Source organism: Loktanella salsilacus, assembly GCF_900114485.1.
Classification (GTDB): Bacteria; Pseudomonadota; Alphaproteobacteria; order Rhodobacterales; family Rhodobacteraceae; genus Loktanella; species Loktanella salsilacus.
Genome location: NZ_FOTF01000004.1, coordinates 114539 through 170794, shown reverse-complemented (window position 1 = coordinate 170794; position 56256 = coordinate 114539). Strand labels below are relative to the sequence as shown.

The 56256-nt window shown below is 60.2% G+C and carries 57 protein-coding genes (1 of these 57 running past the window's edge); 30 read left to right on the top strand and 27 right to left on the bottom strand.

The window, feature by feature from the left end; translation table 11 throughout:
• From BM131_RS04935 to rpmE, 9 genes are all read left to right on the top strand, one after another.
• Positions 1–163, top strand: partial view of a chorismate mutase gene (locus BM131_RS04935; RefSeq protein WP_090186431.1) — the 3' portion only. Its footprint begins 134 nt before the window's first position; the window shows 163 of its 297 coding nt (coding positions 135–297); its start codon lies beyond the left edge, outside the window; the stop codon is at positions 161–163.
• A 42-nt stretch (positions 164–205) separates the two neighbouring features.
• Positions 206–604, top strand: a complete 399-nt coding sequence (rpsP, locus tag BM131_RS04930) for a 30S ribosomal protein S16 (RefSeq protein WP_175499181.1) — start codon at positions 206–208, stop codon at positions 602–604.
• Positions 605–704: 100 nt separating this feature from the next.
• Complete coding sequence (rimM, locus tag BM131_RS04925) at positions 705–1232, top strand: ribosome maturation factor RimM (protein ID WP_090186428.1); 528 nt, start codon at positions 705–707, stop codon at positions 1230–1232.
• On the top strand, positions 1229–2032 hold the full coding sequence (locus tag BM131_RS04920) for a sulfotransferase family protein (RefSeq protein WP_090186427.1): 804 nt from the start codon (positions 1229–1231) through the stop codon (positions 2030–2032). The genes rimM and BM131_RS04920 overlap by 4 nt, the downstream gene beginning before the upstream one ends.
• A complete protein-coding gene (locus tag BM131_RS04915) occupies positions 2032–2844 on the top strand; it encodes a hypothetical protein (RefSeq protein WP_090186424.1) in 813 nt (270 codons plus the stop codon). Before BM131_RS04920 ends, BM131_RS04915 begins: the two co-directional genes overlap by 1 nt.
• Before the next feature lie 58 nt (positions 2845–2902).
• Complete coding sequence (locus BM131_RS04910) at positions 2903–3064, top strand: DUF1328 family protein (protein ID WP_090186422.1); 162 nt, start codon at positions 2903–2905, stop codon at positions 3062–3064.
• A 45-nt stretch (positions 3065–3109) separates the two neighbouring features.
• The gene (gene trmD, locus BM131_RS04905; protein ID WP_090186419.1) at positions 3110–3937 is read left to right on the top strand and encodes a tRNA (guanosine(37)-N1)-methyltransferase TrmD; all 828 of its coding nucleotides are present in this window, start codon (positions 3110–3112) and stop codon (positions 3935–3937) included.
• A gap of 49 nt (positions 3938–3986) precedes the next feature.
• Positions 3987–4364: a 50S ribosomal protein L19 gene (gene rplS, locus BM131_RS04900; protein ID WP_090186417.1), complete on the top strand. Its 378-nt coding sequence runs from the start codon at positions 3987–3989 to the stop codon at positions 4362–4364.
• An 11-nt stretch (positions 4365–4375) separates the two neighbouring features.
• Complete coding sequence (gene rpmE / locus BM131_RS04895; protein ID WP_090186414.1) at positions 4376–4597, top strand: 50S ribosomal protein L31; 222 nt, start codon at positions 4376–4378, stop codon at positions 4595–4597.
• Between the two features lie 76 nt (positions 4598–4673).
• On the opposite strand, the gene BM131_RS04890 is transcribed toward rpmE, so the two are convergent.
• Both BM131_RS04890 and BM131_RS04885 read right to left on the bottom strand, forming a co-directional pair.
• Positions 4674–5060, bottom strand: a complete 387-nt coding sequence (locus BM131_RS04890; RefSeq protein WP_090186411.1) for a four-helix bundle copper-binding protein — start codon at positions 5058–5060, stop codon at positions 4674–4676.
• Between the two features lie 113 nt (positions 5061–5173).
• Entirely contained in the window at positions 5174–6508 is a 1335-nt protein-coding gene (locus tag BM131_RS04885; protein ID WP_090186409.1) for a DEAD/DEAH box helicase, read from the bottom strand.
• A 351-nt stretch (positions 6509–6859) separates the two neighbouring features.
• On the opposite strand from BM131_RS04885, the gene BM131_RS04880 reads away from it, so the two are divergent.
• Complete coding sequence (locus BM131_RS04880) at positions 6860–7669, top strand: division plane positioning ATPase MipZ (protein ID WP_090186648.1); 810 nt, start codon at positions 6860–6862, stop codon at positions 7667–7669.
• A gap of 63 nt (positions 7670–7732) precedes the next feature.
• Here the strand turns inward: BM131_RS04880 and BM131_RS04875 are convergent, their stop codons facing one another.
• On the bottom strand, positions 7733–8659 hold the full coding sequence (locus BM131_RS04875) for a VOC family protein (protein WP_090186406.1): 927 nt from the start codon (positions 8657–8659) through the stop codon (positions 7733–7735).
• Between the two features lie 99 nt (positions 8660–8758).
• Between BM131_RS04875 and BM131_RS04870 the strand changes: the two genes are divergently transcribed.
• Together BM131_RS04870 and BM131_RS04865 are read left to right on the top strand one after the other, a co-directional pair.
• Positions 8759–9664, top strand: coding sequence for a LysR family transcriptional regulator (locus BM131_RS04870; RefSeq protein ID WP_090186404.1), 906 nt, complete (start codon positions 8759–8761; stop codon positions 9662–9664).
• A gap of 167 nt (positions 9665–9831) precedes the next feature.
• Positions 9832–10599: a Crp/Fnr family transcriptional regulator gene (locus BM131_RS04865; RefSeq protein ID WP_175499179.1), complete on the top strand. Its 768-nt coding sequence runs from the start codon at positions 9832–9834 to the stop codon at positions 10597–10599.
• Between the two features lie 53 nt (positions 10600–10652).
• Here the strand turns inward: BM131_RS04865 and BM131_RS04860 are convergent, their stop codons facing one another.
• From BM131_RS04860 to BM131_RS04835, 6 genes are all read right to left on the bottom strand, one after another.
• Entirely contained in the window at positions 10653–11246 is a 594-nt protein-coding gene (locus BM131_RS04860; protein WP_090186399.1) for a hypothetical protein, read from the bottom strand.
• Between the two features lie 45 nt (positions 11247–11291).
• Positions 11292–11864, bottom strand: a complete 573-nt coding sequence (locus tag BM131_RS04855; protein ID WP_090186396.1) for a DUF3618 domain-containing protein — start codon at positions 11862–11864, stop codon at positions 11292–11294.
• The gene (locus tag BM131_RS04850) at positions 11854–12252 is read right to left on the bottom strand and encodes a phage holin family protein (RefSeq protein WP_090186393.1); all 399 of its coding nucleotides are present in this window, start codon (positions 12250–12252) and stop codon (positions 11854–11856) included. Before BM131_RS04850 ends, BM131_RS04855 begins: the two co-directional genes overlap by 11 nt.
• 2 nt (positions 12253–12254) lie before the next feature.
• Positions 12255–12791 (bottom strand): hypothetical protein, encoded by a 537-nt coding sequence (locus tag BM131_RS04845; protein WP_090186389.1) that lies wholly within the window; start codon positions 12789–12791, stop codon positions 12255–12257.
• A gap of 138 nt (positions 12792–12929) precedes the next feature.
• A complete protein-coding gene (gene galE / locus BM131_RS04840; RefSeq protein ID WP_090186386.1) occupies positions 12930–13949 on the bottom strand; it encodes a UDP-glucose 4-epimerase GalE in 1020 nt (339 codons plus the stop codon).
• Positions 13950–14000: 51 nt separating this feature from the next.
• Positions 14001–14393, bottom strand: coding sequence for a rhodanese-like domain-containing protein (locus tag BM131_RS04835; protein ID WP_090186384.1), 393 nt, complete (start codon positions 14391–14393; stop codon positions 14001–14003).
• A gap of 201 nt (positions 14394–14594) precedes the next feature.
• Here BM131_RS04835 and BM131_RS04830 point away from each other — a divergent pair, with 201 nt between their 5' ends.
• The 4 genes from BM131_RS04830 to BM131_RS04815 all read left to right on the top strand — a co-directional run bounded on the left by BM131_RS04830 (position 14595) and on the right by BM131_RS04815 (position 20524).
• Positions 14595–16214, top strand: coding sequence for an alpha-glucosidase (locus tag BM131_RS04830; protein WP_090186645.1), 1620 nt, complete (start codon positions 14595–14597; stop codon positions 16212–16214).
• Between the two features lie 66 nt (positions 16215–16280).
• A complete protein-coding gene (locus BM131_RS04825; protein ID WP_245754135.1) occupies positions 16281–17156 on the top strand; it encodes an AraC family transcriptional regulator in 876 nt (291 codons plus the stop codon).
• 20 nt (positions 17157–17176) lie between these two features.
• Positions 17177–18175, top strand: coding sequence for a deoxyribose-phosphate aldolase (gene deoC / locus BM131_RS04820; RefSeq protein ID WP_090186382.1), 999 nt, complete (start codon positions 17177–17179; stop codon positions 18173–18175).
• 42 nt (positions 18176–18217) lie between these two features.
• A complete protein-coding gene (locus BM131_RS04815) occupies positions 18218–20524 on the top strand; it encodes an aldehyde dehydrogenase family protein (RefSeq protein WP_090186380.1) in 2307 nt (768 codons plus the stop codon).
• Between the two features lie 101 nt (positions 20525–20625).
• On the opposite strand, the gene BM131_RS04810 is transcribed toward BM131_RS04815, so the two are convergent.
• The 8 genes from BM131_RS04810 to BM131_RS04775 all read right to left on the bottom strand — a co-directional run bounded on the left by BM131_RS04810 (position 20626) and on the right by BM131_RS04775 (position 28426).
• Positions 20626–21312, bottom strand: coding sequence for a DUF1523 family protein (locus tag BM131_RS04810; protein ID WP_090186377.1), 687 nt, complete (start codon positions 21310–21312; stop codon positions 20626–20628).
• Positions 21313–21333: 21 nt separating this feature from the next.
• Positions 21334–21603 carry a hypothetical protein gene (locus tag BM131_RS04805; protein ID WP_245754134.1) on the bottom strand — a complete coding sequence of 90 codons (270 nt, stop codon included), beginning with the start codon at positions 21601–21603 and terminating at the stop codon, positions 21334–21336.
• A 9-nt stretch (positions 21604–21612) separates the two neighbouring features.
• Positions 21613–22932 (bottom strand): DUF6638 family protein, encoded by a 1320-nt coding sequence (locus BM131_RS04800; protein WP_090186375.1) that lies wholly within the window; start codon positions 22930–22932, stop codon positions 21613–21615.
• Between the two features lie 10 nt (positions 22933–22942).
• Positions 22943–23275, bottom strand: a complete 333-nt coding sequence (locus tag BM131_RS04795; RefSeq protein WP_090186372.1) for a hypothetical protein — start codon at positions 23273–23275, stop codon at positions 22943–22945.
• Entirely contained in the window at positions 23272–25209 is a 1938-nt protein-coding gene (locus tag BM131_RS04790) for an AAA family ATPase (protein ID WP_090186369.1), read from the bottom strand. Before BM131_RS04790 ends, BM131_RS04795 begins: the two co-directional genes overlap by 4 nt.
• Positions 25210–25272: 63 nt before the next feature.
• The gene (locus BM131_RS04785) at positions 25273–26394 is read right to left on the bottom strand and encodes a hypothetical protein (RefSeq protein WP_090186366.1); all 1122 of its coding nucleotides are present in this window, start codon (positions 26392–26394) and stop codon (positions 25273–25275) included.
• Between the two features lie 18 nt (positions 26395–26412).
• On the bottom strand, positions 26413–27492 hold the full coding sequence (locus tag BM131_RS04780) for a GumC domain-containing protein (RefSeq protein WP_090186639.1): 1080 nt from the start codon (positions 27490–27492) through the stop codon (positions 26413–26415).
• Between the two features lie 103 nt (positions 27493–27595).
• Positions 27596–28426, bottom strand: coding sequence for a L,D-transpeptidase (locus tag BM131_RS04775; protein WP_245754133.1), 831 nt, complete (start codon positions 28424–28426; stop codon positions 27596–27598).
• A 263-nt stretch (positions 28427–28689) separates the two neighbouring features.
• On the opposite strand from BM131_RS04775, the gene BM131_RS04770 reads away from it, so the two are divergent.
• The gene (locus tag BM131_RS04770) at positions 28690–29160 is read left to right on the top strand and encodes a hypothetical protein (protein ID WP_090186364.1); all 471 of its coding nucleotides are present in this window, start codon (positions 28690–28692) and stop codon (positions 29158–29160) included.
• Positions 29161–29166: 6 nt separating this feature from the next.
• Here the strand turns inward: BM131_RS04770 and BM131_RS04765 are convergent, their stop codons facing one another.
• Complete coding sequence (locus tag BM131_RS04765; protein ID WP_090186361.1) at positions 29167–29943, bottom strand: alpha/beta hydrolase; 777 nt, start codon at positions 29941–29943, stop codon at positions 29167–29169.
• A gap of 69 nt (positions 29944–30012) precedes the next feature.
• Between BM131_RS04765 and BM131_RS04760 the strand changes: the two genes are divergently transcribed.
• Together BM131_RS04760 and BM131_RS04755 are read left to right on the top strand one after the other, a co-directional pair.
• A complete protein-coding gene (locus BM131_RS04760; protein WP_090186360.1) occupies positions 30013–31491 on the top strand; it encodes an NAD-dependent succinate-semialdehyde dehydrogenase in 1479 nt (492 codons plus the stop codon).
• Between the two features lie 158 nt (positions 31492–31649).
• On the top strand, positions 31650–32744 hold the full coding sequence (locus tag BM131_RS04755) for a sensor histidine kinase (RefSeq protein WP_175499177.1): 1095 nt from the start codon (positions 31650–31652) through the stop codon (positions 32742–32744).
• Here BM131_RS04755 and BM131_RS04750 read toward each other — a convergent pair.
• Entirely contained in the window at positions 32741–33334 is a 594-nt protein-coding gene (locus tag BM131_RS04750; RefSeq protein WP_090186356.1) for a DUF1285 domain-containing protein, read from the bottom strand. The two genes, BM131_RS04755 and BM131_RS04750, sit on opposite strands and share 4 nt — an antisense overlap.
• 58 nt (positions 33335–33392) lie before the next feature.
• Between BM131_RS04750 and BM131_RS04745 the strand changes: the two genes are divergently transcribed.
• From BM131_RS04745 to BM131_RS04730, 4 genes are all read left to right on the top strand, one after another.
• On the top strand, positions 33393–34397 hold the full coding sequence (locus BM131_RS04745) for an AAA family ATPase (RefSeq protein WP_090186353.1): 1005 nt from the start codon (positions 33393–33395) through the stop codon (positions 34395–34397).
• Entirely contained in the window at positions 34394–35266 is an 873-nt protein-coding gene (locus BM131_RS04740) for a DUF58 domain-containing protein (RefSeq protein WP_090186350.1), read from the top strand. Before BM131_RS04745 ends, BM131_RS04740 begins: the two co-directional genes overlap by 4 nt.
• Positions 35267–35396: 130 nt before the next feature.
• On the top strand, positions 35397–38165 hold the full coding sequence (locus tag BM131_RS04735) for a DUF4159 domain-containing protein (protein ID WP_090186347.1): 2769 nt from the start codon (positions 35397–35399) through the stop codon (positions 38163–38165).
• 79 nt (positions 38166–38244) lie between these two features.
• Positions 38245–40326 (top strand): hypothetical protein, encoded by a 2082-nt coding sequence (locus BM131_RS04730; RefSeq protein WP_090186345.1) that lies wholly within the window; start codon positions 38245–38247, stop codon positions 40324–40326.
• Here the strand turns inward: BM131_RS04730 and BM131_RS04725 are convergent.
• Together BM131_RS04725 and BM131_RS04720 are read right to left on the bottom strand one after the other, a co-directional pair.
• Positions 40323–40670 (bottom strand): hypothetical protein, encoded by a 348-nt coding sequence (locus BM131_RS04725; protein WP_090186342.1) that lies wholly within the window; start codon positions 40668–40670, stop codon positions 40323–40325. The genes BM131_RS04730 and BM131_RS04725 overlap by 4 nt on opposite strands.
• Positions 40667–41365: a DUF599 domain-containing protein gene (locus tag BM131_RS04720; RefSeq protein ID WP_090186340.1), complete on the bottom strand. Its 699-nt coding sequence runs from the start codon at positions 41363–41365 to the stop codon at positions 40667–40669. The genes BM131_RS04725 and BM131_RS04720 overlap by 4 nt, the downstream gene beginning before the upstream one ends.
• Positions 41366–41447: 82 nt before the next feature.
• Here BM131_RS04720 and BM131_RS04715 point away from each other — a divergent pair, with 82 nt between their 5' ends.
• The 5 genes from BM131_RS04715 to BM131_RS04695 all read left to right on the top strand — a co-directional run bounded on the left by BM131_RS04715 (position 41448) and on the right by BM131_RS04695 (position 46902).
• On the top strand, positions 41448–42881 hold the full coding sequence (locus tag BM131_RS04715; RefSeq protein WP_090186337.1) for an FAD-linked oxidase C-terminal domain-containing protein: 1434 nt from the start codon (positions 41448–41450) through the stop codon (positions 42879–42881).
• A gap of 60 nt (positions 42882–42941) precedes the next feature.
• Positions 42942–44024 (top strand): FAD-binding protein, encoded by a 1083-nt coding sequence (locus BM131_RS04710; RefSeq protein ID WP_090186334.1) that lies wholly within the window; start codon positions 42942–42944, stop codon positions 44022–44024.
• Positions 44024–45427, top strand: a complete 1404-nt coding sequence (glcF, locus tag BM131_RS04705; RefSeq protein ID WP_090186332.1) for a glycolate oxidase subunit GlcF — start codon at positions 44024–44026, stop codon at positions 45425–45427. Before BM131_RS04710 ends, glcF begins: the two co-directional genes overlap by 1 nt.
• Positions 45428–45482: 55 nt before the next feature.
• The gene (locus tag BM131_RS04700; protein ID WP_245754132.1) at positions 45483–46295 is read left to right on the top strand and encodes a trypsin-like serine peptidase; all 813 of its coding nucleotides are present in this window, start codon (positions 45483–45485) and stop codon (positions 46293–46295) included.
• A 139-nt stretch (positions 46296–46434) separates the two neighbouring features.
• On the top strand, positions 46435–46902 hold the full coding sequence (locus BM131_RS04695) for an Hsp20 family protein (RefSeq protein WP_090186327.1): 468 nt from the start codon (positions 46435–46437) through the stop codon (positions 46900–46902).
• Positions 46903–46970: 68 nt separating this feature from the next.
• Here BM131_RS04695 and BM131_RS04690 read toward each other — a convergent pair whose 3' ends face one another.
• The 4 genes from BM131_RS04690 to BM131_RS04675 form a co-directional block, all read right to left on the bottom strand.
• Positions 46971–47453: a pyridoxamine 5'-phosphate oxidase family protein gene (locus tag BM131_RS04690; protein WP_090186323.1), complete on the bottom strand. Its 483-nt coding sequence runs from the start codon at positions 47451–47453 to the stop codon at positions 46971–46973.
• A 78-nt stretch (positions 47454–47531) separates the two neighbouring features.
• Positions 47532–49013, bottom strand: a complete 1482-nt coding sequence (gene nhaC, locus BM131_RS04685) for a Na+/H+ antiporter NhaC (protein ID WP_090186320.1) — start codon at positions 49011–49013, stop codon at positions 47532–47534.
• Positions 49014–49113: 100 nt separating this feature from the next.
• On the bottom strand, positions 49114–51924 hold the full coding sequence (polA, locus tag BM131_RS04680) for a DNA polymerase I (RefSeq protein WP_090186317.1): 2811 nt from the start codon (positions 51922–51924) through the stop codon (positions 49114–49116).
• 48 nt (positions 51925–51972) lie between these two features.
• Entirely contained in the window at positions 51973–52155 is a 183-nt protein-coding gene (locus tag BM131_RS04675) for a zinc-finger domain-containing protein (RefSeq protein WP_090186315.1), read from the bottom strand.
• Between the two features lie 108 nt (positions 52156–52263).
• Here BM131_RS04675 and BM131_RS04670 point away from each other — a divergent pair, with 108 nt between their 5' ends.
• On the top strand, positions 52264–53196 hold the full coding sequence (locus tag BM131_RS04670) for an ABC transporter ATP-binding protein (protein WP_090186312.1): 933 nt from the start codon (positions 52264–52266) through the stop codon (positions 53194–53196).
• Positions 53197–53260: 64 nt separating this feature from the next.
• On the opposite strand, the gene BM131_RS04665 is transcribed toward BM131_RS04670, so the two are convergent.
• Positions 53261–53623 (bottom strand): HIT domain-containing protein, encoded by a 363-nt coding sequence (locus BM131_RS04665; RefSeq protein WP_090186309.1) that lies wholly within the window; start codon positions 53621–53623, stop codon positions 53261–53263.
• Between the two features lie 8 nt (positions 53624–53631).
• Positions 53632–55209 (bottom strand): DUF5928 domain-containing protein, encoded by a 1578-nt coding sequence (locus BM131_RS04660; RefSeq protein ID WP_090186634.1) that lies wholly within the window; start codon positions 55207–55209, stop codon positions 53632–53634.
• A gap of 154 nt (positions 55210–55363) precedes the next feature.
• Here BM131_RS04660 and BM131_RS04655 point away from each other — a divergent pair, with 154 nt between their 5' ends.
• Positions 55364–56182: a sulfotransferase family protein gene (locus BM131_RS04655; protein WP_090186306.1), complete on the top strand. Its 819-nt coding sequence runs from the start codon at positions 55364–55366 to the stop codon at positions 56180–56182.
• Positions 56183–56256 lie beyond the last annotated feature (74 nt).

Here is a 56256-nt window from a genome sequence, read left to right as displayed (position 1 = left end):
AGAACATGCCTTGCCGCCTTCGGACCCGACGCGCGAGGCGACCCAGATCGCCCGCCTTACCAATCTTGCGGATCAGGCCGATTTGGACCCTGAATTCGCCAAGAAATTCCTGAACTTCATCATTCAGGAAGTCATCCACCACCACGAACAACACCAATCCTGACGGCATTTGCTGTCACTTCTGCCAAACGTAAGGAAATACACTATGTCTATGAAAATTCGTCTCGCCCGTGGCGGCTCCAAGAAGCGCCCTTACTACTCGATCGTTGCTGCTGACAGCCGCATGCCGCGCGATGGCCGCTTCAAGGAAAAGCTGGGCACATATGCACCAATGCTGTCCAAGGACGACGAAAACCGCGTCAAAATGGACATGGAGCGCGTGCAGTACTGGCTGGACCAAGGCGCTCAGCCAACCGACCGCGTTGCGCGTATGCTGGAAGCTGCTGGCGCGATGCCTAAGAAAGACCGCGCTAACCTGAAAAAGGGTGAGCCAGGCAAAGCTGCTAAAGCACGCGCAACCGAGAAAGCTGCCAAGCAGGCTGCGATCGACGAAGCTGCAAACGCACCAGCAGAAGCACCTGCTGAAGAAGCCGCAGCAGAGTAATCTTGCCTGCCGCAGGCCGGATCGTCATGATCCGGCCTGCACCCCTCCCCTGCTTTGCCGAGCGCTGATCGCCAGCGCCCCGCCAATCAGAGGTTCCGCTATGACAGACACTGCATCCGATCCCCGCGTTATCGTCGGCCGCCTGTCGGGGTCCTTTGGCGTGCGCGGTGAAGTCCGCCTGAAATCCTTTTGCGCCGACCCTGCCGCGATTGCCGATTACACGCCCCTGACCACAGACACCGGCCTGACTTTTGCGCAGATCGTGCTGACCGGACAGATTAAGGGCGGATTTACCGCCCGGATCGACGGCGTCGTCACCAAAGAGGACGCTGATGACCTGACCAATGTCGATCTGTATGCCCTGCGCAGCGCTTTGCCTGCGACGGATGACGACGAATACTACTACGCCGACCTAGAAGGGTTGACCGTTCTGGATACCGGCGGCGTGACGCTTGGCAAGGTCGTGCGCGTTGTCGATCACGGCGCTGGTGATCTGCTTGATATCGCGGTGCCTGGCCAATCAGAGACGATCCTGCTGCCGTTCACGCAGGCTGTGGTGCCGACAGTGGACTTGGCCACCGGACGTATTGTGGCGGACCCGCCTGACGGGCTTTTCCCAACCGCATGACCCAAATCCTGCTGCATCCGGGGTTTCATAAGACGGGCACAAGCTCGATCCAGCATTTTTTGTGGCTCAATCGCGCGGTGCTGGCCCCCTATGCCGCGCCTGTGCTGCTGCGCCACCTGAAACCCGTCGTGCGTATGGCCTGCCGGTTTTCACGGTACAACAATCCGATTGATCTAATTGATATCGTCGCCGCCATGGATACCGCCATGGCTCAGGCCGCGCCGCGTGCGGGTCAGGACATCATCGTGTCTTGCGAGGGGCTACTTGGCCACCTGCCCGGCTGGCCCGGCGTGGATAGCTACGCCGCGGCCCCGACGTTGATCACCTACTTCGCGGGCTATTTCCAAGACCGCTACCCAGATGCCCAGCTCAGCGTCGTACTGACCACCCGTGACGCGGCAAGCTGGTTATTCAGCGCCTATCGCCACCACCTACGGGGGCAGCGCATGACCCTGTCGGCCGCCGATTTTGCGGCGACCTATGTAGGCGCTGGCAATCTGGACAGTGACGTCAACGCAATCTCTGTGGCGCTGGGCGGCGTTCCAGTGCAGTCGCTGAACCTATCGGCAATGCGCGACCACCCGCTTGGCCCCGGCGGCGCGATCTGCAAACTGCTGGACTTGCCGGCAGAGGTCACCGCCAAGCTATCCCCCGTAGGTGCAGGCAACGCTGGGCCAGAGGAAGCGCTGTGGCAGCAATTCCTAGACCTGAACCGCAGCGATCTGGATGACCGCGCCGTGCAGGCTGCGAAAACAGAGCTCGCCCAAGCGACCGACCTTGGCGGCTGGCGAAGAAACTGATGGTGCATGTCATCGTTCATCCGGGGTTTCACAAGACAGGCACATCCAGCCTGCAAAGCTGGCTGGGGCAAAACCGCCGCGCGCTGAAACCTTACCTTAGCTTTTATGGCAAAGCCGATTTCCTGACCGCTGGCAGCGCTGCGCGGATTTATGGGCAAAAGCCCTATCCTTGGCGGCTGCGTGCGTTCCGGCGCAGTCTTGATCGGTTCTTGGGCAAGATTCCTGATGCGCCCGTGATCGTGCTGTCGCGCGAAACCTTTAGCGGGTCGATGCCGGGGCACCGCCGTTTTCCGGGGCGACTGATCACCGGATATCGCAGCGTGGCCGTGCCACTGGGCCAACAGATCATCGCCGCCCTGCAGGCCCGGTTCGGCGCGGATGTGCAGATTACGTTCCTGTACACGCTGCGTGACCGCGAAAGCTGGATTCGCAGCGTCTATGGTCACCTGCTGCGCTCGATCCATCTGCGCGATGACTATGATACCTTCCGCGCCCGATTTCCAAAGCTGATCGACCCAAGGGCAGAGGCAGAGGCCATCGCCAAGGCTCTTGGGGTCACCGCCCACTTCGTCGACCTCGCTGATGTTGGTCACCTGCCAGAGGGGCCCGCTGCCGCCGTGCTGGACCTGCTGGGCGTGCCGCAGGCCGTGCGCAATGCCCTACCCTCTGCAAGCCGCGCCAACACCGGCCAGACACAAGCACTAGAGGCTGAATTCCTACGGATGAACCGCGACAGCCGGGACAAGGCCGCATTGAAGTCCGCGAAGGACGCGATGCTGAAAGCGGCCAAGGATGCGGGTGCTGCCAGCTAGGGAACTGAGTGCGCCTATCAAGTGTTAGACGTCGTAACACTTTTGAAAGGACCGCATCATGATTGGCTGGATTGTCACACTATTGGTTGTCGCTGCGATTGCGGCACTTCTTGGCTTTGGCCGGATTTCCGGCGCGGCGCTAACCGGCGCAAAGGTTCTAATTTTCGTTGTCCTGATCCTGTTCCTACTGATGCTTTTCGGCCTGATTACCTTAATCTGACGAATTAGCGTTTGCGTGCGGGGGGCGATGTTCTAAGACGCGGTTATGACCGATACACCGCCCCCCCGCGCCCAAGGCCGCAAAACCATTAGCCCAACGCTGAAGCCGCAAGAGCTGATGACCGATACGCCGGATCTGGCTGGTGTCTGGACTGCGCAGGTCCTGACCCTGCTGCCAGACGCCTTTCCCGGGATCCTTGGCGAAAGTCTGCTTGGCCGCGCGTTGAAGGACGACGTGTGGCAATTGCAGGTCACCGACCTGCGCCGCTTTGGGATTGGCAAGCATCGCAACGTTGACGAAACCCCTGCAGGCGGCGGCGCTGGCATGGTTTTGCGTGCTGATGTGTTGGAACAGGCGTTGCGAGAAGTCCGCAGCGGCGCACGTGGAAACATGCCGCTCATCTATCTGTCACCGCGTGGCCGCCCTATGACCCAATCCCTGATGCAAAAGCTGTCGCAAGCCGACGGCGTCACCCTTCTATGCGGCCGATTCGAAGGCATCGACGAGCGTGTCATCGAACATTTCGACATGATAGAGGTCAGCCTTGGCGACTTTGTCATGACCGGCGGAGAGATCGCCGCAATGGCCTTGATTGACGCGACTGTCCGTCTTATACCCCGCGTGCTTGGGAATCAGGCATCCACAGAGGAAGAGTCATTTTCCGATGGGTTGCTGGAACACCCTCACTACACGAAACCCGCTGACTGGCACGGTCGCATGATACCTGACGTTCTTCTGTCAGGGCACCATGCGAAAATCACCGACTGGCGGCGGGAACAGGCCGAAAGGCTAACAAAGGAACGCAGACCTGACCTCTGGCGGGCTTATTGTGCACAGCATGGTAGGGACCCGGGTGAAGACCAAGAGCTCTAGGGCCAGCATCAACGTCGCGGGAAAACCCGTGCTATCATAGGAGCGAATCATGAACTTGATCGCACAAATCGAAGCGGAGCAGGTTGCTGCGCTGGGGAAGACGATCCCCGATTTCAAAGCGGGTGACACCATCCGCGTCGGTTACAAAGTGACCGAAGGCACCCGTACTCGGGTTCAGAATTACGAAGGCGTCTGCATCGCACGCAAGAACGGCTCTGGCATCGCCGGTTCGTTCACCGTGCGTAAGATTTCCTTCGGTGAAGGCGTGGAGCGTGTGTTCCCACTGCACTCCACCAACATCGACACGATCGAAGTTGTGCGTCGCGGTAAAGTCCGTCGCGCCAAGCTGTATTACCTGCGCGCTCGTCGCGGTAAGTCCGCTCGGATTACCGAAGTCTCCAACTACAAGCCTCTGGCCCAGAAATAAGGAATCTGACGATGAAAAAAGGTATTCACCCCGACTACCACGACATCAATGTCAAGATGACCGATGGCACCGTGATTCAGATGCGCTCCACTTGGGGCAAAGAAGGCGACCAGATGTCCTTGGACATCGACCCTTCTGTGCACCCTGCATGGACCGGCGGCACGTCTCGCCTGATGGACTCCGGCGGCCGCGTGTCGAAGTTCAAGAACAAGTACGCCGGTCTGGGCTTCTAAGCCAACCAGCGCTGACAAACGAAACGCCGCCCCTTCAAGGGCGGCGTTTTGCGTTTCAGGGTCGCGGTGTCGCAGCTTAAAGGTTCTGCGCGGCCTTGCGGCAGTCTGCGGCACATTCACGGCACATCTGGGCGCAGCGCTTGCAGTGGGCGTCGTCGTGCATATCGCACATCTTCTCGCAGGCATCGCAGGCGGTAGCGCACAACTCTAGCATCTGCTTGATGATCGCGACATTCTCGCCGGTTCGGCGCGTCGCAACACGGTAGGTCGCGGTGCAGATGTCGGAACAGTCCATGCACAACCGAATGCACTGGGCGCGGTCGCCGTCTTCGGCGCTGCACGCATCCGCGCAAGAGTTGCAGATCGCGGCGCAATACATGGCGTGCTTCACAGCCTCGGTCAGCAATGCGTTGTCATGGCCCGCAACATCGGGGTGTTCGGCAATCATTTCCTTGATGGACATCGGCGTCTCCTGTTTCAGGTTCTGCCAGCCCAACCAACTTGCCCCGCAAGGGGTTCCGAAACGCAAAAGGCGCACCCCAAGGGATGCGCCTTTCATCAAATCAATGCGCGCGTTTAAGCGGCAGTGCGACCACGACCGCCGCCACCGCCAGCACCGCCACCGGTCCGGCGACGCTGCCCCTGCGGCTTGCCACCAGCAGGCTTGCCCGCTGCAGCAGCAGGCTTACCGCGGCCACCGCCGCCGCCGCCAGCACCACTGCGACCACGGCCACCACCGCCGCCGCCGCCACCATTCGGGCGCTTTTTCTGGCCCGGCAGGATGTCCCACGGACGGCCAGATGCGACAGGAATCTCGGCCTTCATGGCCTTTTCGATATCCTTCAGCTCGATCATCTCGTCGGGTGCGACCAGTGCAATCGCGGCACCATCGGCACCAGCGCGGGCCGTACGGCCGATGCGGTGAACGTAGTTTTCGGCGACGTTCGGCAGGTCATAGTTATAGACGTGACGCACGCCAGGAATGTCGATGCCACGGGCAGCGACGTCAGTGGCGACCAGCACGCGGATCTTGCCGGATTTGAAGGCCTCGATCGCGCGTTCGCGCTGACCTTGGGACTTGTTGCCGTGAATGGACGCGGCGGCAAAGCCTTTCGCTTCCAGCTGCTTGTACAGCTTTTCGCAGCCATGCTTGGTACGGCCAAAGACCAGCGCCAGCTCGTCCCGGTGCTTGTCCAGCAGATCGACCAGCAGGTCGGTCTTGGCAGCCTGTGCAACGAAGTGCACCGACTGTTCGATCTTGGCAACAGCCTGACCCGGAGGGTTGACCTGCACGCGCACTGGATCGTTCAGAAAGGCATCAGCCAGTTCGGACATCAGTTTCGGCATAGTGGCCGAGAACATCATCGTCTGACGCGGCGTCGCCAGCAGCGGTGCAATCCGGCGCAGCGCGTGGATAAAGCCCATGTCCAGCATCTGGTCAGCTTCGTCGAGGACCAGATAAATCGTTTCGTCCAGACGGATCGCGCGGCGATCCAGCAGGTCGATCAGACGGCCAGGCGTTGCGACCAGCAAGTCGACGCCGTTCTGCAAACGCTTGGTTTGTGCCGCGATGCCAGCACCGCCGACGACCAAAGCCACCTTCAGGTGCGAGCCTTTGGTGTAATCGGTTAGGTTGTCTGCAATCTGCTTGGCCAGCTCGCGCGTCGGGGCAAGCACCAGGCCGCGTGCGGTCTTGGCGTTTGGCTTTACGCCAGCCTTCATCAAAGCGTCGATCATTGGCAGACCAAAGGCGGCAGTTTTACCCGTGCCGGTCTGCGCCAAGCCCATCACGTCACGGCCATTCATGGCGTGCGGGATGGCTTGCGATTGAATTGGGGTCGGGTCAGTAATGCCTTGTTCGGCAAGCTTCGCCACAAGGCGGGGCGCGAGGCCCAGCATATCAAAATCCATCAGTATTCTTTCCGGGCCGCATCGGCCCAAACGGTTCGGGCGCACGGGGGTGTGCGCGCGGCGACAAAAGGTTGCGCCGAAATCCTGACAGTCAAAGCCACATTGCCCTGACGCCGATCTGGCGCTGGACCCCCTGCGTGATCATGGGAACCGAAGTTGGCGACGGTGATTTGCGGAGCCTATGGCTCGGCCCTGCTCACGCGGCAGGATCAATCGTCTGAGGCGCATGTGGACCTTTGCGTCCAATGTGTCAAGGGGCTGTGAAAAGGGACGGCAGGGGTGCGCTTGCGCTTTCATCGCGGACAGACACAAGATAAAGTGTCTGCAACTGAAAAAGGCGTGGGGCTGACTGTGGCGCATATCATTGTGGTGGGCAACGAAAAGGGCGGCGCAGGCAAGTCCACAGTGGCGATGCACGTCGCGACGGCGCTGGCGCGCATGGGGCACCGCGTGGGCACGCTGGATCTGGACCTGCGCCAGAAATCCCTTGGCCGTTATATGGCGAACCGCCGCGAATACCTTGCGGCAGAGGGCATTGATCTGCCATCGCCCAGCTATGCCGATCTGCCTGATATCGATCAGTCGGCGCTTGGCCCGAATGAAAACATCTATGACCACCGCCTGTCCATGGCCGTGGCAGAGCTAGAGCCGACCAGCGATTTTATCCTGATCGACTGCCCCGGCAGCCATACCCGGCTAAGCCAAGTTGCACACAGCCTCGCTGATACGTTGGTGACGCCGCTGAACGACAGCTTTGTCGACTTCGACCTGTTGGCCCACGTCGATACGGCCGGCGAAACCATCACGGGGCCTAGCGTTTATTCCGAAATGGTCTGGAACGCGCGCCAGTTGCGTGCGCAGGCTGGCCTGACCCCGATTGACTGGGTCGTCGTACGCAACCGCGTCGGCGCGCAGCAAATGGTCAACAAGGACAAGATGGAGCGTGTCATCGACAAGCTGGCAAAGCGCATCGGCTTTCGCAATGCGCCCGGCTTTAACGAGCGCGTCATTTTCCGTGAACTGTTCCCCCGCGGCCTAACCTTGCTTGATCTGCGTGATGTTGGGGTCAAGAACCTTAATATTTCGAATATTGCAGCCAGACAGGAACTTCGCGACCTGATCAAAGCGTTGAACCTGCCCGGTGTAACTGCCGATTTTTAAAGAGGAGAGCACCAAGGTGCTCCCCTCGCCTACACCGTCATTGTAAACGCAGCAGGCCTGAACCTATGCGAGCGGCTGCAAATGGCTTTCTATAAGCGACCTTTGGTCTTCGTGTTGCTTGGGCAGTTTTAGGGCTTCGCCCAAGTGAGCGATATCTTCGTCGCGATCAAATCCCGGTTCATTCGTTGCGACTTCGAACAAAATTCCGCCCGGCGTGCGGAAATAGATCGCCCAAAAATAATCACGGTCGATGACGGGGGTCACCTGATAGCCTGTGTCCAATAGCGCCGCGCGAACCTCTAGCTGGGCTGCGCGGTTTTCCACGGCAAAAGCAATGTGGTGGACAGATCCGGCCCCCTGCGACGCATGCTTAGCAGACGGCAGTTTTTCCAGATCGATGGTGTTTGCACCTGTCCCATCCGCCACGGCAAAGCGAGAGACGTTGCCGATTGTGTCCTGCTTTTCATACCCCATGAAGGTTAACAGCTCGGTCATTGCGCCCGTATCCTGCAACCGCATCGTTGCCCCGTGAAAGCCGCGAATGGCGTGATCGTCGGCAATTCCATTTCCAGTCCAACCATGGCGGTTGTCGTCCGCGATCTCCGCAAGCGCAAAGCCTTCGCCATCAGAGGTTTGAAACCGCAGACGCTCTTCGCCGAAATGATTAACGGCCTCTAAACCCTCTGCAGCCGCACCAAGGCGGTCCGCCCAGAACGGCAGGCTGCCCTTGGGGACGGAATAGACAGTTTCACCAACTTCGCCGGTTCCGCGGCGACCGCGGACTGCATTGTGGAATGGAAAGTAGGTCATGACGCTGCCGGGGCTGCCGACTTCATCACCATAATACAGATGATAAACATCAGGCGCGTCGAAATTCACGGTCTTCTTAACGCGTCGCTGGCCCAAGACCTGCGTAAAGAATGCATTGTTTTCCGCCGCATCAGAAGCGATCGACGTGACATGGTGAAGGCCTTTGATCTGGTGCAACATGGTGCATCCTCCTTTTGGTTGATGCAAACCTAATGCTGGACAGCGATTGCGATAACCGCAATAAATCAGCAGAATTAATTGCAGAAACCGCAACAATAGATGACTGGCCACGCCGAGCAAATCACAGCCTTTCTGGCCGTCGCAGCCGAACATAGCTTTGCTCGTGCGGCCAAAAGCCTTGGGGTGGCACCATCCTCTGTCACCCGAACGGTGTCGGAACTGGAAGCTCGCCTTGGCGTCCAACTGCTTGTCCGCACGACGCGGCGCGTATCCCTCACGCAAGCCGGCACGGCCTTTCGCGCACAAGTAGAGCCGCTTATGGCCGGATTGGCGCAAGCGCAAAACGACGTCCGCGCGTTTCAGACGACCTTGACCGGCACCTTGCGGGTATCAGCGCCACTATCATTTGGCCTGCACCGCTTGTCGGCGCCTTTGATCAGCTTTCGCGATGCGACGCCTGATGTTGACCTGCAAATCAGCCTGACGGACCGCTTTGTTGATATCCTAACCGAAGATTTCGACATGGCTCTGCGGATATCTGGCGCGCCATCTGATCTGTCGACCATTTGGCGTAAAATCGCGCCAGTCCCGCGCTCGCTGGTCGCGTCACCGAATTATTTAGCGCAGCACGGCACGCCGCAGACACCGGGCGACCTGACGGCGCATACGGCGCTGGCCTATACCCACCTCGCCAACGGGAACGTCTGGCAGCTGACCAGCGCTGCAAGCGGCCTGACAGAGCCCGTGCGCATCAAGGCAGGGCTGACCTGCGACAATGGCGACCTGCTGGCGCAACTGGCGCAGGCGGATCAAGGCATCGCCCTTTTGCCCGATTTCCTGCTGCGCGATGCAATCGCCTCGGGGGATTTGGTGCGCCTGCTGCCCGGTTGGAACCCGCCAGAGATTTGGTTGACCGCGTTTTTCCCGCCCTACCGCCGCTTGCCTGCCGCGCTGGACCGCTTCACCGCTTGCGTTGTGACCGCCCTTGGGGGCACCCCGCTATAGCGATTTAGGCGCGCCCGGCCGGATGCAGGGCAGCAATAGAAACTATATCGCGCGAAAAAACGCGCAACCCGCCGCACGATTAAACCAGTTTATACCGCCACGTCGAATCACGACCTATGAAACCACATCAAGTTTCAAGTGTTGCGTCATGTAAGGCGTGCAAGTCGGTGACTGCCGCCTTGCCAAGCAAGAGGTGGTTTATGTTAAAGACTGTTCAAAGTGCGTTTCAATCCCGGATCAGCCGGCACATCCTATTAACTGATACCGAGCGGGACGCCCTGTCGCGCCTCGAAGGTCAGGCTGTAGCTTTGGGTAAGCGGGATCACGTTTTTTCAGACTCGAAGCCAAATGATCGGATCGCCATCATGCGGTCTGGGTGGGCCGTGTCGCGTGTGCGCAGTGATGGCAATCAGACCACCATTTCCCAAATTTTTATGGCCGGTGACATCATCGGCCTTTCCGACATCGGACTTAATCGCCCCCCGCACGAGACGACGATGCAGACTGATGGGTCTGTGCATCTCCTTAGCCGCAAGGCTCTTTGCGATTTCGGTGCCCAGCACCCACGCCTGTTTGCGCTGATTTTGTCGCTGGCCAGCCTTGACGCAACGGCGCTGAATGATCGCCTGCACGCCATCACGCGCTATTCGGCCGAAGATCGGCTGATGCATTTTCTGCTCACGATCAAAGCCAAATCAGAACAAATCAGCGAACACGCTTCTGATCGGTTTCCACTGCCTTTGTCGCAGAAAGAGATCGGTGATGCGCTTGGCTTGACCGATATTTACGTCAATCGTTTGCTGCGGGGTTTGCAGAAGTCGGGGCAATTGTCCCTGACCCGCCCGAACGTAAAGATTAACGAGCGCAGCGTCTGGGCGACGCGGCTTAACTTTCAAGATCGCTATGCAGCCTTAGATTTCAGCTGGGCAAGCTGACGAAAAAGGGCCCCGCACTGCGGGGCCCTTTCATTTAGGAACGTATCTTTCGCTTATTTATCAGCAGCTTTTGCAGCTTTGTCGGCGACATCATCCACCGTTTTGCGAACTTTATCTTCGGCCTGCGATGCGGCGTCTTTCAACGCGGCCTTGGCCGAACCTGCAGCCTCTTGCGCGGCGGTCTCTAGCTCTGACCGGGCGGCAGCGATGGCGCGTTCTGCGCGGGCGCGTTCCTCGTGGTACACACGCTCTGCTTCGTCCATCAGGGCATCGCGGCGCGCACCCAGATAGCTGTCTTCGGTTCGGGTCTTTGGCAGCAGGGCCGCAACCGCAGCACCGACGGCAAAGGCCAAAGCACCGATCACCAGTGGCTGGCGGTCAAACAAATCACCGGCAGAGTCGCGGCCGTTCGACACTGCGCTGCTGGCCTGGCGGCGCGCCTCAACGGCACGGTGACGGGCGGCAACGACGCGTTCACGCGCGGCCTCTGACAGACCTTCGGTCCCTTCAGACAGGCGGTCGCGCAGGCGGCGCGCTTCGGCGCTAACGTCATGACCGACCCGGTGCATCGTGTCGTTCGCATCGTGGGCCAACTTTTGCGCCGTATCGCTAGCGCTGTTCAGCATGTCTTTTGCAGTATTGCTCATGGGATTTTCCTTTACGGGTTACAGGCCTTTAACCTGCATAAATGTTCAACGGCGGCGCGGGTTCGGGTCCTGATCATCACGGGCCCACAGCGGATCAGCATCATAAGCTGGCACAGGGCGTGCCTGCGCAGACAGCGCCTGATCGGCCCAGACATCGGCGTCCTCTTCCAACTGGGCCGCAGCCATATCGGCCGGGCTGCTGTCATAGTGATGCACTTCTGGACGGGTCGCAGGTTTGACCGGAGCCATGCCGATCCGTGGCTTTTTGCTGCGCGGCGCGCGTTCAGGCGTCACAGCGCTGATCGCCAGCCAAGCAAGGCCCAGACCGATGACCGCAAACGGCCAAGGGTTTTTCTGCGCCGTCCGGCTGACCGTTTCGCTGGCGGTTGCGATTTGATCGCGCATCACAACCGAAACGTCACGTGTCACGATGCCGACTTGGCCACGCAGTTGGGCGGTAACTTCGTCGATCTGGCCGCGCACCTGCAGCTTCACTTCTTCCATCAGACCATCAACGGTCAAACGGTTTTGCAGGACATCCAGATCACGCCCAAGCCGCGCGCGCTCTAGGGCGATTTCAGCCTCGATCTCTGCCGGTTTACGCGTATCAGCGGTCATTATAGGCCTCTTTCATCATCTGCGCGTCGGCCTTTAGGCTGCGGGCGGTGCGGGTCGGCGCGATGCTGGACAGCTTCAGCCGCTTAACGCCCACGATCACCAAAATGATGGCGATCAGCAGGACAACGAGGCCCACCAAGACGGTGGCCCAAAGCTGGCTGATCCCGGCCAAAACAAGCGCAGAGATCACAGCCGTGGACAGCACGGACAAGCCGATGAAGGCAAGGATCACAGCGACAACCAAAAGGCCCAGCGCCGCGCCTGCACGTTTCAGGTTCTGGTCAACCTCGGCACGCGCCAGATCGACCTCTTGGCGCAGCAAATTGCCGACGCTGCTTAGCACATCGTTCAGCAGTGATCCGGTGCTGCGGGGGTCATGGGACTCCATGTTCAGCCCCGACCGTCTGTGTCAGCATTGCCGTGGCGCGGCGGCATGAAATCGTCGCTGCCGTGGTAATCGGGCTGCGCAGTAGCCGTGCCATTGCGCTCTGACGCCTTGGCAAAGCGGCTAACCGCAAAACCGGCCAATGCAGCACCAGCCAGGAAAACCAGCGGGTTGCGGCGGGCAAAGTGGCCAACGTCGCTAAGTGCTGTGCCCAGATCCTTGTTGCTGATCGCATCAGACGCATCCGCCAGCGTATCGGCAATCTGGCCAAACGTGCGTTCCTGCGGGCTGCCTGTGCGGCTTTCGTTCGCAGCCTTACGCAGGGCAGAGGCGACGTTGTTCACCTCTTGCGCGGCGGCACCTTTGGCTGCGTCGGCGCGGGCGTTGACTTCGGATTTAATGGTTTCTTTGGCGTCATGAGCGACCGACTTGGCCTGCTCTGCCACGTCATTTACGACGCTTTTCGCCTCGGCGCTTGCGTCATGGGCGGCGGACTTTGCGTCACGCGCAGCGGCGTCCACCGTGTTCTTGATATCCGTCATTGCAATCTCTCCGGCTGGGCCGAAGGAGGCGCGATTACGGGCTCCTCATTCGGCGTTCATGTCATTGTAGACAAAACAGCGCAGCAGATGATTTGGTTCCGGCGGGTTGCCAGAATTGCCCCAGAATCGCCAATGACGTCAATCATAGGTTCCGCGAAATCCGTGGGGATTACCAGACTGCCAAGCCCATGTGCTAGCCGCCATGTCATCCAGCGTATGGGTCGCGGACCAACCAAGTTCGGCATGCGCACGCGTCGAATCCGCCTGCATCGCCGCAATATCGCCTGCACGGCGCGGCGCGATAACAACAGGGATCGCATGGCCAGAGGCTTTGCGGAACGCCTCTACCATCTGCTGCACGCTATAGGGCTGTCCGGTGCCGATGTTGAACGCCCGCGCGCCGCTATGATTTGCCACGTAATCGACGGCGGCAACATGGGCCCGTGCCAGATCGACAACGTGGATATAATCACGCTGTCCCGTGCCGTCAGGCGTATCGTAATCATCGCCAAAGACGTTCAAATGCGCCCGCTGCCCCACCGCAACCTGCGCGATATAGGGCATCAGGTTGTTCGGCACGTCCGATGGATCCTCGCCCAGCGTGGCAGAGGCATGGGCACCAACCGGGTTGAAGTAGCGCAGCAGCACCGCCGCGCCATCCTTGGCCACAGCCCAATCGGTCAGGATCTGCTCTGCAATCATCTTGGTGCGACCATAGACAGAGGTCGGGTTCAGCGGGTGCGCCTCGTCATACGGCAAATAGACTGGCTCGCCATAGACCGTGGCGGACGACGAAAAGATGATCCGCTTGCAGCCCGCCGCATCCATCGCGCGCAGCAGCGCAATGGTGCCGTTCACATTGACATCGTAATAGCCAAGTGGGTCTTTCATGCTGTCGCCAACGGCCTTGAGCCCGGCAAAATGGATCACCGCATCGGGCCGAAAATCGGCCATCACGGCGTTCAGGGTCGCGTCATGACGCACGTCGCCTTCGACTGCAGTCACCGTGCCATTGGTCAGCTTGCGCACCCGGTCCAGCACGACGGGGCTAGAGTTGTCGTAGTTGTCGAGCACACAGACTTCATGCGCCTGCCCCAGCAATTCGACAAGCGTATGACTGCCGATATAACCGGCACCGCCGGTGACCAGAACGCGCATGAAATGCCTCCCTTAAATACAGCGCCTGCTTAGGCGACCACCGCTGCCGGATCAATCCCGCGGCGCGGGCACCTCGACCGGGCCGCCTAGGGCTGTCCAGTCGCTAAATCCGTCCCGCAGATGGGCGGCCGCAAAGCCCATATCGTTCAGCGCCGCCACCGTTAAGGCAGACCGCCAGCCGCTGGCGCAATGCAGGATGAACCGCTTGTCTTGGGCAAAAACCGGCTTGTGATAGGGGCTGGCCGGATCGACCCAGAATTCAATCATCCCGCGCGGGGCATGGATGCTGCCGGGGATATAGCCATTCTTGCGCTCGCGCACGTCGCGGATATCGACGATGACAACGTCAGGGTCATCCAGCAGCGCCATGACGGCGGGCGTATCCAATTCTTCGATCCGTGCCCGCGCTGCGGCGACCATTTCAGAGACCGGTGTAATCGCCATCGCACATATCCTTTTACCGTTGCGCGCCCGCCGCCGCCTGCCCTCAACACGACCCGCATCGCGCATCAAGGTCAAGCACGCGCCACCGTTTCGCGCATATTCGAATGATTTTTTGCCCCCGCACACGCTTTTCCCGGCGCTGCGCCTTACACTTTGCAAAGTCACTGCTAAGCTCACCGCAACAATAAGCGGAGCGATATGATGCGGGAATGGTGGCGTGACGCGGTGATCTATCAGATCTATCCGCGATCCTTTCAAGACAGCACGGGTGACGGGGTCGGCGATCTGAACGGGATTACCCAGCGGTTAGAGCATATCGCCAGCCTTGGGGTGGATTGCATCTGGCTGTCCCCGATCTTTACCAGCCCGCAAGCGGATATGGGCTACGACGTGTCGAATTATACCGACATCGACCCGATCTTTGGCACGCTGGATGATTTCGACCGGATGCTGGCGCGCGCGCACGAACTGGGGCTCAAGGTCATCACCGATCAGGTGCTGTCCCACACTTCTGATCAGCACCCGTGGTTTATCGAAAGCCGCAAGGACCGCACCAACCCAAAGGCAGACTGGTACGTCTGGGCTGACCCAAAGCCTGACGGCAGCCCGCCAACGAACTGGCACAGCCATTTTGGTGGCCCCGCTTGGGAATTCGAGGCTGTGCGGGGTCAGTACTATCTGCACAATTTCCTGTCGCAGCAGCCTGACCTGAACTTTCACAACCCTGACGTCGTCGACGCCATTTTGGACACAGCCAAGTTCTGGCTGGACCGCGGCCTTGATGGTTTCCGCCTTGATACCGTGAACTACTACTTCCACGACAAACATCTGCGCTCTAACCCCGCGGCCAAGGGCGGGCGTCAGGTCATGGCGACAGATCTGTACGGGATGCAGGACAACATCCACAACAAGAACCAGCTTGAAAACCTTGCATTTCTTGAACAGCTGCGCGCGCTTTGCGACCAATACGACGGCATCATGATGGTCGGCGAAGTTGGCGATATGGGCCAGCGGTCCATCGATCTGATGGCCGAATATACCAAAGGCAGCAGCCGCCTGCATATGGCGTACAGCTTTGCGATGCTTGGGCCTGACTTTAACCCCAAGCACTTCCGCGGCTGCATCGAAGGCTTTCAAAAAGGTGCCCCCGACGGGCAGCCGGAATGGTCCTTTTCCAACCACGACGTGCCGCGCCATGTCACCCGCTGGGCCGAACACGCCGTGTCTGACGAGTCCATTGCGAAGCTCGCCTGCGCCATGCTGATGAGCTTTGAGGGCACCATCGGCATCTATCAGGGCGAAGAGCTAGGCCAGCTGGAAACCGTGATGAAGTTCGAGGAACTGACCGACCTGCAAGCGATCCGCTACTGGCCGGGCGTCAAAGGCCGCGACGGTTGCCGCACCCCGATGGTCTGGGACCACAAAGCAGATAACGCAGGGTTCACCGCTGGCACACCATGGCTCCCGGTCAAAGCACCGCAGGTCGCCCATTCTGTCGATCTGCAAGAGGCGCAAAATGACAGCGTCCTGCATTTTTACCGGCAAACGATCGGGTTCCGCAAATCACATCCCTGCATGACGCGGGGCAAGACCGCGTGGATCGACCTGCCCGATCCGATGCTGGCCTTTACCCGCAGCACGGCGGATCAGCACCTGACTTGCGTGTTTAACCTGTCCAAGGCTCCGCAAACGCTGACCGTGACAGGAACGGCGACGCTAACCGGGCCGCAACATGCGACCCTAGCAGACAGCACATTGACGCTGCCCGGAAATGGCTTTGCCTTTCTGGGTCACAGCGCAACTTTAAAGCTGACGGCCTGATGGGCCGGCGGGCGGGGCGCATTCGCGGCCCTGCCCGCGAACAGCTGCGTCCTGCTGGCACAAAAGATGCACAAATATGCAAAACTATGTCAGCTTGATCCCATGACGCAGCGCACCCTCACTCATCATGACGTTCTGCCGCCCGGGACCAGCATCCACCTGACCCGCGCCCTGCTGACGCCTGCACGGCCCAAGGCGCTGCACACCCACGATTTCACAGAACTCTTTTGGGTGCAAAACGGCACCTTAAGACACCACCTGCCCTCAGGGGTCGAAACATTGACCGAAGGCGCGCTGATCCTGCTGCGCCCCGGCCAACCACACGCCCTGCAAGGGCGCGGCGATGCGGCGCTGGCTGTGTCTATCGCGATTCATCCCGATCTGGTGCAAAGTCTTGATGCCCGCCTGCCGTCACTGCCCTTTTGGCTGGCGGAACACGGCCCTGCGCGCACGCATCGCGACAGTCGGCAGTTGGTAACGCTGAACCACGCCGCTGGCCTGCTTGAACGCGGCCCCTGCGACAGCCTCGCGGCAGAGGCGTTTCTGCTGCCCCTGCTGGCCGATCTTATCCAGCACGAGACAGGCCTGCCCGCTGACGCCCCCACATGGCTGCACTGCGCCTGCGCCATGGCGCATGATCCTGCGATCTATCGCGGCGGGGCGGCCACCTTTGTTGCCGCCACCGGGCAAAGCCACCCTCATGTGTCACGCAGTATGCGCCGCTGGCTGGGCCAGTCGCCCACGCAATACGTCAACCGCATCCGCATGACCCAAGCCGCCCGCGCCCTGACCAGCGACAGCGAGCCGATGGCCGAGGTTGCCGCTGCGGTCGGGATTGCGAACCTGTCACATTTCCATAAGCTGTTCCGCAGCCACCATGGCGTGACCCCGCTGCACTATCGCCAACAGTTCCAACGTGACGTCGTGCAGCCCAGCGCTTAATTGACCAAAGGGTCAAAAACATGCCACAAGACCCCACCGCCGCCTCAGGAGCTTTCCCCGTGACGACAAAAGAACATCTGCCGCGCAATCCGGGCATGCCTTTGGATATGGACTGGGTCATGTCGGCGCAGGCCAATACGTCCGCCATTGAACGCCGCGCCGCGACCCTGCCCGGCCGCCGTAGCGTAAAAAAGGACTATCAGGCCGCGTGGCTGTGCAAAGCCATCAGCCTGATCGACCTGACGACGCTTTCTGGCGATGACAGCGCCGGACGCGTGCAGCGCCTGTGCGCCAAGGCCCGCCAGCCTGTCGCGCCTGATCTTTTGGAAGCGCTGGATATGACCGGCCTGACCACCGGTGCCGTCTGCGTCTATCACGATATGGTCGAAACCGCCGTCGCCGCGCTTGCTGGCTCTGGCATTCCTGTTGCAGCAGTGTCCACCGGCTTTCCCGCTGGCCTGTCGCCATTCCATCTGCGCATTGCCGAAATCGGCGAAAGCGTCGCCGCCGGTGCTGCAGAAATCGATATCGTCATCAGCCGCCGCCACGTTTTGACCGGAAACTGGCAGGCACTTTATGACGAAATGGCCGAAATGCGCGCCGCCTGCGGCGATGCCCACGTCAAAGCGATCCTTGCGACCGGAGAGCTGGGCACCCTGCGCAATGTCGCAAAAGCCAGCCTCGTTTGCATGATGGCTGGCGCGGATTTCATCAAGACGTCGACCGGCAAAGAACCTGTAAACGCGACATTGCCGGTGACCCTGACCATGATCCGCGCGATCCGCGATTATCATGACCGCACTGGCATTTACGTCGGCTACAAACCAGCCGGCGGGATTTCCAAGGCAAAGGACGCGCTGGTTTATCTTTCGATGATCAAGGACGAACTGGGCGACCGCTGGCTGCAGCCCGACCTGTTCCGCTTTGGTGCCTCGTCCCTTCTGGGCGATATCGAACGGCAATTGGAACACCACGTCACGGGCAGCTATTCTGCCAGCTGGCGTCACGCGATCGGCTAAAGCCGGTTTTTGAGTATTTTTAAAAAAGCGAGGACTGGGCGCATGACCGTCAAGGAGATCTTCGAGACCATGGACTACGGCCCCGCACCTGAAAGCAGCAAAGAGGCGCTGGCGTGGCTCGCGTCGAAGGGTGACTTTGGTCACTTCATCGGCGGCGCGTGGACCGCGCCCGGCACTTTGTTTGCCGTGATGAACCCGGCGACGGATACCCTGCTGGCGCAGGTGACCCAAGGCACGCAGGCCGATGTGGACGCGGCTGTCAAAGCGGCGCGCAAGGCGCAACCCGCTTGGGCCAAGGACGGGCACGCACGGGCAAAAGTACTTTATGCGCTGGCCCGCATTTTGCAAAAGCAGTCGCGCCTGTTTGCCGTGTTGGAAACGCTCGATAACGGCAAGCCGATCCGCGAATCCCGCGATATCGACGTGCCGCAGGCTGTGCGGCACTTTTATTACCATGCCGGCATGGCGCAGATCATGGCGGACGAATTGCCGGACCGGCAGGCGCTTGGCGTGTGCGGTCAGGTCATCCCGTGGAATTTCCCCCTGCTCATGCTGGCGTGGAAAATTGCGCCAGCCTTGGCGATGGGCAACACGGTTGTGTTGAAACCTGCCGAATGGACGCCGCTGACCGCCTTGCTGTTCGCAGACATCTGCAATCAAGCTGGCGTGCCGCCGGGCGTTGTGAACATCGTGACGGGCGATGGCGAAGTCGGCGAGATGATCGTCACCGCTGACGTGGACAAGGTTGCTTTTACCGGATCAACCGGCGTCGGCCGCCGCATCCGCGAACTGACCGCTGGCACCGGCAAGGCGCTGAGCCTGGAGCTGGGCGGCAAGGGCCCGTACATCGTGTTCGAGGACGCCGATATCGACAGCGCCGTAGAGGGCGTCGTTGATGCGATCTGGTTCAATCAGGGCCAAGTGTGCTGCGCTGGCTCTCGTCTACTGGTTCAAGAAGGTATCGCAGATGTCTTCTACACCAAGCTAAAGGCCCGCATGAGCGGCCTGCGCATTGGTGATCCGCTGGATAAATGCATCGACATCGGTGCAATCGTCCACCCGCGCCAACAGGCGCGCATCCGCGATATGCTGGCGGCCCACCCAGAGGGTGAGACGTTCCAGACCACTGCCCCAAGTGGCTGCTATTTCCCACCCACGCTAATCACCGGCCTCGCCCCGGCGTCGCCGCTGATGCAGCAAGAGATTTTCGGCCCAGTGCTGGTCGCGACAACCTTCCGCACCCCGGTCGAGGCGGTTGAGATCGCCAATTCTACACGCTATGGCCTCGCGGCTTCGGTCTGGTCGGAAAACATCAATCTGGCGCTCGACGTCGCGCCAAAGCTGGTCGCCGGGATCGTGTGGGTCAACGGCACCAATATGATGGACGCCGCAGCAGGCTTTGGCGGCGTGCGCGAAAGCGGCTTTGGCCGCGAAGGCGGCTGGGAAGGGCTGACAGGCTATACCAAGCCAGTTGCAGCCCCAGCCAAAACGCGCAGCATCGCAGCACATACTGGCGACGGCGGTGCAGGCGGGCTAGATCGCACCGCCAAGCTTTATATCGGTGGCAAGCAGGCGCGGCCTGACAGCGGCTACTCCCGCGCGGTCTACGGCCCCAAAGGCGCACTGCTCGGTCACACCAGCCTTGCCAGCCGCAAAGACCTGCGCAACGCGGTCGAGGCGTGCAATGCCGCTAAGGGCTGGGCCAAGTCCAGCGGACATCTGCGCGCGCAGATCCTGTATTACATGGCGGAAAACCTGTCCGCCCGTGCCACCGAGTTTGCGACGCGTTTGAAATCGCTGACAGGAAGCGACGGCACAGCAGAGGTCGAGGCCAGCATCAGCCGTCTGTTCAGCGCAGCGGCTTGGGCCGATAAATACGATGGCCAAGTGCACGACGTGCCGATCCGCGGCGTCGCGTTGGCGATGAAGGAACCCGTTGGCACCATCGGCATCCTTTGCCCCGATGACGCCCCGTTGCTTGGCCTTATCAGTGCAATGGCACCCGCGATTGCGATGGGTAACCGCGTGATCCTTGCCGCCTCGCAGCCGTTTCCGCTAATTGCGACGGATCTGTACCAAGTGCTGGACACGTCCGACTTGCCGGGCGGTGTGGTGAACATCCTGACGGGTGATCATAGCGATCTGGCAGACCCCATGGCGCGGCATATGGATATCGACGCCGTCTGGGCCTTTGCCGATCCAGCGCTTGCAAAAGGCATCGAAGTGGCTGCCGCAGGTAACCTGAAGCGCACCTGGTGCGGTGCGCTGGACTGGAGCCGCGACAACACCAAAGCGATCCTGCCGCACGCGACAGAGGTCAAGAATATCTGGATCCCCTACGGGGCCTAGACAAAAGACCAGAGGAAGGGTCGCTCCCTTCTTCTGGTTAAAAATATCTCGGGGGGCGTCGCGCAGCGACGGGGGGCTGGCCCCCCTTTTCCTGCGGTTGATCAGCGGCGGTCTTTAGGCTTCCAGCTGTCGAACCAACGCCGCATCTTTGACCGGCGGGCATCCATGTTTGCCTGCGCGATATCCAGACGATCACCTGCGGCGTCCATCGCCGGATCGATCATCCGTTCGCGGAACTGGAACCACATCGCCCGCACCATGCCGATCAAGAAAATCACGATCACAAAGAACGCGATATTGAACCATGGGATGATCGTCTCGTCCGGGCTGGATACAGGGCGGATCGCAATCGCATTCGGAAAGGCCGACAAGTAGCCGTTGCGCCAACCATAGTGCGTCACGACCGCCCATTTCGGGCTTTCGGGGGTAGAGCGCAGATCGTCAGCTTCCGTCTGCAGGCTTGCCGTGTCGAACTTAAAGTAGAACGGCCAACCCCAGCCCGTATCCTCATTACGATAGACCATCACCTCTGTCGTGTCGCGCGGGATGAAGCCTAGCAAAAACGTCTCTTTGCGCACGGCCTGAATGAACTGCACGTCCCTGTTGACCAGCGTCGCGGACTGCGGGCTTGGGTCGGACCAGAAAATCCGCGTCCAGTCGTTAAGGTCCTGCCGTTCTTGATAGGTATTCACGATCCGGACGATGTCATGCTGCGGCAGCACATAGTGCAACACGACGCCTACAGCGAGGATCGGCATCAGCCGCAACAGGAAAGCCAAAATGCGCATCAGAGTCTCTCCTGCGATGGGTCAGTTCGTATTGATCACATAGACGATGCCGCCCCAGATCGCCACAGGCACAACATAGACCAGCACAAGCAGCTTTGGCCGCAGACTGGTGCGATAGGCCGCCATGCCGGTTTCGACATAGTCATCGCGGCTTTGCCCGGGCACAGGATCGGCGTCATAGTCCTTTTCCAGCCGCTCGCGCCGCAAGGATGCGGAATAGACTGATAGGGACAGGTAAATGATGCTGAGCCCGACCAGACCAAAGAAAACCAGTTTGAAAAACGTAATCATCGTGTCGCGTTATCCCCAGGGGCCGCGCCGCTTGGACAGGGGCGGCGGTGTTTGCGGTACATGCGGCATAGCGCCGAACAAAGCGTCACGGGTGCCGACCTTGTCCGCCAGATATTCCTTTGACAGCATCTCTACCACAAATTCACGTTTTGCGTCCGGCCAGGTGGCATAAGCCGCGTAAAACGCCTGTTTGTGACAGATGAACAACTGCCGTGCATCTAGCGGGGCCAGTTCTGACAACAGCATATTCACCAAATCAGCATGGCGTCCGGGCCGCGCGCGCAGGGTATAGAAATAGCCCGCATCGTCGCTGGTGATCCGCGGCCAAGGCGCGCCATCTTCGGCCCAGCGCACCAGCGCAGCCAGCGTATGCCACGCCTCTGGCAGCGCGTCTGCATGTTGCCGGGCCAGTTGCCTCATTTGCCGAGGCGAGGTTTGCGCCAAGTCGCCGCCCAGCTTTGATGCGATATCAGCAACCATAAAGTCCATTTTGCGCCGCAGAATATCCGCGACCTGCGGGCTTTTGGACTGCGCCACCGGCTCTACCAGATCGTTCAACTTGAAAAACGTCGCGATATCGCCCCGCGCTTGCAATCCAATCACCGGGGACACGGGCAATTCGCCCAAGGCATCCACGTCCCCCATGGCGATCACGGCGGGATGATCGACACTGCGAAACACATAAAGCCCGCCAAATAGCGCGGTCCAGAAATCCGGTGTCTCGAATGTCATATGTTTCAGGCGCACAGGGTTGCGGGTCACATCGCCCGTGTCCTTGGCCAGATCGATCATCTTGGCGATCAGTACGTCATCGTACCAGCCATCTGCGCGGGCTGTAAAATCGTCAATCATCGCGCCCAGCTTGTCCGACGCCTCAATCGTGCCAGCGGTGGTATCTGCCTCGACCGTGATGCGGCGGATATTGAACAGTCGCGCCGGGGTATCGGCGCTGTGGACGGAATTTAGCAACTCGCCCGCCACGGCATCCTTGGCGGTCAGGGTAAACAGGGCCGCTTTGTTTTCCATGATGAACTGCCGCAGGATTGTGCGGCTGTGGGAAAACGTGGCGTCCAGTAGCGGTGCGCTGACCTGATTGGTGCTGAGCAAGATAAACTGCCGGTTCACGCCGCGCGGGTTCAAGTAGGCCGGATCGCCGAGCTCCTCGCCAATCTCGGGACTAAAGCCCGAGATATCGATATGAAACTCGGCCAGCGCCGTCTGCTTGCCCGTCAACGCCTGCAACGCCCGGTTATAGCGCGCAACCAGCGGCGGGCTGTCGACCCGGAACAGGTTCCCGAACATCAGACCGCGTTCAATTAGACGGTGCATATTGCGCCCTTCACCATGTTACCCGCACCCAAGTGCGCGGCAGTCCCATCAGCGATAGCCCTATCATGGGTGCCCAGATGATCGCAGCGGCCAACCCCAGACGTCCAAAATAGATGGCGTTCCCCAGCAGCCCCTGATCAATCAGCCGCGCCAGTGTGACCCCTGCCGCCCAATATTGGACCATAAAGTATATGCTCGTCAGCGCCGTTAGAACCAAAGCTGACAGCACTGCATTCACCGCCAATGCAGGCAGCCCCTCTGGCAAGACCATCGACCACAGTTTTGGCACCAGCCACCCCAGCAGGCCCAAGGCGATTGCAGGAATAAGCAGCCCTTCGGTCATGCACCAAGGCTCGCGGCATAGCGTTTGCGCGCAGCGTCCATGCGCTGCATGTCCCGCACCGCGTTGTCGATGGCGACTTCGTCCGACTTGTCCGCATAGCGGAATTCGCTATCGGCGTAGCGGTTGATTTCCTGCAAAACCATATCCGTCGTGATCGGCTGGCGCAGCTCGCGGATCATCCCAAGTTTCGTGTCGTAGTCCTGCCGCAGGAACAAGTCAGGCTGGTCCATCCAATCGTCCGGCAGTTCAAAGTCCATCGCCCGCACCTTGACGGCGTCAGTGATGTTCTTGATCGCGCGGCCGGTAAAGCGCTCATCCGCCTCTTGGATCGCTTTCAGATAGGTGCCCAGCTTCGCCAGCGTATCCAGATCGCCATGTTGCGCCTGAACACGCTCAAATACCCGCAGCAAACCCTCTTCATGCGGGCGCGCGTGGCTGGCATAACTGGCTGCGACCGCTTTTTGGATCGCCTGCGCGGCAAAGGCATCGTGATCGCCCAGCGGGATGTCGTGGTTTTTGCCCATCAGCAGCGACAGAATATCGATGTAATCCTCACGGCTTTGCGGTCCGTCCACCAGAAACCGCGCGCCCGCGCGTTGGCGCAAGGCGTCATCGACGTTCTCGGGGTAGTTACTGAACATGCCAAATGTGCAATTGCCGCGCACCACGGTATTCGCCCCGGCAAAGCTTTCCATCAGCACGGCGGTGATCTCCAATTGGCCCGCGCTGGACTGGCGATCGCCGCGCTTGCCGGCCAATTGGTCGATATCGTCAATGGTCCCAAACCCAATCACCGCAGGATCAATAATATTGGTAATGAAGGCCTTGGCATTTTGCCCCGACTTGCCCTGATAACTGTCGATATTATCGGTGCTTAGGTTCTGATAGCGGAACGGATAACCCGCCGTATCGCAATACCCGGACACCAGCCCCGCCATCATCTGGATTAATGTGGTTTTGCCCGTCCCCGGCTTACCGTCCCCCATAAAGGTAAAGATAAAGCCGCCCAGATCAGCAAAGGGGTTCATCCGCCGATCAAAGTCATAGGCCATCAGCATTTTTGACAGGCGCAACGCCTGCGCCTTAGCGATGTGGTTGCCCACGACCTGCTCTGGCGTCTTGAAACTCATCGTCAGTTTCGTGCTTTTGCGCGAATGCGGCGCGGCAAACCCCTGAACAGTAAAGTCGTCCGCAGCGACGTGCCATGTCGCCTGGGTAAACGCCTCTAGCCCCGGCATCGCGGCGGCGCGTGCCGCAACCTTATCGGCCAGCGCATCACAAAATGCGATGACCACGGCGACCAGTGTGTCGTCATCCTGCGCCAGCGCTGCGATATCCTGATCCAGCTCCCACAGCACGCCATTCAGCGCGAGGGGGGCATTATCGGTCAACACCTCTTCAACTTCGCTCAGTTCGACCGCCGCTGTCCCCGCTTGATCAGCAAGCAAAAATCCAGCAGCAGAGGCCAGCACAAACAGCGAAATTACTGCCTCTGCCTCTAGCAGATGCGCAAACCCGGCGCGGCGATCTTCGGGCAAAGTGCCCTCAAGGCTCGCGCGCTTCAGCGCCGCCAGCCCAGTGCGATCCGCAAACTGATCCGCGACACCCATCGCAATCGCAAGTCCCCGCCGTAGCGCTTGCGTCACCTGCGCCTGCACAGGCGTCACCAAATCACCATCCGCGACTGCCGCGATCCGGCCCCGCAAGGCCACCCCGTCGCTGGCGACCGTCCGCCGGGTGACAAGGCCCGGAGTCGTGCTGCGAAATGCCCGCCGTGTACCGACACCGGACGACCGTTCCTGCGCAGGGGACGGAGCAGAGGCGACAGCCAGACGCGGTGCATGTTCCAACCGATTCAGAAGCGCTAAGGCTGCAGCGTAATGTGCCCTGATATCCGCCTCGCGCAACTCCATCCGATTGCCGGTCTCGCTCATGTCATCATCCGCTTCATCTTGCCAAATAAACTCCCGCCGGAGGCTCCTGCACATCCCATAACGCTACCGATAGCCCCTCACGCGCCCATCATCGCCAACGACAAACTTACGCACATCGTCAAAACCCGCAGGCCGGCGTTCAGCAAGCGCTTGATAGGGCCGCGCTGGCATGATGATCGACCGGTCCATCCGGCTCACACCCCGATCCTGCGCGCCCGCGTCAAAGGGATCGCGGGCAAATATTTGACGTTCCACCGTGCCGAACCAGCCGGATTTGACCTGTTCGACCCGCTCGGTCTGCAAATCCTCTTCGGTCCAGACCAGCGCCCAATCCTCACCCACCGGACTCTGGGCCTGCTCTAGCACTTCGCGCAGCGGGCCGTCTTGTTGGGTAAAGGCGCTGGAATACATGGGCCCCACGTGAAAGCGCCGCAGCCGCACGGGGTGCAGATCGTCGAAGTCTGCGTCAAACCCCGTTGCAATCGTCATCAGTTTAAGCCCGGCGATCGACTGCGCCATCAGATGCGTTTGCGCCATGGGCCAACGGCGATCATCCTTGGGCAGGCCAACCCGGCCCGTATCCTCGACATCCATCAGGTACAGGGTCGGCAGGTTCACCTGACTGTCATAGACAGCCCAATGCACCAAAAAATGCCGCCGGTCGCCGCGGTGCGACAGGAAAACAGCCTGCGGATCATTGCGGGCCCAAAACTGGCCGCCCTTCACCAATTCCTCGTAGTATAGCCGCTGAGACATGGCATATTGCAGCCGCGTCGGGATGGTCAGATCGCCGACGATCTGGCGGATCATCTGCGATTTCAAATCATCAACAGACGGCATCCCCGCCAGATGCTGCCCTGCCTGCAGCGCATCATTCGCCATCTCAAGCAGCTCTTGGTAAACCGGAAAGCCACTTTCAACCCGGTCGATGGTCAACTGCCCCGCATGGGACGCCCGGCCAGCGAACTGGTACTTATGCGCCAGCGCTGTAAAGCTGTAGTTTAGTCCGGCAAGGTAGCCTGCCAGCGCCCCGATATCCGCCTTGGACAGCCGCCCTTCTGTCTGCATCGTGGCCGCGACCTGCGACAGGTGCCGCGTGATCCGGGCGAACTTGTCAAAATAGCGCCGGGTGACACGCGTGTCCTCCAGCTTGAAGTGGTCTAAGGCAAGGTCAGCGTCCGTCATACCGCAGCCGCGACCCGGTTATTCCGAGCCATACTGATTACTGTCGTGCTTCTCTACAATCTTGGCAAAGCGGCGCATAAATCGCTCGTCCGCCTTGGCCTTCTGTTCCAGCACATCGCGGGCAAAGACCATGTGGTCGCCGTGCGCTTCTAGCATGTCAGCCATCCGGCTGTTGGTCGCGGCACCGATGGCGGCCATGGCGGTCTGCGCCTCTTGGTCCGTTTTGACGCCAATCTCGTTGATGCGGTGGGCGACGTCCTGTTGCTGCGCTGTTTTCAAGGACTTGGACAGGGCGTCATAAAGCACAACGCGCTGCTTGGTGTCTGTCTGCAGTTTGTTAATCAGCACCATCTGCGTCGCCGCTTGGTTCTGCAGACTGTCGATCCAGGTCTTACCCTTTTCGATATAGCGCTCCAGCGTTTGGGACTGCGCCAACTGCACCTGTTCGGCCTGAACCAGCTCGTTATAGCGGGTGTTCAGCGCGGCAAGCTCGCTTTCCAGCTTAGTGCGCACACCAGCGTCCTGTTCGACGCTAATCTTGTTTTCCAGTGTGATAATCGCAGGGTCCATGCTTTGCACTTCGGCGCGTACACGCTCCAACTCTGCCACAGCAATTTCGCGGTCGGACAGGGTGGTGGTCAAATTGCCTTCGACGCGGGCCTTTTGATCGTTCAGCATTTCCAGCTGACCTTGCAGCAGGCGCGTAATCACATCGGATTTGGAAATCAAATCCTGCAATTTGTCGTCGACGCTGGCTTGACGCATACGCTCTTCGCGCATGGAGTCCGATTTACCTTTGGAAAAGAAACCAATCAACTTTTCCGAGGTCGTCTTGGACCGCATTTCTTCAAAATCGCGGGAAAATCCTGCGGTGACGTCGTCTAGCCCCATGATCAATTCCGCGATATTCGCGTTCATCAAATCGGTATGGGCGTGAACATCGTCCAGCGTGGCGTTTTCGATATCGATACTGACGTCGGTGCCAGCGGCCATCTTCTGACGGGCCTCTTCGATCCGGCCCGTAAGCGCGGCAATCTTGCCCTGCGCGGCCGCAACCTGCTGCTGACTATCTTCTATTTGCTGATCAAACGACGCCATCTTCATCCCTCACATGCCAAACGTGACTCCTAGATAAGGAGTCACGCCAATTTTACCAATACGCATCACATGCGTTTGGGGCATTTTTCAGGCAGTTCGCGGCTTAGTTGAACGCCAATTGCGTTAGGTCAGGCTTCTTGTCGTTTGCAATCGCTTCGGCACCCAACAGATCTTCTGGATCGACAATCTTGGGGGGCAATTCGCGGCCGCGGTTATAATATTCCGGATCCACCCGCATCGATTCGCTTTCGGACCGAATATTGATCGTCATCGGCAACGACACATTATTGAATAGGTGAATAATGTCTTGGTTGAACATGCGAATACAGCCAGCAGAGCCTGAATTGCCGATGCTATCCAGATCGTTGGTGCCGTGAACACGGTAATAGGTGTCGCGGCCATTACGATAGATATACAGCGCACGCGCGCCAAGCGGGCTGCGCAGACCGCCGGGGATGCCGCCACGGAAGGAACCATAGACCTCTGGCTCAGTGCGCAGCATGTTCGCTGTCGGCGTCCAGCCCGGCCAAGCCTTTTTCAGCTGGATGGTCGCAAGACCTGACAATGTACGACCCTGACGGCCGACACCGACAGGATAACGCGTCGCCGTACCGTCGAATTTCACGTGATACAGAAACTTAGCATAAGGATCGACGTCGATCGAACCTGCAGGTGCCTCGCCCGTATAAATACCTTCCATGCGGCGATTGACGCCTTCGGTGTACTGCAGCGGAATTGCGGGCAAATCATATCCCGCATCGCGCAGGGGGCCGTACTCTGGCAACCAGTTCACTTGCGGCACGACGGGGGCAGAATCCGGCACGCGCGGCGCACAAGCCGCAGCAGAAGAAGCAAGGAGCAAAGCGCCGAAAGATCGGCGATTTAAGGCTTTCGAAAACGTCATATGGGGCAGCACCACAAATAAAAATGTCAATCCTAGTTATCATTCTGGCGTAAAATGGCAATGCAATGCCGTGCCGCGTTATGTTTCAATCCGTCAAACCCAGTTGACCGCAAAAGGTTTAGGCGCGACCAGCAGCGGGCGCGACTTTAATCCCCGCGATATCACTCGAAATGAGTGGCCACGGGCCTATTTTGAACACGGTGTAACCTTTGTGCCGCCGCAACTTGGGTGTGTAACGATCCCACCGGGTTGATCACCGGCACCGCGCGAAATCCAGACGAAGGCCGCCTGACATGAACATGAACTTCTTGCTGAACCGTTTGATGCGCTATGTGGCGCGGCGTGGATTGCGCGATCTTAAAAAGCTGATTCCCTCGGAAAGTACCCGGCTGGAACAGCCGCATGCGCCCGTGCATCTGGACGAGGCGCATCTGCAATTACATCTGTTTGGCGCAAACTTTCCATCGCGCAGCGAAGCTGACGCCTTTTGCACCCCGCCGCCCGGCACCGACTTGCCCAGCCGCCTGACGCAGGAACTCGATGGTGCCTTTATCGACGAAAACGAGGTCGAGGTTGTCCACGGCGACATCCTTGCCAGGTTGCTAGAATTCATGCCGAGTGACGAGGCTGACGATATCATGCTGCGGCTTGCCGGTGACGACACGCTGATCATGATCACGGAAAACGCCTTTCACGACCTGCCCTATACCGTCGATGACACAGAGCATCTGACCTATCTGGGGCATGTCATCGTCGACGTGTAATCCAGCTTAGCCGCCGACAACGTCCTGCGTCAGCTTTGATTCCGCGTCCTCTAGGCCTGCGATAATGTCAAAGTGGTGCCGTCCGTCGTCAATCACCACCGGGCAACTCCACGCCTGACCCAGCCAGCGCGCCTGATCCAGAAACGCGGGCCGCTCTGCCCCGCCGACCCAGACCGTCACCGCAGCATCGGGGATCGGCTGATGGATCGGGCTTTCAGCACGCGCTGTGCCCGCATCAAGACCAAAGTCTGCGTTCATACTGGTGCGCAAAAACGGTTCCAGATCACAGAGTGGAGAGATCGGGACAACGCCTGCCACCCGTTTCATCCAATCGCCCGCCACCTGCGGGTCCAGCATCCGCGCCACTAGGTGCCCGCCAGCCGAATGCCCCGTCAGCCGCAATGGGCCCGCGCAGCGATCCGCGATGACACCAATCGCCGCCGCGATCTGCCGGGTGATTTGCGGGATCGTCACATCGGGGCACAGGTCATAGTCCACACTGGCCACCCGCCACCCTCGTGCCAGCGGGCCTGCCGCCAGATGGGTCCACAGATCCTTGTCCGTGCTGCGCCAGTAACCGCCATGTACGAACACCACAGTGCCCAGCGCATCGCCGGCAGGTTCAAACAGATCGAACACCTCTCTGGCACGCGCGCCGTAGGGTTGGTTCAACGCGCCCGGCACGGCAGCACGAAACGCCTTCGCCTTGGCCGCCCATTGCGCCGGAAAGGCGTCGCCACCCGGTATGTGGGGCCCATTTGCATAAGCATCGTCCAAATCCATCGCCGTTTCCCTTTCGCCCACAGAGCCTATATGCCTGTGACAACCCTACCCTGAATTACGGAGAGCGCCATGCTTGACCAGAAGACAGACCTTGCCAGCCAACTCAAGCGTCCGGACCTGCTTTGCCAGCAGGCCTTTTTGGCGGGCGAATGGGTCGATGCCAAATCCGGCAAAACCATCGAAGTCACGAACCCCGCCCGCGGCGATGTCATTGCCACCGTGCCCGACCTAAGCCGCGCCGAAATCAACGCCGCCATCGCCGTTGCCGATAAGGCGCGCAAAGGCTGGGCCGCGCAAACTGGCAAGGCCCGCGCTGCCGTGATGCGCAAGTGGTACGACCTGATGATGGAACACCAAGAAGACTTGGCGATCATCATGACCGCCGAACAGGGCAAGCCTTTGACCGAAAGCCGCGGCGAAGTCGCTTATGGCGCGGGCTACATCGAATGGTTCGGCGAAGAGGCAAAGCGGGTTTACGGTGAAACCATTCCCGGCCACGGTCCAGACAAGCGCATCATGGTCATCAAGCAGCCCATCGGCGTTGCCGCCGCAATCACGCCGTGGAACTTTCCCAACGCCATGATCGCCCGCAAGGTCGCGCCTGCGCTGGCCGTCGGCTGCGGTTTCATCGTGCGCCCCGCGTCCCTGACGCCGCTGTCTGCGCTGGCGATGGGTAAACTGGCCGAAGAGGCTGGCGTGCCAAAGGGTGTGTTTTCTGTCGTAACCTCGTCGTCGTCGTCCGAAGTCGGCAAAGAGTTCTGCGAAAACCCCATTGTGCGCAAACTGACCTTTACCGGATCCACCGAAGTTGGCCGCATCTTGCTGAAGCAGGCTGCCGATCAGGTCATGAAATGTTCGATGGAGCTGGGCGGCAATGCGCCGTTCATCGTGTTCGACGACGCCGATATCGACGCCGCCGTTGAAGGCGCGATTGCTTGTAAGTTCCGCAACAACGGCCAGACCTGCGTCTGCGCCAACCGGATCTATGTGCAAAAAGGCGTCTATGACGAATTCGCGCAAAAGCTGAAGATCGCCGTCGAAAAGCTGACGGTTGGCGACGGCCTGACCGCTGGTACAGACCTTGGCCCGCTGATTGAACCATCCGCCAAGGAAAAGGTAAAAGAGCATCTTGCCGACGCGCTGGCCAAAGGCGGCAAGCTGATCTCTGGCGGAGAAGAGCACGCGCTGGGCGGTCAATTCTTTCAGCCAACCATCGTGACTGGCGCGACGCAGGACATGAAGGTCGCGACCGAAGAAACCTTTGGCCCCTTCGCGCCGCTATTCATGTTCGAGGACGAAGACGAAGTGATCGCCATGGCCAACGATACGATCTTTGGTCTGGCGTCCTACTTCTACGCCAAGGACATCAGCCGCGTGTATAAGGTGCAAGAGGCGCTGGAATACGGCATTGTCGGCGTGAACACCGGTGTGATCAGCACCGAAGTCGCCCCCTTTGGCGGCGTCAAGCAGTCCGGCCTTGGCCGCGAAGGCAGCCACCACGGCACTGACGACTACCTCGAGATGAAGTATATCTGCACAAGTGTCTGATAAGACTGCTCTCGTTTAAGATTTCAGGCCGTCCGCAAGACATTGCGGGCGGCCTTGTCATGTTATCCGATAGCAGAGCAGCTTTACGGTCTTGCATCACTTTGTGTGGCGGGCGAAATACGGCCGTCCATGACGTTGCCTTACTGGAAAACCGCATTATGCGCGCGCCTTCGCACCCTCAAGAAGCTGAACGTCTGCAAACGCTTGCTGACTACGATATCATCGATACCCCGGCAGAAGCCGACTTTGATGACGTCGTCGCGCTTGCGTCCCGGATTTGTGACACCAAGGTCTCGCTCGTTTCGCTGGTCGACGAGTCGCGCCAGTGGTTCAAGGCCAAGCATGGCTTCGACGACTTGGACACACCGCGGGACGCAGCAATCTGCGACCACGCGCTGCTTCAGGACGAACTGCTTGAAATTCACGACACCACAGACGACCCCCGCACAGCCGATAACGAGCTGATCATTACGGAAAAAGGCATGCGCTTTTATGCTGGTGTTCAGCTGCGCGCGCCCAATGGGCTGGCGATTGGTACCCTGTGTGTGCTGGATGACAAGCCGCGCCACCTGACCGATTTACAGCGCCAAACGCTGCGGACTTTGGCCAAACAGGTGATGAACCAGCTGGAACTGCGCCGCACCCTGCGCAACCAAGAAATCCTACGCGGAGAGATGGACCACCGCGTTAAGAACTCGTTGCAAACCGTCCAGTCTTTGCTGCGCCTTTACGCGAGCAAGATCCAAGACCCCGCTGCCCTGACCGCCTTTGCCGCCGTCGAACGGCGTGTCGCTGCCATCGTCGCCCTGCACCGCGAACTGCATCAGTCCAGCAGCATCGCCAAGGTCAATATGAAGCCCTTTATGGACGGCGTACTGGGCCATCTGGCCGCCACCTGCCCTGACAACGTGTGCATCACCTCTGATATCGCGGCGTTCGAACTTGCCTCGACCGAGGCGACAGCGCTGGCCGTCGTGGCGTCCGAATGTATCGCCAATGCGATCAAACACGCCTTTCCCGCGGATCAGCCTGGTGTAGTGCACGTGACGCTCGCCTATGCGCCCGATGGCAAAGTGCAGATGATTTGCCGTGACAATGGCGTCGGTGTCGTTGAAGACAACGCCACCCGCGACCCGATGACATCGCTTGGCCTGCGGATCATGGACGCCTCTGCCCAGCAGATCGCCGCCACAGTCGACCGCCGCAGCACGCCGGACGGCTACGTCGTGGAAATGAGCTTTAAGCCAGTCTAAGCGGGCAACTCGTCCGCCGGGATGATCGGGAAAAACTCTCCGCCAGACCGCAGGCCGAACCAATCGGCGCCGTCGACAGTCTGCGTCTGCCCCAGATCCACCAAGCGGTAGAAGCTTTTGCGATCAATCAGCGCCTCTAGGTTGCTGCGCACCATGACATAGGGCGACGGCTCTCCGGTCGCGGCATCGCGCACAACCCGTATGGGGTGATCCGCATTAGCCGTGACCGTATCGCCCACGTTGGTTTCAAATATCAGGTCATCGCCGCGCTGCTGGAAATCGACCGCGACAAAGGGTGCATCTTCGACTGTGATCCCAACCTTCTCGACCGGCGTGACCAGAACATAGTCATCGCCATCGCGCCGCAGAATTGTGGAAAATAGACGTACCAGTGCAGGCCGCCCGATGGGTGTGCCCTGATAAAACCACGTCCCATCCCGCGCGATGCGCATGTCGATATCCCCGCAATGCGGCGGGTTCCACAGGTGCACCGGCGGCAAACCTTTGCCGCTTTGGGCGCTGCGGGCGGCGGCAGCCAGCCCTTCGGCGCTGGGTGTCACGTTCTTTTGTGCGTCTGTTGCTTTTGCCATTGGGGCCAACCGGGATAAGTGCTGATATGACAGACATAGAATTGCAGGAGGCATTGTCATGTCCGACACCGAAGATCTGGTCACTCAAATCGAAACATTGGGCCAAAAGCTGGCCCAAGCACGCGCTTCTATTGCTAGTCGCTTTCTGGGGCAGGACCGTGTTGTCGATCTGACGCTGACCGCGTTGATCTGCGGTGGTCATGCCGTTCTGATCGGTTTGCCCGGCCTCGGCAAGACCCGGCTGGTCGATACCCTGTCCACCGTCATGGGTCTGGACGGCAACCGCATCCAGTTCACACCGGACCTGATGCCCGCCGATATTCTGGGGTCAGAGGTGCTGGACAGCCTGCCCGACGGCACCCGCCAGTTCCGCTTTGTCGAGGGTCCGATCTTTTGCCAGCTACTGATGGCCGATGAAATCAACCGCGCCTCGCCGCGCACCCAGTCAGCTTTGCTACAAGCCATGCAAGAACGCGAAGTTACGATTGCAGGCCAGCACCGCCCACTTGGCCGCCCGTTCCATGTGCTTGCGACGCAGAACCCGCTGGAACAAGAAGGCACCTACCCCCTGCCAGAGGCGCAGCTTGACCGCTTCCTTGTGCAGATCGACGTGCCCTACCCCGACCGCGCAACAGAGCGAGACATCCTGATCGCCACTACTGGCGCGACCGAAGAGCAGGCGACAGCTGTGTTCACCGCCGATGGGTTGCTGGCCGCGCAAACCCTGCTGCGCCGGATGCCCGTCGGCGATGCGATTGTGGAAATGATCCTTGATCTGGTGCGGTCCTGCCGGCCGGATGCCGATGCCCCCGCCGCGATCCGGGGCGCCGTCAGCTGGGGCCCCGGCCCGCGCGCGGCGCAAGCCCTGATGATGTGCGTGCGTGCGCAAGCCTTGCTGGAAGGGCGTCTTGCCCCCACCGCGGACGATGTTCGCAAAATGGCGGGACCGGTGCTGAAGCACCGCATGGCCTTGTCCTTTGCCGCCCGCGCGCGAGGCGAAGATCTGGACGCGATCATCGACACCATTGCCGCTGACGTCACCCGGACCACCCGCGCCGCATGACAGGTGCCCTCGCCCTTCGCGCCGCTGCCGAACAGCAAGCCAGCACGCTGCCGCCCCTGCTGGCAGCGGCAGAACAGTTGGCCAGCACTGTGATCCTTGGGGATCACGGGCGACGCAGGGCGGGCACTGGTGATACCTTCTGGCAATACCGCCCCGCGCAAAGCACCGACCACGCCCGTAGCATCGACTGGCGCCGCTCGGCCCGTTCGGACGTCAGCTTTGTGCAGGACAAGGAATGGCAGATCGCGCAGTCCGTCACACTCTGGGTGGATCGCGGTGCCTCTATGCGCTTTGCGTCGACCGATAAGCTGCCGGAAAAGGCAACCGTCGCCCGCACACTGGCGCTGGCCTGCGCGATCTTGCTGATCCGGGGCGGTGAACGCGTCGGGTTGACCGGCAATGACCTACCTGCGCGCCGCGGCACGGCCCAGATCACCCAGATGGCCAACCTGTTGGCGCGCGATGACGCCGCCGACTACGCCTTGCCCGATGCACGCGGCATGGCCCCGCACTCTCGGGCGGTCTTTATCTCGGACTTCATGGGCGATATGACCGGGGTCCAAGACGCCCTGACGCGCGCCGCCGACAACGGCGTGCGCGGCGCGCTCGTGCAAATCCTCGACCCCCAAGAAGAGGCGTTTCCCTTCGACGGGCGCACCATTTTCGAATCCATGACGGGCACCCTGCGCCACGAAACCCTGAAAGCTGGCGACTTGCGCAATCGCTACTTGGATCGCTTAGCGGCGCGCAAAGATCACCTGACCCAGCTTGCCCGCACCACCGGTTGGCAATTTAGCACCCATCATACCGGTGCCCCCGCCACGCAGGCGCTGCTCTGGCTTTATCAATCCCTCGCCCAGCCCGCATGAGACGCTGCAATTGGTCTGCCATCCTTCTCGTCAAAAATATCCCGGGGGTCGCGGTTGTCGCGCCATTGGTCCAAGAGATAATGGCGACGGCAGAGCCCCAAGACGTCGCACCTAGCAAAAGGCCCGCCTGATGTTCACCCTCGGCCCCCTCGCATTCACGTCTGGCTGGCTTTTGCTCGGCCTGATCGCGCTGCCGGTTTTGTGGATCCTGCTACGCGCTGTACCGCCCGCACCGATCCGCCGCCGCTTTCCCGGTGTGGCGCTGCTGCTTGGCCTTGCCGACGCCGAAAGCCAGTCTGACCGCACGCCTTGGTGGCTGTTGCTGCTTCGCCTTGCGGCCGTCGCCGCCGTGATTGTCGGCTTTGCCGGGCCGATCCTGAACCCGCAAGCTGCCCGCCCCGGCACCGGACCGCTGCTGATCATCGCCGATGGCACATGGGCCGACGCCCGCGATTGGGATGCGCGGACCGACCGAATGTCCGGACTGCTGGACGAAGCAGCACGGGCAGGGCGTACCGCTGCGATCGTCACGCTGACCGCCCCGCCCGTGGATGGTCCGAACTTTCAGCCCGCCGCTGCCGTGTCGCAGCAACTGCCGAACATCACCCCCGCCGCGTGGGAACCTGACACCGCCGCCGTCGCAGACTTTGCCGATACCCTGACCGGCAATTTCGAAACCTTCTGGCTGTCGGACGGCCTTGCCCGCGACAGCCGCGCGCCTTTGCTGGCCGCGCTAGAGGCGCGTGGCACTGTGACCGTATTCCAAACCCCGCGCAGCACTGTAGCCCTGCGCCCCGCCCGGTTCGAAGACGGCGCGATTGCCCTATCCGCCGTGCGCACCCCCAGCGGACCAGAACTGACCGTGCCCGTGCAAGCGATCGGCCTTGATCCGGCAGGCACTGAACGCGTGCTTGCCGCCGTCGACATGACATTTGACGCAGGCAATAGCGCAGCAGAGGTCACCCTGTCCCTGCCGCCAGAATTGCGCAACCGCGTCAGCCGCTTTGCCGTCGCCGCGGCTCGGTCTGCCGGGGCCGTGACCCTGACCGACGATGCTTTGCGCCGACGCGAAGTCGCGCTGATCGCAGGCGGCGGAGAGGCAGAAGGCCTCGATCTGCTGTCGCCGCTATATTACCTGCGCGAAGCCTTGTCCCCGACCGCCGATCTGATCGACGGAACACTGGCCGATGTGCTGCAGGCCAACCCAGATGTCGTTGTCCTAGCCGATGTCGCCAATCTGGCTGGGACAGAGGAAGACTCCCTACTGCAATGGGTCGAAGATGGCGGACTTTTGCTGCGCTTCGCGGGCCCGCGCCTTGCGGCATCCGACGTTGGCCGCACCAGCGAAGACCCCCTGCTGCCCGTGCGCCTGCGTGCTGGCGGACGCAGCGTCGGCGGCGCGCTCAGCTGGGGAGAGCCGAAATCGCTGGCCCCCTTTCCCGAAAGCTCTCCTTTCTTCGGTCTGCAAATTCCAGATGACGTCACCGTCACCTCTCAGGTCGTGGCCCAGCCCGATCCGTCCCTCGCGGATCGGTCTATTGCGCAACTGGCCGATGGCACGCCGCTGGTGACGCGCAAAACAGTCGGCGAAGGTCAAATCGTATTGATGCATGTGACTGCAAACGCCGAATGGTCCACCTTGCCGCTGTCCGGTCTGTTCGTGCAGATGCTGGAACGGCTCGCCATTTCGACCCGCGCCGCCACGCCAGAGCCGGGCGATTTGGAAGGCACCATCTGGCTCCCGCAGGCCCAATTGGACGCGTTTGGGCGGCTGGACGACGCGCGTGCGCAGGCGGGCGTTGCCGGCGAGTTGATTGCAGACGGCACTGCCGGGCCAGACCTGCCGCCGGGCCTTTATGCCAATGACGACGCCCGTATTGCCGTGAATATTGCCGGGCCAGAGACCACACTGTCGACCGCCCAATGGCCTGCTCGGATTACCGTAGAAGGACTGGAAGTTCGGGCGGAAACGCCGCTGCAAGGCTGGCTGCTGGCCGCTGCGCTGCTGATGTTGATGCTGGATGTGATTGCCTCTCTCGCCGTTGGTGGCCGCCTGCGCGGGCCGCGTGCAGATGTTGCAGCGATGGCGCTGCTGGCGCTGCTGGTCGGATTTACGCCGCGTACGGCCGCGGCGCAGGATGCCGATGACTTTGCTATTCAGGCCACCAGCAGCGTTGTTTTGGGCTATGTGACGACTGGCGACGCACAGACGGACGAGATTTCGCAGGCAGGCCTGCGCGGTTTGTCGGACACGCTATTCCGGCGCACATCGATCGAGCCTGCCGCCCCGATGGCCGTTAATCTGGAACGCGATGAGCTGGCGTTCTTTCCCTTCTTGTACTGGCCCGTCGTGCCCAGCGCCCCCCTGCCCAGTCGCGACGCCTATGCCAAGTTGAACCGCTACCTGCGGTCCGGCGGCATGATTCTGTTCGACACCCGTGATGCCGATACCGCGCGGTTCGGGTCTTCAAGCCCCGAAGGGCGGCAGTTGCAGGTCATCGCCCGGTCGCTGGACATTCCCCCGCTAGAGCCGATCCCCGAAGACCACGTGCTGACGCGGACATTCTACTTGTTGCAGGACTTCCCCGGCCGCACGGACAGCCGTGACGTCTGGGTCGAAGCATCCCCCCCAGACGCAGAGCTGGCGGACGGCATGCCGTTCCGCAATCTGAATGACGGCGTCACGCCGGTGGTGATCGGCGGCAATGACTGGGCGCGCGCTTGGGCGATCGACGCGCGGGGCAGCAAGATGTTTCCCGTGGGGCGCGGACAGGCTGGAGAGATCCAGCGGGAATATGCATATCGCTTTGGCGTGAACCTGATCATGCACGTGCTGACGGGCAATTATAAATCGGATCAGGTCCATGTGCCGAACCTGCTGGAAAGGTTGGGACAATGATTTGTCGTTGCGCAATCTGCCCGGGCGGGATGCCTCCGGCGGAGATATTTAAGACCAGAAGAAGCAGGGGACTTGCATTGTGACCGGGACTGTTGTGCTTGATCCGCTGCTGCCGCTGGTGGTGATTTACAGCGTGGGCGCGCTGGTTGCGCTTGGAGTTGGGTTGGCTATCTGGCGACGGTTGCCGGGCTGGTGGCTGCGCGGGCTGGCGGGGCTGGCCTTGCTGGCGGCGCTGCTGAACCCTGCGGTGCAGTCAGAGGATCGCGAAGCCCTGTCCGATATCGTCGTGCTTGTGGTCGATGCCTCGGCCAGCCAGCGGATCAGTGACCGCCCGGCCCAGACCGAGGTCGCGATTGCAAATGTCCGCGCCGAGGTTGCGGGGCTTGAGAATACAGAGCTGCGCGTTGTGACTGTCGGCGACGGCGATGGGGACAGCGGCACGCAGTTGATGACGGGTCTGTCCGATGCGCTGGCCGAAGAGCCGCAAGGGCGCATCGCTGGGGTGATCCTGCTCACGGACGGGCGGCTTCACGATCTGGAGCGCACCCCTGCCCTGCCCGCACCGCTGCATGCACTGCTGACGGGGCAGCCCGATGATTGGGACCGGCGGCTTGTGGTGTCGAACGCCCCCGCCTTTGCCATTCTGGGCGAGCCTGTGACGCTGACTTTGCGGATCGAGGATCAGGGTGCTGCGCCGCAGGGCGATGCCTTTGTGCCCCTCACCATCAGCATCGACGGCGGCGAGGCGATGGGATTTCAGGTGCCTGTGGACCAGGACATCGAACTGCCTGTCGATCTGCCCCATGGCGGGATGAACGTTCTGCAATTCGACACCCCCGCTGTCGACGGAGAGTTGACGCCGCGCAACAACGCGGCTGTCGTGCAGATTAATGGCGTGCGTGACCGGTTGCGCGTGCTGCTTGTCAGTGGCGAACCGCATGCAGGCGAGCGGACATGGCGCAATTTACTAAAAGCGGATGCGGCGGTTGATCTGGTGCATTTCACCATTCTGCGCCCGCCTGAAAAGCAAGACGGCGTGCCGGTAGAGGAGCTGTCGTTGATCGCATTCCCGACGCGCGAGCTGTTCATGGAAAAGATCGAAGATTTCGATCTGATTATCTTTGATCGCTACCGTCGGCGGGGCATTCTGCCTGCCCTGTATCTGGAAAACATCGCGAATTATGTGCGTAATGGCGGCGCGGTGCTTGTATCATCTGGCCCTGAATATGGCGGGGCGGAAAGCATCTATCGCTCTCCGCTGGAATCGATCCTGCCCGGCGCGCCGACGGCACGGGTGTTCGAGGAAGGTTTTGTGCCGCAGGTCAGCGATCTGGGCGAACGCCATCCTGTGACCGAAGGGTTAGAGGCGATGTCGCCGCCGTCTGCTGATGGCATTGGTCCCGGTTGGGGGCGCTGGTTCCGGCTGGTCGATACGGTTGTGGCGGACGGGGCAGAGGTCTTGATGACCGGGCTAGATGATCGCCCCCTGCTAACCCTGAACCGCGTTGGCGAAGGACGTGTTGCGCTGCTTGCCAGTGACCAAAGTTGGCTGTGGGATCGTGGCTATGAAGGGGGCGGGCCGCAGGCAGAATTGCTACGCCGTCTTGCGCATTGGATGATGAAAGAGCCCGAGCTGGAGGAAGAGGCGCTTTGGGTCGAACCCACCGGGCAGACCATGCGGATCATCCGCCGCACGCTGGAAGAGACCGCGCCAGATGTGACCATCACTTCGCCTGATGGGACTGAAACTGTGCTTGAGCTAGAAGAAGTCAGCCCGGGCCGGTTCGAGGCGATTTGGACTGCGCCCGATGTTGGCCTTTATCGTCTGACCGATGGAACGCTCGATAGCGTCATCGCGCTAGGACCTGCAGCGCCCAAAGAGTTCGAGCAGACCATCGCCACGGGCGATCTGTTGGAACCGGCAGTCGATGGGACGCGGGGCGGGATCGCCACGATTTCAGGCGGGGATATCGATCTGCGCAGCGTGCGCGAAGGCCGCCCTGCTGCGGGGCGCGGCTGGCTTGGTATCACGCCGCGCGGGGCTTACCGCACGGCTGCGATTAGAATCACGCCAGTCTTGCCTGCTTGGGCCTTCTTGCTGATTGCTTCGCTGCTGACCGTCGGGGCTTGGCTGCGCGAAGGGCGTGGGCGCAAAGCTTAAGGCTGAAGATCAAAAGGGGCTGCGCTTTCGGCCCAACCATCAACGTTACAACTGACGCGCACAAAGATGCGCGTTGGCAACGGTTCTGCAACGGTCAGTCCCCGGGTGAATGGTTGCTCGTTCACATGGGGATGCGTCAGTGTGCGGGTGGCGAGGACAGTGCCCGCGCTATCCTCGATCCGCCAACCATCGGCGTAGTGGTCCCACCCCGTGTCGGGATGCGCTAGCGTCACGTCGATTTGCCAAGCTGCGCCAGTAGAAGTTGCAGCCATGCCCATGATCTGAGGGGTATCGGCAAGCGCGGGCGGTGCCAGCAAGCATAGTACTGCAAAAGGACGCATCATAGCGTTTCACCCAGCAAGATACGGCGCGGGATTGATGCGAATTCCCGGCTCCAAATCGTCCAGCCGACGATGACGGCCGCGAGGATCATGGCCCACGCGCCGATCAACCAAGCCAGCGCGCCCAGCGCGAAATACATCGCCCGCAACCCGCGGTTAAAGTTCATCGCGGCGCGCACGTTCAACTCTCCGGCTTGGGCGGCAAGGGGGTAGGCAGTCGGGTCGTTTGGGTCCTGCGGCACGGCAGCCATCAAGACAGAACAGTAGCCGAAGACACGGTTGGACCAGACGAATTTCAAAAACGCGGTGACCAAAAATAGCGTCACCAGACCAAGTTTAACCTGCCAGACCAGCGTAGGCGTTTCGGCCAACATCACCTCTGCCGCGACACCGCGCAGCGGATCGGTATTGCCGATCAGCGCAAGGACCCCGCCAATCGCAAGCAAGCTAGTGGAGGCAAAGAACGACGTGCCTTGCCGCAGGCTGGCCAGAATTTGGCTGTCAAAAATGCGCGGATCGCGGGTCACAAAGACCTTCATCCAGTCGCGGCGGCGTTGCGCGACAAGCACGGTCACCGATGGCCGGCGCGCGCTAGGGTGTTCGATCAGCCAACCCAGCAGGATCCACAGACCAACAATCAGGCCTAATGCGACCAAATCAATGACGCCCAGCGCCGCAAGATGAGAGGTAAATATCATCGTCAATCCTTAGCATGGGAAGGACTTCTTGCCAGCGCCGCAAATTGGTTATAATATCTTACCAATTAACGGGGGACTTGCGATGCAGATGCCACAGCCCAATGCCAGCGTGATCGCGCTAAAAGACCAGCTTGCCGCGCGCTTGCGCAGCGTCATGCCCGCTGATGCGGTTATCACCGACATCGCGGAAACCCGCGCCTATGAATGCGATGGCCTGTCCGCCTATCGCTGCCCGCCCCTGCTGGCGGTCCTGCCTGCGTCCACACAAGAAGTGTCTGACATCTTGCGCATTTGTCACGACATGGGCGTGCCCGTCGTGCCGCGCGGATCGGGAACCTCACTGGCGGGCGGCGCGATGCCAACCGCGGATAGCGTGATCCTTGGCGTGGCGCGGCTGAATGCCGTGCTCGAGACTGATTATGCCGACCGGATCATTCGCGTGCAGACCGGACGCACGAACCTGTCCGTCACTGGCGCGGTCGAGGCAGAGGGTTTCTTTTACGCACCCGACCCGTCGTCCCAACTGGCCTGCGCGATTGCGGGCAATATCGCCATGAACTCTGGCGGGGCGCATTGCCTGAAATACGGCGTGACAACGAATAACTTGCTGGGCGTCACGATGGTGATGATGGACGGCACCGTGGTCGAGATTGGCGGCGGGCATCTGGATGCGCCGGGGCTGGACCTGCTGGGTGTCATCTGCGGGTCAGAAGGGCAGCTTGGCGTCGTGACAGAGGCGACACTGCGCATCCTGCACAAGCCCGAAGGCGCGCGGCCTATGTTGATCGGCTTTGACAGCAATGCTGTGGCCGGGGCCTGCGTATCCGACATCATTAAGGCAGGCGTACTGCCCGTCGCCATCGAATTCATGGACCGCCCCTGCATCGTCGCCTGCGAAGCCTTTGCAAAAGCAGGTTATCCTGACTGCGAGGCGCTGCTGATCATCGAGGTTGAAGGCTCTGACGCCGAGATTGATCACCAACTGGCCCTGATCGGAGAGATCGCCGCACGCCATAACCCCGTGGAAGTGCGCGAGGCCCGGGACGCGGACCAAGCGGCCCGCATTTGGCTGGGCCGCAAATCGGCCTTTGGCGCGATGGGACAGATCAACGACTACATGTGTCTTGATGGTACGATCCCGGTGACGGAACTACCCCATGTGCTGGACCGTATTCGCCAGATGTCGGCTGAATACGGGCTGGATGTGGCCAATGTGTTCCATGCCGGTGACGGCAACATGCACCCGCTGATCCTGTATAACGCGAACCTGCCCGGCGATCTGGAACGCTGCGAAGAATTTGGCGCGGCGATCTTAAAGCTGTGTGTCGAGGTTGGCGGATGCCTGACGGGCGAGCATGGCGTTGGCATTGAAAAGCGTGACTTGATGCACGTGCAGTTCAATGCCGCCGATCTGGATGCGCAGATGGCGGTCAAGGATGTGTTCGATCCGGGCTGGCTGCTGAACCCAGCCAAGGTATTTCCGCTGGATGCGAGCGAAAGTCACCGCGCGGCGTAGCTTGGGGGCCAGCCCCCAAACCCCCGAGATATTTTTGACCAGAAGAAGGCAGGGCCGCGAATGATGCCGACGAGTGAAGACGAACTTTCGGGGATGATCCGCGATGCTTCTGGCCCGATTTCGGTGCAGGGCGGTGGCACGCGAGGTGTATTTGCGGACGGACAAGCATTGTCGACCGCAGGGTTGAACGGGATCACTCTGTATGAGCCCGGTGCGCTGACGCTGGTGGCACGCGCGGGTACGCCGCTATCAGAGATTGAGTCCTCTCTGGCAGCAGAGGGGCAGCGTCTGGCTTTTGAGCCGACAGATATGCGCGCGCTACTCAGCACCAGTGGCGCACCGACCATTGGCGGTATCGTGGCGACTAACGCCAGCGGTCCGCGCCGGATTCAGGTCGGTGCCTGCCGCGATCATCTGCTTGGTGTGCGGTTCGTCGATGGTGCGGGAAATATCGTCAAGAACGGTGGCCGCGTGATGAAGAACGTGACCGGCTACGACTTGGTCAAGTTGCTGGCGGGCGCGCATGGCACCCTTGGCGTCATGACAGAGGTCAGCCTGAAAGTGCTGCCACTGCCGCAAGCTGTTGCGACACTCTCAATCCCGGATCTAGACGCAGCGCAAGCGGTCGCGGCGATGTCGGCCGCGCTTGGCTCGCCCTACGATGTGACCGGGGCGGCGTGGGCGGATGGCGCGGCGATCGTGCGCTTAGAAGGGTTTAGCGATTCGGTGGCTTACCGCGCGGATCGGCTGGCGGAAGAGTTGATGCAGTTTGGTGCTGTGACAATTGGCGATGTAGATTGGTCTGCAGTGCGCGACGCCCGTGCCTTTGCCGGGCTGCCCGGTGATGTCTGGCGCGTGTCGATCCGTCCGTCGGCGATGCCTGCGATGGTCAGTGCCATTCGCGCCGACGGTGACGTCCAAGTTATGGCGGACTGGGGCGGCGGGTTGTTATGGGTTTTGTGCGCGGCGGGGCGCGATCTGCGCACCAGCATCACCAGCGGGCATGCGACCCGGGTGCGGGGCGACGCCAGTGCAGCAATCGCGCGCTTTCATCCCGAACCTGCCGCCGTTGCTGCGCTTAGCCGCGGCCTGCGTCAGCGCTTTGACCCGCGCGGAATTCTGAATGCCGGAGTGATGGGCTGATGCAAACGACATTTACGAAGCAGCAACTGCAAGACCCCGGCACGGCGCGGGCAAATCAGATCCTGCGCGCCTGCGTGCATTGTGGTTTCTGCACCGCGACCTGCCCCACCTATCAGGTGCTGGGGGACGAGCTGGATAGCCCGCGCGGGCGCATTTACCTGATCAAGGATATGCTGGAAAACGAGCGGGTGCCCGATGCGAAAACAGTCAAGCACATCGACCGCTGCTTGTCCTGCCTTGCCTGTATGACAACCTGTCCCTCGGGCGTGCACTACATGCATCTTGTTGATCACGCCCGCGCCTATATCAACGAGCATTACAAGCGCCCTATGGGCGACCGGATGCTGCGTTGGGTGCTAGCCCGCGTGCTGCCCTATCCCGGGCGGTTCCGGCTTGCGCTGCTTGGGGCCAAGATCGCGCGGCCCTTTGCGGGGCTGATCCCTGATCCGCGACTGCGGGCGATGATCCAAATGGCACCGAAGGTGATCCCGCCTGTCAGCCGCAATGATGACCCGCAAACCTTTGCCGTGGCCGCGCCCACGATGCGCGTCGCGCTGATGACCGGTTGCGCCCAGCGCGCGCTGAATACAGACATCAACGATGCCACGATCCGCCTGCTGAACCGTCTGGGGGCAGAGGTTGTGGTGCCAGAAGGCCAAGGCTGCTGCGGGGCCCTGACCCACCACATGGGCAAAGAGGCCGAGGCCCATGCCACTGCCGCAAAGAACATCCGCGCCTGGACCGCGCAGATGGATGCGGGCGGGCTTGATGCGATTGTCATCAACACCTCTGGTTGCGGCACGACGGTCAAGGATTACGGCCATATGTTCCGCAATACCGATCTGGCCGACGACGCCGCGCGCGTATCGGCAATCGCCAAGGACGTGAGCGAGGTCATATTGGACCTGTTGCCAGCCAGCTCGCCCCATATCGACCTGAATGTGGCCAAGGGCGGCATTGCCGGAACGGATGCGAAGCGCCTGCCATCAGAGCCCAGCGTCGAGGGCAGCGGCATGCGCGTCGCCTACCATGCCGCCTGTTCCCTGCAACATGGCCAGCAGATCAAATCCGCGCCCAAAGAGCTGCTAAAACGCGCAGGTTTCACCGTGTTAGAGCCTGCTGACAGTCACCTGTGCTGCGGCTCTGCTGGTACCTACAACCTGATGCAGCCCGAAATCTCTGGCCAGTTAAAGGCGCGTAAAGTGGCCACGCTTAAGGCACTATCGCCGCAGATCGTTGCTGCGGGAAATATCGGCTGCATGATGCAGATCGGCACGGGCGCAGGTGTGCCGATTGTCCACACGGTCGAACTGCTGGACTGGGCAACCGGAGGGCCACAGCCGCCGGCCCTGACACGGCAGATTACTGACAACCCTGTTCCCAATTTGCGCGGGGCGCCTTAATCCAGCCTGAAACCCGTGCGACCAAGGCCGTATGGACCGTTTTATAAGGCAGGGCATGCGTCATTTTCTGGCACTCGTGATGGCGCTTTGGGCTAGCCTTGCCGCTGCGCAGGATACGAACCTGCAATCCCTTGATACCGGGGAAAGCAGCCGTGGCTGGCAATCGGTCGGCCGTTTGGACATTGCGGGTAGCGGATTTTGTACCGCGTCACTCATTTCCCAGACGATGATTATTACCGCAGCGCATTGCGTCTATGCCGACGATGGAAGCCTTATTCCGGCCAAAAACTTTACCTTTCTCGCAGGCCTACGTGATGACCGGGCGATGGCCACCCGCGCCGTCATCAAGGTCACGCCTCATCCGGACTATCGACATCACGGCGAGAAACCACAGGACGGTGCCGTGGCCGTCGATCTGGCCGTGCTTGAACTTGAACGCCCGGTCCGTCTGCCAAGCCTGACGCCCTACGGGATCGGCCCCACACCAACAGTGCAGGCCGATGTGGCGGTCGTGTCCTATGCCCGCGACCGCGCAAATGCGGCGAGCCTGCAGCGGGTTTGTCATGTGCTGGATCAATCACGCGGCGTGCTGATGATGTCGTGTTCTGCCGATTTCGGGGCCAGCGGCGCGCCCGTATTTTGGACACAAAACGGGCAATCGCGCATTGTTGCGATCGTGTCCGCGATGGGCACGTCGAATGGCAAGCAAGTTTCACTTGCTGTGGCGGCGGCCTCTGCCATCGACGCGGTGTTGATTGCGCATCGGTCGAACCAAGGGCAAATCACGCAGGCCCCGCAGGCACCCCAGCCGCGTTTCACCAGCAGCGGCACGCGCAATGACACGGGTGCCAAGTTCGTCAGGCCGTAGCGCCCCCCCCCCCCTCTTGAACCACTGCAAAACGCTCCCCACATCAAGGTCAGGACGGTGCCACAACGGGCCGTCCGTACGATACGCCTGTCCCTTTGCGGGAAGGCGTCACTGTTATCGCTTTGAAAAGGATGACCCGATGCGTAGCTATGATTTAACACCCCTTTACCGCGCCACTGTTGGCTTTGATCAAATCGCCGACCTGATGGACCGCGCTTTGGCCGCCGACGTTGGCCAATCGACCTACCCCCCTTATAACATTGAAAAGACCGAGGATGACGCTTGGCGCATTTCGATCGCTGTCGCTGGTTTTGCCGATAGCGACCTTGGGATCGAAGTGAATGACCGCGCCCTGATCGTGACGGGCCGCAAGTCCGAGGACGAAAGCGCGCGCAAGTTCCTGCATCGCGGCATCGCCACGCGCGCGTTCGAGCGTCGCTTTCATCTGGCCGACCATGTCCGCGTGACGGGCGCGAGCCATGCCGACGGCATGCTGCATATCGATCTGGTCCGCGAAGTGCCCGAAGCGCTGAAGCCGCGCCGGATCGCGATTGAAAAGTCGAACGCAACCCGCACAGATGTTGTGGACGCAAAAGCCGTCAACTGATCCGGTATCAGCGGGCGAACGAAAGGCGGGCCGATTGGCCCGCCTTTTTTTGATCGTTCTAGCAAAGTTTAGAACGTCAATTCAGCCTGATATCCGGTGTCGGGTTGGGTGTCAGTCAAGTTGGCCTTTGCAATTTCATACAGAAACTTAACGCCGCTGGTGGTCGACAGCCAGACCCCCGCCTTGGACGGGGTGAAGGCCAGTAGGCGCAGATCGGGGTCTTGTTTGTCATCCTCGAACCAAGCCGAGGCGACCATGTTCCAGATTTCGTCCAAAACCTCTGTGTCATTGTCATGGGCCAGCGTGCCTTCGACGTTGGCATAAAGGCCGGATTTGGCGTCGGCGATCACAAACCGTGCCTCTGATGAGGCGGCAGATGTGCTATCTACGATCTCTTCGCCTTCGGCGGCGATAAACCAGATTTTCCCATCGCGTGTCTTGCGCAGGTTGGGCGACATTGGCACCAGCTTGCCGTCGCTGGTCAGGCCCAGCATGCCGGCCTGCACGTCGTCTACGCGGTCCCAGAAATCGGCTTTTGCGTCCTTAGTCATGGCATTGATCCTTTTGTGTCCGTTGCCGCAAGAACCCGCCAGAAGGGCGATTTGTTCCTGCGGCAACGGCGCGGCGGATCAGGCGTGTTTGCCAAGGGTGTGGTCGGACATATCCATCACGTCCTCGTTCGATTTTTCCCACTGGCGGCGTTCTTCGTCCGTCGCCTTGGGCGAAAACAGCCCCGTCAGCGCATAGAAGATACCGATCACGGGGGCGGTCCAGCAGGCAAAGGACAGCGGAATATACAGCAGATTTTCCAAATTGCCGTCCATGATGCCAAGCCCCAGCGCAGAGATGACAAAGGCACCGCCCGCGTTCCACGGGATCAGCGGCGACATCAATGTGCCTCCCTCTTCGACCGCGCGGGACAGGTTTAGCGTGGAATATCCCATACCGCGATACAGCGGCGCATACATGCGGCCCGGCAGCGCGATACTGATGTACGGATCACCCGCCACCATATTGGTCGCAAAGGATGTCGCGATAGCAGAGGTTTGCACTGCGCCAAAGCTGCTGACGCGAGAGATGATCGCGTTGATGATCGCCTCTAGGCAGCCTGTCCGTTCCAGCGCGCCGCCAAAACCAAGCGCGATCAGGATCAGCGAAATTGTCCACATCATCGATTGGATACCGCCAGAATTCAGCAAGCTATCGATATCGGCGATGCCGGTGTCGATGCTGTAACCCGACTGCGCAAAGGCAAAGACGTCATGCAGCCCGTAGCCTTGCCAAAAGATCGCAACGGCAGCGCCCGCTAACACACCGGCAAACAGCGACGGCAGTGGCGGGTTCTTGGTCAGTGCCAAGCCAATGACCACAACGGCTGGCAGCAACGGCACAAGACCAATGGCGAACTGGCTTTGCAGCTCTGTCGTGATGGCGGTGATGGCGTCAAAGGATGACCCCTCACTGTCGATCAGCGCGAAGCCCGCGATAAGGTAGATCACCAACGCGATCAGCATCGCAGGAACCGTCGTCGGCAGCATATTCTGGATGTGGTCAAACACCGTGGTGCCGGTGACAGCAGGCGCAAGGTTCGTGGTGTCAGAGAGCGGAGAGATTTTGTCACCAAAGAACGACCCCGACACGACAGCGCCCGCGGTCCAATAGACCGGCACGCCAAAGCCCGCGCCAATGCCCATCAGCGCAAGGCCAACGGTGCCGACCGTGCCCCAGCTGGTGCCCAGCGACAGCGAGACGACAGCACAAAGGATCATGGCGGCCGCGAGGAATATCGAAGGGTTCAGGATCGTCAGACCGTAATAGATCAGCGTCGGCACCGTGCCAGATGCGATCCACGTGCCGATGATCATACCGACGACGATCAGCACTGCGACGGATGGCATCGACACGTGGATCACGTGAAAGATGCCCTCGCGCACGTCCATCCACTTTTGCCCGCGCAACACGCCAAGCAAAGACGTAATCGCAAGGCCGATCACCAGCGGAATATGCGGGGTGAAATCGCCGTAATAGAAAAGTTGAAGCGCCAATAGCCCCAGTGTCAAAACGACCGGCAGAAGCGCCAGCCCCAGTGATGGCAGATTTTTCTCTGACATTGTTCCCTCGATTTTGTTCCTGTTATTGTGAAAACAACGGGAACGTCGGCGGGAAAGTTCCGAAAAACTGGGAACTAAGGGCAGTTTCCTGCCCTTAGCGTTAGTGGGCGGCGGCCCAGTTTGGCCCTTGTCCGGCCTCTACCGCGAGTTTCACATCCAGCTTTACCGCCGGGTCAGAGGCGTTTTCCATGACATCACGGGCCGTCTCGATCAGCTTGTCTTGCGCACCGTCTTCGACCTCGAACAGCAGTTCGTCGTGGACCTGCAGCAGCATCTTGGCGGGCTGGCCTTTGATTGCGTCGGGCATGCGGATCATCGCGCGGCGGATAACATCAGCAGCTGTGCCTTGGATCGGCGCGTTGATCGCGGCGCGCTTGGCAAAGCCGGCTTGCGGGCCTTTGGCGTTAATCTCTGGCGTGTTGATCTTACGGCCGAACAAGGTCTGGACGTAGCCATGATCCTTAGCGAATTTCACGGTGTCATCCATATACGCGCGGATGCCGGGGAAGCGTTCGAAATACCGGTCGATGAACCCCTGTGCGTCGGCGCGCGGAATGCGCAGGTTGCGCGCCAAGCCAAAGCCGCTGATGCCGTAGATCACGCCGAAGTTGATCGCCTTGGCCTGGCGGCGGATGTCGGGTGTCATGTCTTCTAGCGGGACGTTGAACATCTCTGATGCGGTCAGCGCGTGAATGTCGACGCCGTCGCGGAAGGCTTGCTTCAACTCTTCGATACCCGCGACATGCGCGAGGATGCGCAGTTCGATCTGGGAATAGTCTAGGCTTACCAGAACCTTGCCATCCTCGGCGATAAAGGCTTCGCGGATGCGGCGGCCTTCGTCTGATCGAACGGGAATGTTTTGCAAGTTCGGATCGGTCGACGCCAGACGCCCCGTGTTCGCCCCCGCGATGGAATAGGACGTATGAACGCGCCCCGTTTCGGGGTTGATGTGGTCCTGCAGCGCGTCGGTATAGGTCGATTTCAGCTTGGCCAACTGCCGCCAGTCCAAAATACGGCGCGGCAGATCGTGGATGGTGGCAAGGTCCTCGAGCACGTCAGCGCCGGTGGAATAGGCCCCGGTCTTGCCTGTCGCGGGCTTCTTGCCATCCGGCATGGTCAGGTTCAGCTCGTCAAACAGGATTTCGCCCAGCTGCTTGGGGGAGCCTACGTTGAACTTGCGCCCTGCAAGCTCCTGAATCTCATCCTCTAGCCCGGCCATTTTCTGGGCAAAGGCGTTAGACATGCGCGACAGCGTATCGCGGTCAACTTTAATGCCCGCCATCTCCATCTGCGCCAGCACAGGCACAAGTGGGCGTTCCAGCGTTTCATAGACGGTAGTGACGCCTTTGACGTGCAACTGCGGCTTCAGCAGTTCCCACAGGCGCAGGGTGATATCAGCGTCTTCGGCGGCGTATTTTACCGCGTCATCAATTGGCACCCGGTCAAAGGTCACGGCAGATTTTCCGGTGCCTAGAAGCGGCTTAATCGGGATCGGCGTATGGCCAAGGTATCGTTCCGACAACGTATCCATGCCATGGTTATGCAGGCCCGCGTGCATCGCGTAGGATAGCAGCATCGTGTCGTCGATCGGGGCAACGTTAATGCCCTGCAACGCGAAAATCTTTGCGTCGTATTTCATGTTCTGCCCGATCTTGAGGATGCTTTCATCCTCTAGCAAAGGCTTCAACGCAGCGAGGCAGGCGTCGAAATCGATCTGCCCCTCTGCCCGCGCGTCAGAGCCGAACAGATCGTCCTGTGCCGCAGCCTTATGCGCAAGCGGGATATAACAGGCCTGCCCAGCGGTGACGCACAGGCTGATGCCCACCAGATCGGCGCGCATTTCGTTCAGCGATGTGGTTTCAGTGTCGACGGCGACGTAGCCGCGTTCCATGATCCGGTCGATCCAGACCTGCAGCGCATCCAGCGTCCGGACGCATTCGTAGCCGTCCGCATCGAACGGCACCTCGTCCGGGGTCGCAACGTTGGCCACCGGGACGGTTTCGATAACCGGTGCTTCTGCCCCCAAACGATCCGCAATCCGCTTTGTCACAGTGCGGAATTCCATCTCGGCCAAGAAGGCGAGCAGTTTTTCCGGCTCTGGGTCACGGATTTCCAGATCATCCAGCCCAAAGGGCAACGTCATATCGCAGTCCAGCTGCACAAGGCGTTTCGACAGCTCAATCTGGGCACGGTGGTCGATCAAGGTTTGGCGGCGTTTGGGCTGCTTAATTTCGGTCGCGCGGTCCAGCAGGCTTTCCAGATTGCCAAATTCGTTGATCAGCAAGGCAGCGGTCTTAATCCCGATGCCGGGCGCGCCAGGAACGTTATCGACAGAATCGCCAGCCAGTGCCTGCACGTCAACGACGCCTTCGGGCGGGACGCCGAACTTTTCGATCACCGCCTCGCGGTCGATACGCTTGTTCTTCATCGGGTCCAGCATTTCGACACCGTCACCGACAAGCTGCATCATGTCCTTGTCAGAGCTCAGGATCGTCACCCGCCCGCCTGCGTTCCGCGCCATGTGGGACAGGGTGGCGATGATATCGTCGGCCTCAAACCCTTCGATCTCTTCGCAAGCGATGTTGAACGCACGGGTGGCGTCGCGGGTCAGCGGGATCTGCGGGCGCAGATCCTCTGGCATCGCCTCGCGGTTCGCCTTGTACTGGTCGTACATGTCGTTGCGAAAGGTATGGCTGCCCTTATCAAAAATCACAGCGACATGCGTCGCGGCATCAGGGCCCGCGTTATTTTCAATATAGCGCTGCAACATATTCACAAAGCCGCTGACTGCGCCGACAGGCAATCCGTCAGAGGCGCGTGTGAGCGGCGGCAGCGCGTGATAGGCGCGGAATATGAAGGCAGAGCCGTCAATCAAATGTAGATGACAGCCTTTTCCAAACGCGTTGGCCATGGTGAACTTCCTCGTTTGGTCGGTTAAAAGGTGATCGCCCGGGCGGTCTTAATGGTCGTCCGCGCCGTCACCCTCAAGCACATATTTCGCGTCGCAATAGCCGCATTCGACAAAGCCTGTCTCTTCGGGAATCGCCAGCCAGACGCGGGGGTGGCCAAGGCCACCGTCGCCGCCGTCGCAAGCGACCTTGCGGGTGTGAACGATCTTGGTTTCGGGGGCGGGACGTGTCATTGGCATGCCTGTCTGTTGTCGCGGGCCAAACCCGCCATAGATCAGACACGACACTAGCCCAGCACCGCCGCCGGTGCCAGCCCCCGCACGACTGCAAAAGGCAACACCATGACCGACAACGCTATCGAAATCTCCGGCCTGACGAAAACCTACGCCGCCACGGGCCGTTCCCCGGCAAAAGAGGCGCTGAAAGGCATCGACCTGAACATCCCGCGCGGGTCGATCTTTGGCCTGCTTGGGCCGAATGGCGCTGGCAAATCGACCCTGATCAACGTGCTGGCCGGGCTGGTGGTAAAAACGTCCGGCAAGGTGAACATCTGGGGCTTTGATCAGGACGAAAACCCGCGCCAATCCCGCGCCGCCATCGGCATCATGCCGCAAGAGCCCAATCTTGACCCTTTCTTTACGCCGCGTGGATCGCTTGACGTGCAGGCTGGCCTTTACGGCGTGCCCAAAGCGCAGCGCAAAACGGATGAACTGCTGGAACTGATCGGCCTGTCTGACAAGGCTGACGCCTATGCGCGGTCGCTTTCCGGCGGGATGCGCCGCCGCCTTCTTCTGGGCAAGGCGCTGGTCCACAGCCCGCAAATCCTTGTGCTGGATGAACCCACCGCTGGCGTCGATATCGAACTGCGCAACATGCTGTGGCAGAACGTGCGACAGCTGAACGACGAGGGGATGACGATCATCCTGACGACGCACTATCTGGAAGAAGCCGAACAAATGTGCGACGAAATCGCGATCATCAACCACGGTGAAATGATCGTCCGCGACACCACAGCAAATCTGCTGGGCACGCTGGATCAAAAGACATTGGTCATCACACCGGACGCCGATCACCCGAACCTGCCCCCCCTGCCCGGCGGCATCACAGGACAGCGGCGCGACAACGGCACACTGGCGTTCACCTATCAGTCCAGCAAAACCCCTGCGGGCGAAATCCTACAAGCTGTGCGCGACGCTGGAATTACAATCCGCGACGTCACCAGCGAACAGCCTGATCTAGAGGACGTATTCCTGTCCCTCACGTCCGGCCGCTAAAGTAAACGGGACGGCGGGCGGGGCGCCTTGCCCGCCCGCCGGCGGGCAACAGCGCCGGACGGCGTTACTCTGGCAACATCCGGCCCAGCCGCTTTCCGCCCAGAATATGCATGTGGAAATGCGGCACGTCCTGCACACCATGCGCGCGGGTGTTCGCGATGGCGCGAAAGCCGTCATCCACACCGCTGATCCGGCAAACCTCTGCCACAGCTTTCATAAACCCCGCCTGCTCTTCCGCGCTCGCCTCGGCGGCGAAGTGGTCAAGGCTCATGTAAGCGCCCTTTGGGATGATCAGCACATGCACCGGGGCTTGCGGCGAGATGTCTTCAAAAGCCAGTGCATGATCGTTTTCAAACACAGTCCGGTTCGGAATTTCACCGCGCAGGATTTTGGCAAAGATGTTTTGGTCGTCATAGTCAAAGGTCATAGCCGTCCTCAATCAACGAATAGGTAAGGTGTTTCCGCCAACGTGCGGGCTGTCTCGTCAGAGACTTGCAGGAATTCCGCGAGCGCCGGCGCGTTTTCTGCCGGAGTCGCGCTTTCGCGGATACGCAGGTGATTAGGGAACTCTGCGTCTTTAATCTGGTCAGACTCAAAGATCACGTCGGCACGGATCGTCGGTAAAAGTTGCGCCAATGCATGCGCCGGCGTCTCTTCCCCAGCGAGCCCAACACGCCGGGCATGGCCGCTTAGAAAGTCGTCCGACAGCCCGCATTGGATTTCAAGCAGCTTGGTCGTGGACCGATCCGAAAAGAAGTCCTGCATCAAGTCAATATTCGCGGTATCAAGACAAATGATCAGGCGGTCGCTGTCGTAGTAATCAAACAGCATCCGCATCAAGGCACGCCGATGCCGCGTCCGCTTGCCAAGGCTGCCCTGAATGCCGCCTAGGTCAGGCATTTCCGTGCCCTCCTCGTTGAACAGATAGGCTATCGCCGGGGTTTGCGTGTGCGATTTGATCGCCCCCAGCAAGCGTTTGGCGACATGCCATTTCTTGCAGGCGATGATCAACAGCTCTCGCTCGCGGCCCAGCGTGCTTTCCGATTCCCAGAACCGCGCCGCAAAGCGCCGACCAACCCGGCCCCGCCCGGTCAAAAAGGTGAAAAGGCTGCGGCCTTCGTTCGAAATCTTGAACTCCTGCCGATCCGAAGCGTAAAGAATCCCAAGCCTGGCCTTCAGCTCTTTCGCCTCGGGGCTAATCTTGCGGGCGAACAGGGCGTCTTGGCTGAGTAGCAGATCGAAGTGGTCGTTGTAGAACGTCACGGGCATGCCGTAATCGGTAAACATCAAAAACGTCAGGGTGCGCGTTTCGATTTCCTTGCTTGGAATCAAGTGCCGCACCACGGTTTGAAAGAATGTCTCGTCCGGGATCCAAGTCGTGCGGAAAAACCGCATGACGTCGCGCCGGTTCTTGGTGAAATCAAGAAGCGCCTCGATCGTGCGCCGCCGAAGACACCACCACTGCGAACCAATCATAACCTGCACATCCGCAGGCACCGGACGGGTCCAGCCCAGCTTGCGCTGCGCCCAAAAGCTCCAGTAAAATCGCCGCTTTTGCGTGCGCTCATTGAACCAATGGCGATAAATCAAACGCTCTTCTTTAAAGCCCGTTTTGATCCATTCGCTGTCGTAAAAGTCAAAGCTTTCGACATAGTCTTTGTCGTGGCGATCCAGAAAATCATGCGCATAACTGGCCGACTTGATCGCCATGCAGTCGCCAGACACCATGTAAAAATGGGTTGCGCGGGGAAACGCCTCGACCGCGGCCTCAACCGCGTAAAGCGTTGCTTGCACAAGGCTCCACTCACCCCAGCCGCATTTGATCCGGCAGCGTGCAAAGGCAACATTCGGATTGTCATGCAGCGCAGCCTGAATAAGGGCATAAGCCTCTTTCGGGGCGCGGGCATCAAAGTGAATCGCGATGCAGTCACCAGCCGCCGTCAGTTGCCGGGCCTGCTGGATGATCGCATCAGGGTCTTTGTGGCAGAGAAGAATAAAAGCGATTTTTGCCATGAAAAGGCCGTTATGCTCCAGTTTACCGACGTCCATAGCCGTCATAGCGTGAACGGCCCCTGAACATACAGGGTTTCTTTGCATTTCCCAGTCCACTAAGACAGGACCGGAAGCGACTTTCGGCAGTTCAGTCCGAATAGGAAGGGTAGACACGATGGGTTTTCCAGGCACCTGGATGACGGAAAGCGAAAGCATGGTTTACCGCGTGGTGCCAAAGTGCGCCTGCTCGACCATCGGTCAGATCATGTACTACTCGGACCACGGCACGTTCTTTGATGGCGACATCCACGACGCTCAGGCTGGCATGCACAAGTGGGCGATGGATGACAGCCAGCCGCTGATTAATGCCAACGTGAAAGCGCATAAAAGCTATGCCTTCACCTGCGTGCGCAACCCCTACACCCGCATCCTGTCGTCCTTCTTTGACAAGATCTGCGGCATCCAGCGCAATGGCCGCCGCTATCGCGGGAACCTTGTCCCGCTGCTGATCCAAAAATACGGCATTGAAGTCGGCGATCCCGAAACCGGGTTTGAATTCGATCAAATCCAATCATTCCGCCGCTTCCTGCTTTTTGCCCGCGACACCATCCGCTGGCGCCGCCCGATGGAGCCTGACATCCACTGGTCAGCAATGTCAGGTCACATCTCGACGTTCATCGTGAATGGCGGCACCTATGACAAAATTTTCTGGACCGAAACCTTCAACGACGGGATGCAGGACGTGCTGTCTGCCGTCGAAACACCGCATAAAGTCGATCTTGCGACGATTCCGCGCTTCAACGAAAGCGAAGGCCACGGCCCAAAGCGGCTGCACAAAGTGTCAGACTATTTCGACGACCTGTCGATGCATCTTGTCTATGAAATCTATAAGAAAGATTTCCAGCTTTTCCGTTATGATTTCGAAAACCCAGACAACAAGATGCCAACGGGTGAAATCGACCTTGCAGAGGTCCATGCCAAGCTTGGCGAGTAGTTAAGGACGCACCGCAGCAGGGGGGCTAGCCCCCCGCCGCCTTCGGCGTCACCCCCCAACATATTTTTATTCGG

Excerpts from the sequence above, each read along its gene's own strand:
- rpsP (WP_175499181.1), top strand. The coding sequence starts at position 206 with ATGTCTATGAAAATTCGTCTCGCCCGTGGCGGCTCCAAGAAGCGCCCT.
- rimM (WP_090186428.1), top strand. The coding sequence starts at position 705 with ATGACAGACACTGCATCCGATCCCCGCGTTATCGTCGGCCGCCTGTCG.
- BM131_RS04920 (WP_090186427.1), top strand. The coding sequence starts at position 1,229 with ATGACCCAAATCCTGCTGCATCCGGGGTTTCATAAGACGGGCACAAGC.
- BM131_RS04915 (WP_090186424.1), top strand. The coding sequence starts at position 2,032 with ATGGTGCATGTCATCGTTCATCCGGGGTTTCACAAGACAGGCACATCC.
- BM131_RS04910 (WP_090186422.1), top strand. The coding sequence starts at position 2,903 with ATGATTGGCTGGATTGTCACACTATTGGTTGTCGCTGCGATTGCGGCA.
- trmD (WP_090186419.1), top strand. The coding sequence starts at position 3,110 with ATGACCGATACACCGCCCCCCCGCGCCCAAGGCCGCAAAACCATTAGC.
- rplS (WP_090186417.1), top strand. The coding sequence starts at position 3,987 with ATGAACTTGATCGCACAAATCGAAGCGGAGCAGGTTGCTGCGCTGGGG.
- rpmE (WP_090186414.1), top strand. The coding sequence starts at position 4,376 with ATGAAAAAAGGTATTCACCCCGACTACCACGACATCAATGTCAAGATG.
- BM131_RS04890 (WP_090186411.1), bottom strand. The coding sequence starts at position 5,060 with ATGTCCATCAAGGAAATGATTGCCGAACACCCCGATGTTGCGGGCCAT.
- BM131_RS04885 (WP_090186409.1), bottom strand. The coding sequence starts at position 6,508 with ATGGATTTTGATATGCTGGGCCTCGCGCCCCGCCTTGTGGCGAAGCTT.
- BM131_RS04875 (WP_090186406.1), bottom strand. The coding sequence starts at position 8,659 with ATGTTGCACCAGATCAAAGGCCTTCACCATGTCACGTCGATCGCTTCT.
- BM131_RS04870 (WP_090186404.1), top strand. The coding sequence starts at position 8,759 with ATGACTGGCCACGCCGAGCAAATCACAGCCTTTCTGGCCGTCGCAGCC.
- BM131_RS04860 (WP_090186399.1), bottom strand. The coding sequence starts at position 11,246 with ATGAGCAATACTGCAAAAGACATGCTGAACAGCGCTAGCGATACGGCG.
- BM131_RS04855 (WP_090186396.1), bottom strand. The coding sequence starts at position 11,864 with ATGACCGCTGATACGCGTAAACCGGCAGAGATCGAGGCTGAAATCGCC.
- BM131_RS04850 (WP_090186393.1), bottom strand. The coding sequence starts at position 12,252 with ATGGAGTCCCATGACCCCCGCAGCACCGGATCACTGCTGAACGATGTG.
- BM131_RS04845 (WP_090186389.1), bottom strand. The coding sequence starts at position 12,791 with ATGACGGATATCAAGAACACGGTGGACGCCGCTGCGCGTGACGCAAAG.
- galE (WP_090186386.1), bottom strand. The coding sequence starts at position 13,949 with ATGCGCGTTCTGGTCACCGGCGGTGCCGGTTATATCGGCAGTCATACG.
- BM131_RS04835 (WP_090186384.1), bottom strand. The coding sequence starts at position 14,393 with ATGGCGATTACACCGGTCTCTGAAATGGTCGCCGCAGCGCGGGCACGG.
- BM131_RS04830 (WP_090186645.1), top strand. The coding sequence starts at position 14,595 with ATGCGGGAATGGTGGCGTGACGCGGTGATCTATCAGATCTATCCGCGA.
- BM131_RS04825 (WP_245754135.1), top strand. The coding sequence starts at position 16,281 with ATGCACAAATATGCAAAACTATGTCAGCTTGATCCCATGACGCAGCGC.
- deoC (WP_090186382.1), top strand. The coding sequence starts at position 17,177 with ATGCCACAAGACCCCACCGCCGCCTCAGGAGCTTTCCCCGTGACGACA.
- BM131_RS04815 (WP_090186380.1), top strand. The coding sequence starts at position 18,218 with ATGACCGTCAAGGAGATCTTCGAGACCATGGACTACGGCCCCGCACCT.
- BM131_RS04810 (WP_090186377.1), bottom strand. The coding sequence starts at position 21,312 with ATGCGCATTTTGGCTTTCCTGTTGCGGCTGATGCCGATCCTCGCTGTA.
- BM131_RS04805 (WP_245754134.1), bottom strand. The coding sequence starts at position 21,603 with ATGATTACGTTTTTCAAACTGGTTTTCTTTGGTCTGGTCGGGCTCAGC.
- BM131_RS04800 (WP_090186375.1), bottom strand. The coding sequence starts at position 22,932 with ATGCACCGTCTAATTGAACGCGGTCTGATGTTCGGGAACCTGTTCCGG.
- BM131_RS04795 (WP_090186372.1), bottom strand. The coding sequence starts at position 23,275 with ATGACCGAAGGGCTGCTTATTCCTGCAATCGCCTTGGGCCTGCTGGGG.
- BM131_RS04790 (WP_090186369.1), bottom strand. The coding sequence starts at position 25,209 with ATGAGCGAGACCGGCAATCGGATGGAGTTGCGCGAGGCGGATATCAGG.
- BM131_RS04785 (WP_090186366.1), bottom strand. The coding sequence starts at position 26,394 with ATGACGGACGCTGACCTTGCCTTAGACCACTTCAAGCTGGAGGACACG.
- BM131_RS04780 (WP_090186639.1), bottom strand. The coding sequence starts at position 27,492 with ATGGCGTCGTTTGATCAGCAAATAGAAGATAGTCAGCAGCAGGTTGCG.
- BM131_RS04770 (WP_090186364.1), top strand. The coding sequence starts at position 28,690 with ATGAACATGAACTTCTTGCTGAACCGTTTGATGCGCTATGTGGCGCGG.
- BM131_RS04765 (WP_090186361.1), bottom strand. The coding sequence starts at position 29,943 with ATGGATTTGGACGATGCTTATGCAAATGGGCCCCACATACCGGGTGGC.
- BM131_RS04760 (WP_090186360.1), top strand. The coding sequence starts at position 30,013 with ATGCTTGACCAGAAGACAGACCTTGCCAGCCAACTCAAGCGTCCGGAC.
- BM131_RS04755 (WP_175499177.1), top strand. The coding sequence starts at position 31,650 with ATGCGCGCGCCTTCGCACCCTCAAGAAGCTGAACGTCTGCAAACGCTT.
- BM131_RS04750 (WP_090186356.1), bottom strand. The coding sequence starts at position 33,334 with ATGGCAAAAGCAACAGACGCACAAAAGAACGTGACACCCAGCGCCGAA.
- BM131_RS04745 (WP_090186353.1), top strand. The coding sequence starts at position 33,393 with ATGTCCGACACCGAAGATCTGGTCACTCAAATCGAAACATTGGGCCAA.
- BM131_RS04740 (WP_090186350.1), top strand. The coding sequence starts at position 34,394 with ATGACAGGTGCCCTCGCCCTTCGCGCCGCTGCCGAACAGCAAGCCAGC.
- BM131_RS04735 (WP_090186347.1), top strand. The coding sequence starts at position 35,397 with ATGTTCACCCTCGGCCCCCTCGCATTCACGTCTGGCTGGCTTTTGCTC.
- BM131_RS04725 (WP_090186342.1), bottom strand. The coding sequence starts at position 40,670 with ATGATGCGTCCTTTTGCAGTACTATGCTTGCTGGCACCGCCCGCGCTT.
- BM131_RS04720 (WP_090186340.1), bottom strand. The coding sequence starts at position 41,365 with ATGATATTTACCTCTCATCTTGCGGCGCTGGGCGTCATTGATTTGGTC.
- BM131_RS04715 (WP_090186337.1), top strand. The coding sequence starts at position 41,448 with ATGCAGATGCCACAGCCCAATGCCAGCGTGATCGCGCTAAAAGACCAG.
- BM131_RS04710 (WP_090186334.1), top strand. The coding sequence starts at position 42,942 with ATGATGCCGACGAGTGAAGACGAACTTTCGGGGATGATCCGCGATGCT.
- glcF (WP_090186332.1), top strand. The coding sequence starts at position 44,024 with ATGCAAACGACATTTACGAAGCAGCAACTGCAAGACCCCGGCACGGCG.
- BM131_RS04700 (WP_245754132.1), top strand. The coding sequence starts at position 45,483 with ATGCGTCATTTTCTGGCACTCGTGATGGCGCTTTGGGCTAGCCTTGCC.
- BM131_RS04695 (WP_090186327.1), top strand. The coding sequence starts at position 46,435 with ATGCGTAGCTATGATTTAACACCCCTTTACCGCGCCACTGTTGGCTTT.
- BM131_RS04690 (WP_090186323.1), bottom strand. The coding sequence starts at position 47,453 with ATGACTAAGGACGCAAAAGCCGATTTCTGGGACCGCGTAGACGACGTG.
- nhaC (WP_090186320.1), bottom strand. The coding sequence starts at position 49,013 with ATGTCAGAGAAAAATCTGCCATCACTGGGGCTGGCGCTTCTGCCGGTC.
- polA (WP_090186317.1), bottom strand. The coding sequence starts at position 51,924 with ATGGCCAACGCGTTTGGAAAAGGCTGTCATCTACATTTGATTGACGGC.
- BM131_RS04675 (WP_090186315.1), bottom strand. The coding sequence starts at position 52,155 with ATGACACGTCCCGCCCCCGAAACCAAGATCGTTCACACCCGCAAGGTC.
- BM131_RS04670 (WP_090186312.1), top strand. The coding sequence starts at position 52,264 with ATGACCGACAACGCTATCGAAATCTCCGGCCTGACGAAAACCTACGCC.
- BM131_RS04665 (WP_090186309.1), bottom strand. The coding sequence starts at position 53,623 with ATGACCTTTGACTATGACGACCAAAACATCTTTGCCAAAATCCTGCGC.
- BM131_RS04660 (WP_090186634.1), bottom strand. The coding sequence starts at position 55,209 with ATGGCAAAAATCGCTTTTATTCTTCTCTGCCACAAAGACCCTGATGCG.
- BM131_RS04655 (WP_090186306.1), top strand. The coding sequence starts at position 55,364 with ATGGGTTTTCCAGGCACCTGGATGACGGAAAGCGAAAGCATGGTTTAC.